The 55,849-nt window shown below is 62.7% G+C and carries 56 protein-coding genes (1 of these 56 cut by a window edge); 24 read left to right on the top strand and 32 right to left on the bottom strand.

What is annotated here, in order from left to right:
- Positions 1–1,117 carry the 5' end (the start) of a DEAD/DEAH box helicase family protein gene (locus tag FJW06_RS23610; RefSeq protein ID WP_140755012.1) on the bottom strand. Its footprint begins 2,180 nt before the window's first position, so 1,117 of the gene's 3,297 nt are visible here — the first part of the coding sequence; its start codon is at positions 1,115–1,117; its stop codon lies beyond the left edge, outside the window.
- Between the two features lie 532 nt (positions 1,118–1,649).
- Here FJW06_RS23610 and FJW06_RS23605 point away from each other — a divergent pair.
- Genes FJW06_RS23605 through FJW06_RS23595 form a run of 3 tightly spaced genes read left to right on the top strand, consistent with a single transcriptional unit; the run spans position 1,650 to position 5,790 of the window.
- A complete protein-coding gene (locus FJW06_RS23605) occupies positions 1,650–3,374 on the top strand; it encodes a hypothetical protein (RefSeq protein ID WP_140755010.1) in 1,725 nt (574 codons plus the stop codon).
- Positions 3,374–4,660, top strand: a complete 1,287-nt coding sequence (locus FJW06_RS23600) for a hypothetical protein (protein WP_140755008.1) — start codon at positions 3,374–3,376, stop codon at positions 4,658–4,660. Before FJW06_RS23605 ends, FJW06_RS23600 begins: the two co-directional genes overlap by 1 nt.
- Positions 4,657–5,790: a DUF2235 domain-containing protein gene (locus FJW06_RS23595; protein WP_140755007.1), complete on the top strand. Its 1,134-nt coding sequence runs from the start codon at positions 4,657–4,659 to the stop codon at positions 5,788–5,790. The genes FJW06_RS23600 and FJW06_RS23595 overlap by 4 nt, the downstream gene beginning before the upstream one ends.
- A 197-nt stretch (positions 5,791–5,987) precedes the next feature.
- On the opposite strand, the gene FJW06_RS23590 is transcribed toward FJW06_RS23595, so the two are convergent.
- Genes FJW06_RS23590 through FJW06_RS23580 form a run of 3 tightly spaced genes read right to left on the bottom strand, consistent with a single transcriptional unit; the run spans position 5,988 to position 9,465 of the window.
- Positions 5,988–7,850 (bottom strand): AAA family ATPase, encoded by a 1,863-nt coding sequence (locus FJW06_RS23590; protein WP_140755005.1) that lies wholly within the window; start codon positions 7,848–7,850, stop codon positions 5,988–5,990.
- Positions 7,847–8,350, bottom strand: a complete 504-nt coding sequence (locus FJW06_RS23585; RefSeq protein ID WP_140755003.1) for an ABC-three component system middle component 2 — start codon at positions 8,348–8,350, stop codon at positions 7,847–7,849. The genes FJW06_RS23590 and FJW06_RS23585 overlap by 4 nt, the downstream gene beginning before the upstream one ends.
- A complete protein-coding gene (locus FJW06_RS23580; protein WP_246674805.1) occupies positions 8,338–9,465 on the bottom strand; it encodes an ABC-three component system protein in 1,128 nt (375 codons plus the stop codon). The genes FJW06_RS23585 and FJW06_RS23580 overlap by 13 nt, the downstream gene beginning before the upstream one ends.
- 761 nt (positions 9,466–10,226) lie before the next feature.
- Here FJW06_RS23580 and FJW06_RS23575 point away from each other — a divergent pair.
- Positions 10,227–10,790 (top strand): hypothetical protein, encoded by a 564-nt coding sequence (locus FJW06_RS23575; RefSeq protein ID WP_140755001.1) that lies wholly within the window; start codon positions 10,227–10,229, stop codon positions 10,788–10,790.
- On the opposite strand, the gene FJW06_RS23570 is transcribed toward FJW06_RS23575, so the two are convergent.
- Positions 10,781–11,017: a helix-turn-helix domain-containing protein gene (locus tag FJW06_RS23570; RefSeq protein WP_140754999.1), complete on the bottom strand. Its 237-nt coding sequence runs from the start codon at positions 11,015–11,017 to the stop codon at positions 10,781–10,783. The genes FJW06_RS23575 and FJW06_RS23570 overlap by 10 nt on opposite strands.
- A gap of 169 nt (positions 11,018–11,186) precedes the next feature.
- Between FJW06_RS23570 and FJW06_RS23565 the strand changes: the two genes are divergently transcribed.
- Positions 11,187–11,696 carry a helix-turn-helix transcriptional regulator gene (locus FJW06_RS23565; RefSeq protein ID WP_181178524.1) on the top strand — a complete coding sequence of 170 codons (510 nt, stop codon included), beginning with the start codon at positions 11,187–11,189 and terminating at the stop codon, positions 11,694–11,696.
- 15 nt (positions 11,697–11,711) lie between these two features.
- Here the strand turns inward: FJW06_RS23565 and FJW06_RS23560 are convergent, their stop codons facing one another.
- The 5 genes from FJW06_RS23560 to FJW06_RS23540 all read right to left on the bottom strand — a co-directional run bounded on the left by FJW06_RS23560 (position 11,712) and on the right by FJW06_RS23540 (position 15,974).
- Positions 11,712–12,965, bottom strand: coding sequence for a CapA family protein (locus tag FJW06_RS23560; protein ID WP_140754995.1), 1,254 nt, complete (start codon positions 12,963–12,965; stop codon positions 11,712–11,714).
- 75 nt (positions 12,966–13,040) lie between these two features.
- Entirely contained in the window at positions 13,041–13,889 is an 849-nt protein-coding gene (locus tag FJW06_RS23555) for a transporter substrate-binding domain-containing protein (protein ID WP_140754993.1), read from the bottom strand.
- Between the two features lie 54 nt (positions 13,890–13,943).
- Complete coding sequence (locus FJW06_RS23550; protein WP_140754991.1) at positions 13,944–14,693, bottom strand: ABC transporter permease subunit; 750 nt, start codon at positions 14,691–14,693, stop codon at positions 13,944–13,946.
- Positions 14,694–14,706: 13 nt separating this feature from the next.
- The gene (locus FJW06_RS23545; protein ID WP_140754989.1) at positions 14,707–15,366 is read right to left on the bottom strand and encodes an ABC transporter permease subunit; all 660 of its coding nucleotides are present in this window, start codon (positions 15,364–15,366) and stop codon (positions 14,707–14,709) included.
- A gap of 386 nt (positions 15,367–15,752) precedes the next feature.
- Positions 15,753–15,974 (bottom strand): helix-turn-helix transcriptional regulator, encoded by a 222-nt coding sequence (locus FJW06_RS23540; RefSeq protein ID WP_140754987.1) that lies wholly within the window; start codon positions 15,972–15,974, stop codon positions 15,753–15,755.
- 173 nt (positions 15,975–16,147) lie between these two features.
- Between FJW06_RS23540 and FJW06_RS23535 the strand changes: the two genes are divergently transcribed.
- The 4 genes from FJW06_RS23535 (at position 16,148) to FJW06_RS23515 (ending at position 18,027) form a co-directional block, all read left to right on the top strand.
- On the top strand, positions 16,148–17,059 hold the full coding sequence (locus FJW06_RS23535; RefSeq protein WP_140754985.1) for a LysR family transcriptional regulator: 912 nt from the start codon (positions 16,148–16,150) through the stop codon (positions 17,057–17,059).
- Between the two features lie 17 nt (positions 17,060–17,076).
- Positions 17,077–17,283, top strand: coding sequence for a hypothetical protein (locus FJW06_RS23530; protein WP_140754983.1), 207 nt, complete (start codon positions 17,077–17,079; stop codon positions 17,281–17,283).
- Positions 17,280–17,573, top strand: a complete 294-nt coding sequence (locus tag FJW06_RS23525; RefSeq protein WP_140754981.1) for a hypothetical protein — start codon at positions 17,280–17,282, stop codon at positions 17,571–17,573. Before FJW06_RS23530 ends, FJW06_RS23525 begins: the two co-directional genes overlap by 4 nt.
- Before the next feature lie 361 nt (positions 17,574–17,934).
- A complete protein-coding gene (locus FJW06_RS23515; RefSeq protein ID WP_140754977.1) occupies positions 17,935–18,027 on the top strand; it encodes a putative RiPP precursor in 93 nt (30 codons plus the stop codon).
- Between the two features lie 54 nt (positions 18,028–18,081).
- On the opposite strand, the gene FJW06_RS23510 is transcribed toward FJW06_RS23515, so the two are convergent.
- The 3 genes from FJW06_RS23510 to FJW06_RS30400 all read right to left on the bottom strand — a co-directional run bounded on the left by FJW06_RS23510 (position 18,082) and on the right by FJW06_RS30400 (position 19,409).
- Positions 18,082–18,273: a hypothetical protein gene (locus FJW06_RS23510; RefSeq protein ID WP_140754975.1), complete on the bottom strand. Its 192-nt coding sequence runs from the start codon at positions 18,271–18,273 to the stop codon at positions 18,082–18,084.
- A 461-nt stretch (positions 18,274–18,734) separates the two neighbouring features.
- Entirely contained in the window at positions 18,735–18,926 is a 192-nt protein-coding gene (locus FJW06_RS23505) for a hypothetical protein (RefSeq protein WP_140754973.1), read from the bottom strand.
- Positions 18,927–19,031: 105 nt separating this feature from the next.
- Positions 19,032–19,409, bottom strand: a complete 378-nt coding sequence (locus FJW06_RS30400) for a hypothetical protein (protein ID WP_210238994.1) — start codon at positions 19,407–19,409, stop codon at positions 19,032–19,034.
- On the opposite strand from FJW06_RS30400, the gene FJW06_RS23495 reads away from it, so the two are divergent.
- The 7 genes from FJW06_RS23495 (at position 19,306) to FJW06_RS23465 (ending at position 25,539) form a co-directional block, all read left to right on the top strand.
- Positions 19,306–19,533 carry a KTSC domain-containing protein gene (locus FJW06_RS23495; protein WP_348644070.1) on the top strand — a complete coding sequence of 76 codons (228 nt, stop codon included), beginning with the start codon at positions 19,306–19,308 and terminating at the stop codon, positions 19,531–19,533. The two genes, FJW06_RS30400 and FJW06_RS23495, sit on opposite strands and share 104 nt — an antisense overlap.
- A gap of 280 nt (positions 19,534–19,813) precedes the next feature.
- Entirely contained in the window at positions 19,814–20,836 is a 1,023-nt protein-coding gene (locus tag FJW06_RS23490; RefSeq protein ID WP_140754969.1) for a LacI family DNA-binding transcriptional regulator, read from the top strand.
- A gap of 40 nt (positions 20,837–20,876) precedes the next feature.
- On the top strand, positions 20,877–21,836 hold the full coding sequence (locus FJW06_RS23485; protein WP_140754967.1) for a substrate-binding domain-containing protein: 960 nt from the start codon (positions 20,877–20,879) through the stop codon (positions 21,834–21,836).
- A 17-nt stretch (positions 21,837–21,853) separates the two neighbouring features.
- The gene (locus FJW06_RS23480) at positions 21,854–22,645 is read left to right on the top strand and encodes an ATP-binding cassette domain-containing protein (RefSeq protein WP_140754965.1); all 792 of its coding nucleotides are present in this window, start codon (positions 21,854–21,856) and stop codon (positions 22,643–22,645) included.
- Complete coding sequence (locus FJW06_RS23475) at positions 22,642–23,655, top strand: ABC transporter permease (RefSeq protein ID WP_140754963.1); 1,014 nt, start codon at positions 22,642–22,644, stop codon at positions 23,653–23,655. The genes FJW06_RS23480 and FJW06_RS23475 overlap by 4 nt, the downstream gene beginning before the upstream one ends.
- Positions 23,652–24,722, top strand: a complete 1,071-nt coding sequence (locus FJW06_RS23470) for a phosphotriesterase (protein ID WP_140754961.1) — start codon at positions 23,652–23,654, stop codon at positions 24,720–24,722. The genes FJW06_RS23475 and FJW06_RS23470 overlap by 4 nt, the downstream gene beginning before the upstream one ends.
- A 43-nt stretch (positions 24,723–24,765) precedes the next feature.
- The gene (locus FJW06_RS23465; RefSeq protein ID WP_140754959.1) at positions 24,766–25,539 is read left to right on the top strand and encodes a glutamine amidotransferase; all 774 of its coding nucleotides are present in this window, start codon (positions 24,766–24,768) and stop codon (positions 25,537–25,539) included.
- A 2-nt stretch (positions 25,540–25,541) separates the two neighbouring features.
- Here FJW06_RS23465 and FJW06_RS23460 read toward each other — a convergent pair whose 3' ends face one another.
- Positions 25,542–26,441, bottom strand: a complete 900-nt coding sequence (locus tag FJW06_RS23460; RefSeq protein ID WP_140754957.1) for a ribokinase — start codon at positions 26,439–26,441, stop codon at positions 25,542–25,544.
- A gap of 25 nt (positions 26,442–26,466) precedes the next feature.
- Between FJW06_RS23460 and FJW06_RS23455 the strand changes: the two genes are divergently transcribed.
- A complete protein-coding gene (locus FJW06_RS23455) occupies positions 26,467–27,309 on the top strand; it encodes a BtpA/SgcQ family protein (RefSeq protein WP_140755047.1) in 843 nt (280 codons plus the stop codon).
- Positions 27,310–27,313: 4 nt separating this feature from the next.
- On the top strand, positions 27,314–27,967 hold the full coding sequence (locus FJW06_RS23450; RefSeq protein WP_140754955.1) for a TenA family protein: 654 nt from the start codon (positions 27,314–27,316) through the stop codon (positions 27,965–27,967).
- Positions 27,968–28,096: 129 nt separating this feature from the next.
- On the opposite strand, the gene FJW06_RS30255 is transcribed toward FJW06_RS23450, so the two are convergent.
- The 3 genes from FJW06_RS30255 to FJW06_RS23435 all read right to left on the bottom strand — a co-directional run bounded on the left by FJW06_RS30255 (position 28,097) and on the right by FJW06_RS23435 (position 30,326).
- The gene (locus FJW06_RS30255; RefSeq protein WP_181178522.1) at positions 28,097–28,453 is read right to left on the bottom strand and encodes a hypothetical protein; all 357 of its coding nucleotides are present in this window, start codon (positions 28,451–28,453) and stop codon (positions 28,097–28,099) included.
- 226 nt (positions 28,454–28,679) lie between these two features.
- Positions 28,680–29,765 (bottom strand): DNA polymerase IV, encoded by a 1,086-nt coding sequence (dinB, locus tag FJW06_RS23440; RefSeq protein WP_140754953.1) that lies wholly within the window; start codon positions 29,763–29,765, stop codon positions 28,680–28,682.
- 54 nt (positions 29,766–29,819) lie between these two features.
- Positions 29,820–30,326, bottom strand: a complete 507-nt coding sequence (locus FJW06_RS23435) for an SOS response-associated peptidase (protein ID WP_140754951.1) — start codon at positions 30,324–30,326, stop codon at positions 29,820–29,822.
- A gap of 59 nt (positions 30,327–30,385) precedes the next feature.
- On the opposite strand from FJW06_RS23435, the gene FJW06_RS23430 reads away from it, so the two are divergent.
- Positions 30,386–30,976 (top strand): SOS response-associated peptidase, encoded by a 591-nt coding sequence (locus FJW06_RS23430; protein ID WP_140754949.1) that lies wholly within the window; start codon positions 30,386–30,388, stop codon positions 30,974–30,976.
- A gap of 149 nt (positions 30,977–31,125) precedes the next feature.
- Here the strand turns inward: FJW06_RS23430 and xth are convergent, their stop codons facing one another.
- The 15 genes from xth to FJW06_RS23355 all read right to left on the bottom strand — a co-directional run bounded on the left by xth (position 31,126) and on the right by FJW06_RS23355 (position 49,950).
- Positions 31,126–31,929, bottom strand: a complete 804-nt coding sequence (xth, locus tag FJW06_RS23425; protein ID WP_140754947.1) for an exodeoxyribonuclease III — start codon at positions 31,927–31,929, stop codon at positions 31,126–31,128.
- Positions 31,926–33,836 (bottom strand): DNA ligase D, encoded by a 1,911-nt coding sequence (gene ligD, locus FJW06_RS23420; RefSeq protein ID WP_281404897.1) that lies wholly within the window; start codon positions 33,834–33,836, stop codon positions 31,926–31,928. Before ligD ends, xth begins: the two co-directional genes overlap by 4 nt.
- Positions 33,837–33,891: 55 nt before the next feature.
- Positions 33,892–34,077 (bottom strand): DUF3606 domain-containing protein, encoded by a 186-nt coding sequence (locus tag FJW06_RS23415; RefSeq protein WP_140754943.1) that lies wholly within the window; start codon positions 34,075–34,077, stop codon positions 33,892–33,894.
- Positions 34,078–34,173: 96 nt separating this feature from the next.
- Complete coding sequence (locus FJW06_RS23410; protein WP_140754941.1) at positions 34,174–37,446, bottom strand: error-prone DNA polymerase; 3,273 nt, start codon at positions 37,444–37,446, stop codon at positions 34,174–34,176.
- The gene (locus FJW06_RS23405; RefSeq protein ID WP_140754939.1) at positions 37,443–38,963 is read right to left on the bottom strand and encodes a DUF6504 family protein; all 1,521 of its coding nucleotides are present in this window, start codon (positions 38,961–38,963) and stop codon (positions 37,443–37,445) included. Before FJW06_RS23405 ends, FJW06_RS23410 begins: the two co-directional genes overlap by 4 nt.
- Complete coding sequence (locus tag FJW06_RS23400) at positions 38,878–39,630, bottom strand: ImuA family protein (RefSeq protein ID WP_140754937.1); 753 nt, start codon at positions 39,628–39,630, stop codon at positions 38,878–38,880. The genes FJW06_RS23405 and FJW06_RS23400 overlap by 86 nt, the downstream gene beginning before the upstream one ends.
- A 355-nt stretch (positions 39,631–39,985) precedes the next feature.
- Positions 39,986–41,647 (bottom strand): glycerol-3-phosphate dehydrogenase/oxidase, encoded by a 1,662-nt coding sequence (locus tag FJW06_RS23395; RefSeq protein WP_140754935.1) that lies wholly within the window; start codon positions 41,645–41,647, stop codon positions 39,986–39,988.
- On the bottom strand, positions 41,644–42,411 hold the full coding sequence (locus FJW06_RS23390) for a DeoR/GlpR family DNA-binding transcription regulator (protein WP_140754933.1): 768 nt from the start codon (positions 42,409–42,411) through the stop codon (positions 41,644–41,646). The genes FJW06_RS23395 and FJW06_RS23390 overlap by 4 nt, the downstream gene beginning before the upstream one ends.
- The gene (locus FJW06_RS23385) at positions 42,408–43,934 is read right to left on the bottom strand and encodes an FGGY-family carbohydrate kinase (protein ID WP_140754931.1); all 1,527 of its coding nucleotides are present in this window, start codon (positions 43,932–43,934) and stop codon (positions 42,408–42,410) included. Before FJW06_RS23385 ends, FJW06_RS23390 begins: the two co-directional genes overlap by 4 nt.
- A gap of 83 nt (positions 43,935–44,017) precedes the next feature.
- Complete coding sequence (locus FJW06_RS23380; protein ID WP_140754929.1) at positions 44,018–44,884, bottom strand: DeoR/GlpR family DNA-binding transcription regulator; 867 nt, start codon at positions 44,882–44,884, stop codon at positions 44,018–44,020.
- Between the two features lie 143 nt (positions 44,885–45,027).
- Positions 45,028–45,975 (bottom strand): D-ribose ABC transporter substrate-binding protein, encoded by a 948-nt coding sequence (locus tag FJW06_RS23375; protein WP_140754927.1) that lies wholly within the window; start codon positions 45,973–45,975, stop codon positions 45,028–45,030.
- A gap of 116 nt (positions 45,976–46,091) precedes the next feature.
- Entirely contained in the window at positions 46,092–47,147 is a 1,056-nt protein-coding gene (locus FJW06_RS23370) for an ABC transporter permease (RefSeq protein WP_140754925.1), read from the bottom strand.
- A 21-nt stretch (positions 47,148–47,168) separates the two neighbouring features.
- Positions 47,169–48,707, bottom strand: a complete 1,539-nt coding sequence (locus tag FJW06_RS23365) for a sugar ABC transporter ATP-binding protein (RefSeq protein ID WP_140754923.1) — start codon at positions 48,705–48,707, stop codon at positions 47,169–47,171.
- Positions 48,704–49,345 carry a DUF2291 domain-containing protein gene (locus FJW06_RS23360; RefSeq protein WP_224716782.1) on the bottom strand — a complete coding sequence of 214 codons (642 nt, stop codon included), beginning with the start codon at positions 49,343–49,345 and terminating at the stop codon, positions 48,704–48,706. The genes FJW06_RS23365 and FJW06_RS23360 overlap by 4 nt, the downstream gene beginning before the upstream one ends.
- Before the next feature lie 332 nt (positions 49,346–49,677).
- Complete coding sequence (locus FJW06_RS23355; protein ID WP_140754921.1) at positions 49,678–49,950, bottom strand: hypothetical protein; 273 nt, start codon at positions 49,948–49,950, stop codon at positions 49,678–49,680.
- A gap of 183 nt (positions 49,951–50,133) precedes the next feature.
- Between FJW06_RS23355 and FJW06_RS23350 the strand changes: the two genes are divergently transcribed.
- The 5 genes from FJW06_RS23350 to FJW06_RS23330 all read left to right on the top strand — a co-directional run.
- Positions 50,134–51,720: an FGGY-family carbohydrate kinase gene (locus FJW06_RS23350; RefSeq protein WP_246674800.1), complete on the top strand. Its 1,587-nt coding sequence runs from the start codon at positions 50,134–50,136 to the stop codon at positions 51,718–51,720.
- A 1-nt stretch (position 51,721) separates the two neighbouring features.
- Positions 51,722–53,239 (top strand): glycerol-3-phosphate dehydrogenase, encoded by a 1,518-nt coding sequence (locus FJW06_RS23345; RefSeq protein ID WP_140754917.1) that lies wholly within the window; start codon positions 51,722–51,724, stop codon positions 53,237–53,239.
- Positions 53,240–53,286: 47 nt separating this feature from the next.
- The gene (locus FJW06_RS23340; RefSeq protein ID WP_140755043.1) at positions 53,287–54,219 is read left to right on the top strand and encodes a TIM barrel protein; all 933 of its coding nucleotides are present in this window, start codon (positions 53,287–53,289) and stop codon (positions 54,217–54,219) included.
- A gap of 64 nt (positions 54,220–54,283) precedes the next feature.
- Positions 54,284–55,225 carry a sugar-binding transcriptional regulator gene (locus tag FJW06_RS23335; RefSeq protein ID WP_140755041.1) on the top strand — a complete coding sequence of 314 codons (942 nt, stop codon included), beginning with the start codon at positions 54,284–54,286 and terminating at the stop codon, positions 55,223–55,225.
- Between the two features lie 8 nt (positions 55,226–55,233).
- On the top strand, positions 55,234–55,849 hold a 616-nt coding region (locus FJW06_RS23330; protein WP_140754915.1), incomplete at its 3' end, for a triose-phosphate isomerase.

Below are 55,849 nucleotides of genomic sequence, written 5' to 3'. Positions count from 1 at the left end.
GATCGAGCTTCAGGTCGTTCCGGTCATGGCGGAGCGTCGCAATGGCTTCATTGGCAATTGCGACATCGCGGGCTTGCTCGTCCCCGTATTCTTCGATCGTTTTGAGGTTTATAGGGCGGTAATAGCCGGCGGCCTGGGCATCACCGAGCTTGTAGTTGAAGATGATTTTGCCATCGATGCGCTTGCCATCACGCCGGAACGGCGTTGCGGTGAATTGGAGAATACGCTTTGCAGCGAAGTGCTCCCGAACACTCTGCCATGTGCTGGCAGTGATGTGGTGGGCCTCATCGACGATAAGATCCGAGCATGCGTCTGCAAGACGGCGGACTACCGCGGCGTCCGAAGCGTCGAGGACGTTCGGAAGGGCAACGATCACGTTTGCGTTCTGGATGATCGATTTCAGTTCATCCGCCGACCTTATGCCAGTGGTGATAATTGCGACACGAGGCTTGGCGAGGTCGTGCGTGATGACCTGGGCCATGGGCAGAATGCCAAGGCTAATGAACTTGCCAGCGATTTGGCTTCGCAGTGTATCACTGGGAACGAGGACGAGTGTGCGTCCAAGCCGTCGGTAGACGAGCGTTGCTAGCATGGTTTCTGTTTTGCCGGTGCCCGTCGGAAGGACGACGGTGGCTGGTTCAAAACTGGAGCCGACTGCAAAGTGGGCGGAGATAGCGTGCAGTGCGCCGATCTGCGGGGTGCGCAAGCCCGGGAGGTCGTGCTCCTCGTCCTCGATCCGAAAATCGAATCTGTTGATCCATGACTGCAGGACCCTTTCCGGCGTGTCGGCGTATGTCGCCAATTCGCCTTGGGAATCCCATTGGATCTCAAAGGTCTCAGGAAGGTTGTCGGGCTCGTCGACGCTCGGTGCCGCGACCACGGGCAGCGGGGTGGATACCCGGCGCGCACCCTTTCGGCGAAAGAGAATCTCGCGATACGGAGGACTGAGCTCCGTAGTGATGAGATCGTGCCCCTTGATCTGTGACGGTGAGATTTGTGCCTTCGTGGAAGCGCCGCCAAAGACGCGCTGAACGATGCGATTGCCGCCGACCTTCAGGCCGCGATCTGGCAGTGCTGGAAATTTAAGCGTGCCACGCCAAGCAGGAAATAGGCTCATATCCCAGTGTCGTAGAGAGTTGAGAGGTACTTTCCATGTGCGGTCTGCATCTAATAATGGCGAGTCTGAAAAGGCGAATCAGAAAGGATGAATTTGGTCGATTTTGATGGTTATGAACAGAAATATGTGTTTTCGCATTCGGATATGCAGTCGGCCTTAGACTGCGGCAGTAAATGATGGAGTTCGCAAATGCTAGACAACTCTATCGGCACTAGGGCCACGCTTTTGCTGGGCTGTCTTGCTGTTGCAGAAATTGGGCGCTGACTGGCACCAAAACCGCAGTCAGCTCCGACGCCTCGGGAGAAGATTATGCTGTGTCGTCGGAACCATCCGGCTGGGTCGACGGCGGCAAAAAAGGTAATCGCGGTCGATTGCGAAGGTCCCGGCTGGATTCCCGACAGTGGCTGCAAAGAGCGTCTTGGTGTCCCTCCAGGACTTTCCGCGTGGAGGAGTTTGTCGCGATCGGCGCGTAGTTTGATAGTTGCTTTTCTTGGAAGTTTATCGCCATCTTGTCTTGCGGAAGGGGGTACGCATGCGCAATGTGAAGGGGACGCGACATAGCCTTCGTAGTAGCCGGCAGTTGTCAATCATTGCCCAAGATCCATCCGTCAAAGTAGATAATCGAATTGTCAGAGCATCGATTGATGTTCCCGCCGAAGAACTGTTGCCGGGTCCACGCGGCTATAGGGTCGTGGTTGTAGACTATGATGTGACCGCTAATGCCCTGTATCGGCCAGCGAGCCTGCCGTCCGGGCTCGAAGGCGAATATACCGACCCGTATGAGAACGCGCCGGACGAAACGCTACTCTCCGATCCGCGTTTTCATGCACAGAATGTCTATGCTATTGCCATGCGCATTCTGGCGCGCTTCGAGTTCGCTCTTGGCCGCCGAGTGCAATGGGGGTGCGAGGGCCATCAACTCAACATCTTGCCTCACGCATTCGCTGAGCCAAACGCTTTTTACTCACGCGACGATCGGTCGTTGTTCTTCGGGTATTTTGAAAGCTTTCCCGACAAACAGGGCAAAACGCATACAGTTTTTTCCTGTTTGTCGCATGATGTCATTGCTCACGAGACTACTCACGCAATCCTTGATGGACTGCGCTCGCGGTATCTAGAGCCGTCTGCGCCCGATCAGGGCGCATTTCATGAGGGTCTAGCAGACGTTGTCGCGCTCCTTTCCATCTTTGCGATTCCTGATGTCGTCGGTGCGGCACTCGATGGAGCAGCTGCGGGGGCATTGATCGACCAAGCGCTGCTCGAAAGGGACACGCTCGCCAACTCGGTCCTCTTCCGCCTAGCAGACGAAATGGGGCAAGAACTAAGTGGCGTCCGAGGTTCCGCACTTCGCCATTCGATCACGTTGCCGCCCGGCAGGAATTACATCGACGATCCAGCATACCAGGAGGTCCACAAACGCGGCGAACTGCTCGTTGCCGCCATGTTGCGGTCATTTCTCGACATATGGATCAGTCGCCTGAGCCGCATCGGTACGATCGTCAACGGGCAGAAGGACAGGTCACTGGTGATAGAGGAGGGTGCGCGTGCGGCAGACCATCTTCTGACCATGGCCATTCGTGCCGTCGACTATTGCCCACCCACCGATCTTTCATTTTCTGACTATCTCTCTGCCCTTTTGACCGTTGACCGCGAGGTCGTTCCTGACGATCGCTACGGCTATCGAGACGCGTTGCTGGCGAACTTCGAGGCCTTCGGCATCCTCCCAAGTGGACGGGCTTCCACAGACGGCACTTGGCTGCGCTGCGACGACGAGATGGTTTACAGCCGGACACATTTCGATTCGATGCTACGGGACAACGAGGAGGTCTTCCGCTTCATCTGGGAAAACCGAAGAACGCTAAAGATTGGCGACATCGGTTATATCGAGGTGCAATCGGTACGCCCGAGCGTGCGCATCGCGCCCGACGGTTTCGTTTTGCGCGAGACGATCGCTGAGTATGTGCAGGTCCTGACGGTCACGGCCGGCGAGCTTCGTTCGGACTTTAAAGTCGAAGTACCAAATGGCATAGAATCGTGGCGTTCTCTGCGGCTGCTTGGCGGCGGAACGCTGGTCTTCGACGAATATGGCCAGCTAAAGTATCAGATTGCCAATCATCTTTTGAAGGATCGGGGTGACAGGAAGCGACAAGAGGATCGGCTCGCTTATCTCTGGAAGCAAGGCCTTTTGGACACGAAAAAAGCAGGGAATTTCTCCGCTCTGCACCTTGCCCGTAGCGGTGTACAAGAGAGGGTCTGATGAAGCCCAGCCGTGTAGTCATCACCTCCTATCAAGTGGGTTTCGGCGACTGCTTCCTGCTCTCGTTCGAATATCCGAACGAGAAGCGGCATGTGCTCGTCGATTTCGGTTCGACCGGATTGCCTGACGGGGTCCCGAAAAACCAACTCGAACTGATCGCCAACAACATCGCCGTACGGACAAACGACGAGAGACTAGCGGTCGTCGCCACCCACCGCCACAAGGACCACATTTCCGGCTTTGGGACGAAGAAGCACAGACCATCATCGGGAAAGACGATCGCGGACCTGAGACCAGAACTTGTTTTACAGCCGTGGACAGAGGATCCGGAACTAGCCGTGGACGCCAAGGGTCCGTTGCCGCGAGGAGTATCGCTCTCGGCTCACCACGTTTCGTCACTGGCCGCCATGCAACAGGTGGCTGGCGCGATCCTCAGTGAGGTTAAGCGCGTCCGCTATCTGTCGCCTGCGCTTCGCCAGGAACTTTCCTTCATGGGCGAGAACAATCTCGCAAATCTAGAAGCCGTCGAAAACCTAATGACGATGTCGGCTACCCGCGAATATGCGAAAGCTGGCGACAAGACCGCGCTTGAAGGCCTGCTTCCCGGGGTCAAGATCGACATTTTGGGGCCACCCTCAATCGAGCAGTCGGACAGTATCACCAAGCAGCGCAGCCGCGACCAGGACGAATTCTGGCATCTCATGGCGCATGCCGCTTCGTCCCTCGGTCCAACGAAAGCGCAACGGGTCGCTCCACTGTTCCCCGATTTTACGGCTGAAAAGACCGCTGGCCATTTCCCGATCGATGCGCGCTGGATCATTCGTCAAGCGAAGCGCTTGCGCGCCGACCAGATGTTGAGACTGGTGCGCATCCTAGACAGTGTGCTGAACAACACGAGCCTGATTCTGCTGTTTCGCTGCGGGTCGAAGAGCCTTCTCTTCCCAGGCGATGCTCAGATAGAGAACTGGTCCTTTGCGCTAAGTCAGGCTGCCGTGCGAGAGAAGCTCAAGAAGGTCGATCTCTACAAGGTTGGCCATCACGGAAGCCTAAACGCGACACCGAAATCGCTCTGGGAGCTCTTCGAGCAAAGGTCTGTTGAGGGCAACCCGGGGCGGCTCCAAACTCTGATGTCCACCATGGCTCACAAGCATGGGGACGAAGAACGGCGCACTGAGGTTCCCCGCCAAACATTGGTGCAGGCGCTTGAACACCAAAGTGCGCTCTTCACAACGCAAAGTCTGAAGGGCAACGAACTCTTCCACGAAACTTCCCTGGATTTGTCATGAACAGTGAGCCAGCCCGTCCTCTGGCAGATCCGCTGGCCGGCAGTCGAAATCTTGTCATCTGCTGCGACGGGACCTCCAATCAGTTCAGCGAGGACCGCACCAACGTTGCTAAGCTGTGTCGCATTCTCCGTAAGGATCGTGATCGTCAGCTTGTCTATTATCATCCAGGCATCGGTACCAAGGCTCCGCCCGGATTTGTAACAGGTCTTGGTGCCAAGGTTGCCAAGCTTGCCGGGCTTGCCATCGGCTACGGGCTGAAGCGTGACATCGTCGATGCCTATATCTTTGTCATGACGTATTTCCGCCCGGGTGATCAGCTGTTCGTTTTCGGCTTCAGCCGCGGCGCGTACACTGCACGTGTGCTGGTCGCCCTGATCAAGATGTACGGCCTTTTGATGCCGGGCAATGATGCGATGGTTCCCTATTTGGTGGACATGTTCTGGGCAATCGACAAAGCGCGCGACAACACTGACCGTCGAGACGCTTACTTCAAGCTTGCAGCGGACTTCAGACAGGAGCTAGCGACCCAAAACTGCCGGCCGCATTTTGTCGGTGTCTGGGACACGGTCAGTTCAGTTGGGTGGATCGGTTCACCCACGGCTCTGCCATATACGTACGACAATCCTGATATCGCGGTCCTCCGTCATGCCGTCGCTTTGGATGAGAAGCGAGCATTCTTTCGCACCAACCTTGCCGCAACGCCTGAGGGGCAGGACATTCGGCAGATCTGGTTCGCCGGCGCCCATGCTGACGTCGGTGGTGGCTATAAGGAAGCCCAAAGCGGACTGTCGCGCATCGCATTGGGCTGGATGATTGAGGAGGCGGAGAAGCATGGGCTTCTCGTGGAGGACGCGGCTAAAGGCGCCTTACTTCATCAAATCGCCCTCGACGCTGAAAACCGTGATCTCCCGATTCACAATTCCATGACCTGGAAATGGTGGGCTGCGGAGTTCGTGCCGAAGCGGCGTTACGACGCCTCGACAGGCCGCAAGGGCTGGCGCATCAATCTCTTCGGCCGGAGAGAGCCTGGAGTTGATCCAATCCTCCACGACAGTGTCTGGACACTACCTGGCTATGAGATCCCGTGGGGATCGAGAAAGGCATCCGAAGTTTGGCCGCCGGCTGGCTGACATTGCTGACATGTCGATGGCAGCTTTCGGCATTACAACAATTGGCGGTTGATCCTACGTTCAAAATTCCAGCACTGCGCTAAAAGCCACCACCGAAATACGGTCCGATCTTGCCAAGCTTGTGATCTACAAGATCGCCCGTTGGCAGCTACTGCATTGTTGTGCCGGTGCCTGGCGACCAGGGTTGGCTATGAGGCCTACCGCGCGGGAACGATCGGAAAGAACCCGTAGCGACCAAGGCCTTCTTTCTTCGTGAATTCGACCGCTTGCTCCGATGCCCGAATATCGGCAGGAGGATCGGTGTTTTCGATGACTAGGACCTGCCTGTCTTCCGGCAAGCCTGCAAGAAACTTGAAAAAATGCGAGTTCAGATCAGTACCGCTAAGATCGTCGCCGTCTCCTTCCGGCTCACGGTAGGAAAGCAGCGGGGAGTCAAGGACGACGAAACCTGGATGCGGAGTTTCAAATTGCCGGCAATATTGGAGAAGGCTGACCGTGAAAGCCGCCTGCGTGATGGCACGAAGGCCCTTTCCGAAAGAGGTCCGGTTCTTGCCGTTGATAACAAGGTCCCGCGTCTTCGCTTCGAAGTGAACGCGGTCGATCTCGGGGAAATGCCAAGCCACTAGGGTGGAGAGCACTACACCGGCAAATTTGTCCGCCGTCGTGCTCGGCAAGTCGACGTCAGCGAGGCTGTTTCCACTATCGACGGATGCTTCGCCCTCCCGTTCTAGGGCGGCCTTGCGCTGTTCAAGATCCGATAGGCCGCGATAAATCGCGAGCGCCTCGCGGACCTCGCCATCCTTGTCCGCCAATTGTCTATAGGCGGTTCTAAGCTGACGCAAATTGGGCGCGACTACCCGGTCGATCTCGCCGGATACGGTTGCAAGCTGCTCTTCGAGCACCGGAAGCCGGCGCTCGAAGCTCACGGCTTCCTTGCGCAATGTTGCGATCGTCTGCGTCAATTCGCGTTGACGCACTTCGATCTTGCGTATCTCGGACTGTGCGGCGACAACTGCCTTGTCCACATCAAAATCGCATTCGGCCTTGCGATGATGTTCGGGCGCCGAGCCGCAGAACGGACAGATGCCGGCACCGAGAGCACCGAAAAGGCTGCCTGCTTCTTCGATGCCGCGAAGCCTTTCCGTATCGGAACGGTAGTGCGCGTCGAGCAATGTGAAGCGCTCCAGCAGCGCGGTGATCTCTGTCAGCCGGTCTCTTCCGTCTTCGACGCGACGCGCGATGTCCCTGCGGCGCGCGGCGGCGTCCTTGAATTCTGTTTCGGAGACGGCAAGAAGCTCGCCCTGAGATCGCATGGACTCGCCAAGCCGCTCGCGCTGGCCTTCCAGCTCGTCCGGCGGTCCGGCCAGTTCTTTGACCTGGCGGCGGTGACTTTCTATCAATTGATCAAGCAGGTCGAGCTGGGCGCTGCGACTTTGTTCTTCGGGGGTGCGCGGCTGCGCGGTCGCGAGTGCAGAATCGTCGACGCCCGTTAGCAGCAGCTTGAAGACGGAGGTGTTCGTCGTGTCTGCCGTGTAGTTGCCATCGGACAGCGGCGAGCGCTGCTGGATGATCTCTTCCTCGTTGATGATCACCAGGCGCGCAAGATTACGGAAGCTGAGGCTGTTGGTGTCGCCGCGCTTGTTCCGTCTCACTCGCTTATGGGCGAGGTCGAGCTTTGCCAGCAGGTAGGCCGAAAGGTTTTCCTCGTTCCGGTCGCTATGGACATCGGCAAGCGGCGTGCCTTCACCCACGGGGAGCTTCTCGGAATAGAGGCCTTCGAAGAGACGAAACGCGCCGCCTTCGGTACTTCGAACCAGCGTGAACTGATCCCCTTCCAGCGTGTCCATCGCGAGCAGTATCAGGTCGTAACCCACCCGCTCCGGAATATCGCGAAGCGGCCCTTTGCCGCCGAGCATGAAATCGATGGCATCGACGATGAAGGACTTTCCGGTGTTCGAAGCGCCATGGATGACGTTGAGTCCCGGACGGAACGGAATAGTAGCCAGTTCTCGCGTCGGTCCGTGAAAACTGAGATGCCGCAGGCGCAGACCTTTTTTCATGCGCTTGCACCGAGGCTGCGTTCGACGTTCTGGAACTCTACAACCCAAGTGTCGAAGAATTTGCGCATCAACGCATCGAGCGCAAAGTCTGTGTAATCCGCAAGATGGTAGACGAGCCAGTCAGCCCGGTCCTTCAACGCTGCGATATAGGGCGTACGCAATGAATCGAGAAACATCGCGGCACCCTCACCTGCCCGATAAGAGATCCCCTTTTCGTTGACGACCCGCGTGACCAGATCGCGCGTCATCATCAGATGCAGGGCGTCCTGAACCACCCGGCGTCGGACTTCAGTTGCCGGCGTCTGGATCGGCGTCCCTGGATGCAGGTCGTCGGGTCCGCCTAATTGATGCGTTCGCACCAGCAGATAGTCGAACGCCGTGAGCCGCTGAATGTCATAGGCGCGCGGAAAGGCTGCGCCCAACACAGCGACCGCGCGAACGCCAGCCTCGAGCGGGCCGTTGAACGTCAACGAAAACTGGTCGCGGGCTATTTCGTCCATTTGAGTCGGTCTTCATTAGCGAGCTGATGGCAAATGCCTCGCTTGTCTTTCACAAGTGCGCTCGCACCCAGTGGGTGGGCGTCGAGCGGAACGTCCTGCGCCGCCTGTGTTACAGCCTTAACTCGCTCAAACCCGTCAGCATGGTCACTATCGGCGGTGTCCGCTACACCATGGTAGATTTCTTCCTGCAACCCCTCGAAGGTGCCGGGTTCCACCTTGTCCCGAACAAAAACGCGCAAAGCTTCGGCATGGTAGAAGCACTCGCGCTGCCGCTTGAAATGATCTTCGAGCGGTTTCCACGCCTTCAGCGCGGCAAGATCGGGAACATTCGTTTTGGTATGATCGGCGTAGGCGGCGAGAAGACGGGCGACATAGACGCTCTCATGTTCCCCCAGGTCTGTTGGAGGTGCACCTACGACGGGGCGGGGCGGCAAGCCGCCGCCGAAGCGAGCGATGAAATAGGGCGTGGCGCGATGTTGCTCGATCACTTCGCGGGGTGACATCGGCTGAAATATCGAGAAGTCGAAAGCGCCGACATATTCCGCGAACTTGCCTTCGAGCTTTACAGACTGCGTGGCGGTGATTTTGTCGGCGACGGCCTTGGGCCAAGCCTCGGTTAGTGCCGCCTTCAACGCCGGCGCATTAGTGAGGAACTGCGTGAGCGTAGTCCCGGTCCCGCGCGGGGCGACGAAGTAGTAGGCGCGGGGCGGAACAAATTCACCGTTAAACGAGTGCCAGAGCATCTTGCCGATTTCTGGCCATGCGGTACCTGGCGTGATGGCGTCGCGGTAGTGCTTGCACTGGTAATTGTCCCAAACCCCTTGCAAATAGTTCTTGTCAGCGAAGCCTGCGACATCGATACCGCGATCGTTCGCGCCGGTGTAACGCAGTACCTTGTGATACTTCGTCTTGAGAGACGAGACCCACTCTTCGATGAAGGTCTCCCACTGCGCCGGATCGTAGGTGACGATGCGGACCAAAGGTTCGATAGGTGGCCCGCTCTGCACCTGCGTTGGTGAGAGCATCGTAAGGCTAGGCGGGGCTGGCTCTGTCTCGACAAAATCCGCTGCCGCGCCGTCCTCCGACGGCGCGGCAGCGTCGTGATCCGCAGTCAAGGTTTCTGAGTCGCCCACCACGTTTATATAAGGAATCTACGCCAAGTCATTGTCAACAAGCATTTGTCTCAGTCAACTAGGTAGTACCGAAGCAAAGGCGGCAGAGATTTGTATGGCTATCCCTTGCACGGTCGTTGTCTCGGGGGGCTTGTTAACCGGCCATTTGGACCGTTCTTGGCGTTCGAGACACCAATTACGGGCGGGGGTGAGCCTAATGTCAAGCACGATGTGAACTCGTCGATCAGGAGGAGTTCTAGCCGCTTAACCCGATTGCAGCCTTTGTTCATGATTTGTGCGCCTAAAGTCGCATAAAGGGCAGTCTGGAACTGGCCGGGCTAACAGTAGCATCCGCCAGTTTAGGCGACCAGCGGGCGTTAACTTTGCCTGCCTGCATCGCCGCTCGGGAAATTGATTCCTCAGAGTGGATCGCGATCGTCCGGAGACGCCTTCATCCAGCATCGGTGTGTGGCCAGGCTATTTTGCAGCTAGACCAGCCTCCACAAGTCGCCGGAACGCTTCAGATCTGCTGGGGAGATCTGGTTGAGCGCGACGCCATTCGTCAATGCGACTGAGCAAGTCGGTCGAGAGCCGCAACTCGAAGCGTTCGGTTTTAGTCTCGACCGGTTCCGGAGTATTTGACAAGGGCGATGTCCGTAATGTACGGTATGTACGTAATCCGTGGTTGCCTCTGCGCAGCCGAACGATGTGCTCCAACACATCGTTCGGCCTAACCACAACCCAAGCTGTCTGGAGCTCGGATCATGGCTGATTCCGACAATACCACGACTTTGCCTCTCGTCACCCACAGGAGAGCTGTTGTCGGCATGGCAAGTGCAATTGCGAGATCAATCCGAAATTCCTTTGCCGGCAGAGATCCGAATAGACGCCAGCAGACCGGGCCTGCGGAAGCCCTATGGTGGAAATGGCAGGATGCTTATGAGGAGGCTCAGAGACTTTGCCGTCAGCAGCAGTGCCTGGAGCGCAAACTGATCGAAACGGTTGGACTTCCTTGCGCGAGCGTTCAGTCGTCTGATGGCGAGAAGGCGGCTTGTCAGGCTCGCTGGGATACTGCCGATTGCGAAATTGGATACTCGGCGACGTTGCAGGCTGAGCGCGAGGCGGCGGGCCGTGCTGCGGATTTGCTCGAGATGCTCTCCAGGACCCCGGCCAAGTCCCTTCCCGAAGTGGCGGCCAAGCTCGATGCGATCCTGAGGGAAGGGCAGCCTTCACAGGACGATCCCGAGTTTCCATGGCCGCAGATCCGCTCGGTATTGGAGGATATCGTCAGGATCGACCAGCAGATGGGGCTGGGCACTCAAGCCTGAGGATCGAGGAGGCGAACACCCTCGCCCTTTTGTCCAACGGGCAAGAACTCGACGCCGGCCCTGGTCAGGGCTGCTTCGATGGCCTGCATCGTGCTGACCCGGGAATCGACCTTGCCGTTCTCCAGACGAGCCAGCGCGTTGAGCGAGACGATCGCCTTGTCGGCAAGCTCCTGCTGCGACCAACCGAGCAAAGCCCGCGCGGCTCGAATCTGTCGTGGACTGACCATGCGTCCACAAACGGCAGGGGCAGGGTCTTTGCCACCTATAGGGTTATTTTAGGCCTCATAAGGTGTATTATGTGGCTGTCTGATTTGCTGATTGCCGAGAGCGAGACTTCTGCGCGAATCGCGGCAGACGTCTTCTCGGCGGAACAGTTTGGAGCGTCGCAAGGCATTGTTGAAACCGCAACGTCCCGTCCTGCTTCGGACAACGCGAAGGTCCGCAGCCGAGAACGACCCTCATCCCGCCGATCGGCATGTCGGCAGGCAGATTGCGACGGTCCGCGTCCAGTCCGACGTCTCGCAGGGCCAGCTCGCACGGGCGATCGGCATCAGTTTCCAGCAGCTCCAGAAATACGAGAATGCGCGCAATCGCGTCAGTGCCTCGATGCTCTACGAGATCGCCATCTCGCTCGGCGTTCCCGTCAGCCGCTTCTTCGAAGGCCTGGCCGGAAATGACGAGAGCCGCGATCGGGCGCGGCCCTTGCCTGTCGATGAGCGCCTGGAGTTCATCGCCAGTGCCGAGGGGAGACACCTGATCGAGGGGCTGATGAACCTTCCACCGCGCGTTCGCGGCCGCGTCGCTTCGCTGATCGCGGCGCTGGGGGAGGAGTTGGCGTTGCCCGATAAGGAGGGCGATGACGAGGCGGCGGGCAAGACTTCGTCAGCCGATCGCCGGATGTCGTGACGCCGGCTGGCGCTGTCAGGCGAATTTTCTGGCGGCAGGGATTTCGATGCGGCCGCGGGCCGAGTGTATGTCGATCTCGACGCCGAATGCACGCGAGCGCCTGGCGAATCCCTCGAGGATTTCCCGAGCTGTGCCACCCATGGCAGCGACTGGCACCAGGCTGCCTATCGCCGATCCGGGAGACTGAGGCTCTGCGCCGATCGTGACGGGCAGAAGATCTATCTCCGTGAGGCTGTTGCCCGCATCATAGCGGCAGGCGGCGACGATGCTTTGCCAGACTTCCGGCGGATCCCACTCGGTTTCGTCGGCGTGGACGTGGAAGAGGAAGTTGCCCAACCCGTAGAAGATCGCCGAGCCGTTGTAGATTTCCATCGCCTGGAGAACCGGAGCGCCGTGGCTGACGAAGAGGCTGGCGCCGGCATCGATGCAGGTCCGGGCGAAGTTTCGCACCCAGCGCGGCACGTCCTGCCAGCTTGGCTCCCAATGATGGTGATGCAGGTAGGCGATCACGAAATCGCCCTGCGCTGCCGCTCGCCGGATCGCTGACAAATGGGCGTCCGCACTCTCCGGATCGATCTCGATCAGCCGGCCGAAGTCGGCGGCTTGCGTGAACACGGTGCCGTAAAAATTGATCTCCTTGCCAGCCGTCACCTCCAGCGGATCCTCCGGCTGCGCGTAGTTGGTGAGCTCGAAGGCCGAGCACTGCAGATGTTCGCCGAGCCTTGCCAGCCTGCGCAGATGCCCGTCCGGCACCCCGATCTTGCGCACGGTTTTGAGTCGGTTCACGCCTGGGCGGGCAGGGCGGAACGCGGTGCGGTCTTCGGCATACATGCTTGCGGGGCCGGGCCCCGCATCGAGCGCAAGAAGCGCGACCTCTCGCCCGCCGAGATGCTGGCGGCCTGGCTTGCGGGCGCTGGTCCCGTCGGTGCCGATGCCGGCATGAAGGAAGCCGCGGCGGTCCACTTCTTCAAGCGTCGAGAGAATCCCGCCGGCGCCGAGATCGAAGGCGTGGTTGTTGGCAAGCGCGAGCGCGTTGAAGCCTAACGCCTGCAATGTATCGAGCACCTCGGCCCTGGAATAGCCGAAATACCTGCCCTTGGTCGCCCAGCCGCCATGATTGCCGAGGATGGTCGACTCGAAATTGGTGAACACGACATCGCCCTGGCGCAGGAAGTCGATGACGGCTGCGAAGCACTCGTCTTTGACATCGCGGACGTCACGCGTGATCAGGGATTGGCCGGTCAAGACGGCGCAGAACTGGTCTTTCATGAATTTACCTTCAAGGAGGGGAGGGCGGGCCGGGTTAGAAGCCGGCGCCGCGTCGGGTGTGGGTTCGGCGCAGGCTCAGTTCGAGGCCGCCGGCGAGATGTCGGTCTTGAACCATTTCAGGCTGAGCGCCTTGATCGTCCCGTCCTTCGTCGCGGCCTCTATCGCCTCGTTGAACTTGGTGAGCAGCTCGGTGTCGTCCTTGCGCATGCCGGCGCCGACGCCAGGTCCCCACAGGCCGCCCTTCAGTTCGGGGCCGAAGAACGCTGCCCCCGAACCTGACGGCGTCTCCAGGAAATCCCGCCACGTGAAATAGTCGGCAAGGCCGCCGTCGACCCGGCCGGCTGCAAGGTCGAGCTTCATATTGTCCAGGCTGTCATAGCTGCGGATCGTCACGACATCGCCCATGAGCTGCTTCACCACCGCTTCCGAATTCGACGAGCGCAGCACCGCGATCGCCTTTCCCCCGAGCGTCGAGCGCAGGCGTTCGATCGCAGCCTTCTCCTTGTCCCCGATGATCGACAGATTGATCTTCTGACCGGTGTCGCCGGGATCGAGACCGAGCTCCTTGCGCACCACGAACTGGTTGAAGCCGCTGGCGTAGGGGACGGAGAAGGCGATCGACTGCTTGCGCTTCTCGGTGATCGCCATGCCCGACATGATGACGTCGAACTTGCCCACCAGCAGCGCCGGGATGATCCCGTCCCAGTCCTGCGGCACGAACGTGCATTTGATCGCGATGCGGCGGCAAAGCTCTCGGCCGACATCGATGTCGTAGCCATAGAGCTCGCCCTTGTCGTCTGTTCCGTCCCAGGGCGGCGAGGCGCCTTCGGAGGCGATGGTTACGACGCGTTCGCTCTCTGCGCTGGCCGGGAAGGCCGGCGTCAGCGCTGCGATAGCGGCAGCAATAGCCAGGGGTATGCGCATGATGCACCTCTTCTATGATTTGGACTTGGGTGGAGCTTCTGGAGCGGCGCGCCGTCAGGGTAGCGGCGTTGTGAGGCCTTGGCCGGGCAGGGGCGGGCGCCATCGTGATCTCGACCGCTGTGCTGGCGGCCGCTCTGTCGAAAGCCTGCGTTCCAGGAATTGCGTTGCTTTCACGGCAATCGACGTCAACAGCAGGTAGATCGCTCCGGCGACGATGAAGATCTCGTAGGGCGCGAAGGTCGTCGAAACCATCTGCCTGGCCATGCCTGTGATCTCGAGCAGCGTCACGGTGCTCGCCAGCGACGAGCCCTTGATCATGCCCACCACCTCGTTACCATATGCCGGGAGCGAGATCCGGAAGGCGATCGGGAAGGTGACCAGACGGGCAGTCTGGAGACGCTTCAGCCCGAGCGATGAGGCCGCTTCGATGACGCCCCTCGGCACCGACTGGAGACCGCGCGCCAGGATCTCCGTCGTGTGGGCGGCGCTGTTCAGCGAAAAAGCAAGCAGCGCGCACCAGAAGGGGTCGCGCAGCACCACCCAGAAGACGCTTGCCCGCACCGCCTCGATCTGGCCGAGGCCGTAATAGATCAGGAAGAGCTGCACCAGCATCGGCGTGCCGCGAACGACATAGGTGTAGGCCAGCGCCGCGCCCGAGAAGCCCGGACGCCCGAAGGCGCGCACGAAGGCCAGCGGCACCGACAGAAGAAATCCGGCGGTCAACGAAAGCACAGTCAGGGTCAGCGTCAGCGCGATGCCCGAAGGCAGGACAGCGACCGCCTCGAGCATCAGACCGAAATTCATGGCGCGCGCCCTCCTAATGGCCAAGAGCGGGATAGCGCCGCTCCGCGACGCGGATCGACAAAAGGGTGAGGGTGGTCAGCGACAGGTAGAGGGCTGATGCCGCCAGATAGAAGGTCAACGGCGCGCGCAGCGACCCGGCCCCGACATAGGCGACGCGCATGATGTCGGTCAGGCCGACGATCGAGACGAGTGCGGTGTCCTTGAACAGCGAGATCCAGAGGTTGCCATAGGCCGGCAGCGCCAGCCGCAGCATCTGCGGGCCGATGACGAGAAGCCAGCGCTGCCAGGCGCCCAGGCCAAGCGCCTTGGCAGCTTCGGTCTGGCCGGCGGGCACCGCGGCAATCGCGCCTCGGAACACTTCGGTCGCATAGCCGCTGAAAACCACCGAAAGCGCGATGACACCGGCACTGAACGCGTTCACCTCGACATAGCGCCCGGCCAGCCTGCTCGCGAGCGTGGTCCCGCCGAAATAGATGAGCAGGATGATGAGAAGCTCAGGCACGCCCCGCACAATCGTGGTGTAGGCCGTCACGATGCGGGCGAGCGGCGGGTGCGTCATGCCTCTCGAGATCGCCAGAAGCAATCCGGCGGCCGTGCCCAGGCAGCCGCTGATCAGCCCAAGGCTGATGGTGACGGTGAGGGCGACAGCAAATTGAGCAGTAAAACCACCCATCGGGCGTTTTCCTTGAAGTGCAATACGCTAAAGCATGCCGCCGTCGTGAATGTCAAAACTGGCAGGCATACCTGTGATTGTGGTTTTTATCCCAAATAATTCTGGGTTAATCGGCGGATTAGTATTATGCTATGACCCGCCTCATAGGCGTTCAATCTATAAATTTTATAATTTTTGCTATAAGCGATCATTATAGCCTGAGGTTTAAACTGGGAGAGATTTTCGCTGTGCGACGGTCGCTCGACCGGCGTTGCGCCGCAAAGAAAGGCAGCCGGCGCTTTGCAAGCCTGACGAGCAAAGCCTATGCGCGGGCCCGGCCCGCGCGCTGGTCTCCGCTATTTGGGGATGGAGGCGATCGAGGGGCGGGCTCCTGATCTTGGAGCCGGCTATTTGTCTGCTGAGGTCATGCGGAGGAGATTGACGGGATCGCACTCCAGCGCCTTGGCGATCCTCTCGGCCACGTCCAGGCTAGGGTTTTTCTGCCCGCGTTCGATGCCGCCCATATAGCTGTAGGCGAGGCCCGCTTCGGTCGCCAGCGACTCCAGGGTCATTCCGCGCTTCAGGCGGACCCTGCGAACGTTTGCTCCAAAAATCTCCGCCAGGCGCATGCGCGCATAGCGATAAGCAAATCTTCAGCTTTACCAGTCACTATAGTGACTATATTATACAGCGTTCCGGGATCGCGCATGATCTCAGGCGCGGCGTCCGCAGGTCTTGGCCCAGCGTCTGCCAGGCAGCGACCGCAAAGGGCTCGGCCCACCCGTTGGAAGGAGCGCAGGCAATGGAATTGCTGCCAGGCGGCTTCAAGTTCCGTCAGTTGCAAGTCTTTCGCGCCGTTCTTCGAACCGGCTCGACACGACGGGCCGCTGCCGAGCTCGGCATCAGCCAGCCCGCCGTTAGCCAGCATGTCAAGCAGCTCGAGGCGACCATCGGCCTCACCCTTTTCAAACGGTCCGCCAACCGCATCGTGCCGCTGCTCGAGGCCTGGGAGTTGCTGCGCAACGTCGAAATGGCGCTGACGTCGCTCGGGCGGCTGGAAGCATCCATCTTCGCGATGAAGAATGAAGAAAAGCAGCGGATCGCGATCGCCGCCCCATCGGTCTTCGGTTTCGTCACCCTGCCGAAGGTGGTTGCCATCATCCATGCCAGGACCGCCTCGAATGTGCGTTCCATCTCGGGCAGCTACGACCAGATCGGCGAGCACATCCTGGCCGGCCGCGCCGATCTCGGCATCTCGAGATTGCCGCTCGACCCGCGCCTGTTCGAATGGGCCCCGCTCGGATCGGCGCGCAACGTCTGCATCTTTCCTCCCGGCCACCGGTTTTCGAGCCAGGCCCACGTCGATGCCGAGGATCTCGCCGGCGAGACCATCGTCGATATCGATCCACAATTCGCTGCCCACCAGATGAATTTCAATGCCCTGCGCTTCGCCGGCGCGGAGCCCGACATACTGGTCGAGTTCGATTGCAACGGTCACGAGGCCGGATATGTCTCGGCGGGCCTCGGCATTGCGATAACCAATGAGATCATCGCGCGCGAGTACGCTGCCTTTCACCTCGAAGCGAGGCCCGTGGAACCGTCGGGGCTTTATCACTATGTCGCGGTCTGGCAGAAGGGCCGCACGTTCTCCGGCGCGTTGAACGTGTCGCTCGAGGCGATCATCGCCGCATTTTCAAGACCCGACAGCGACTAAAGGGACCGGCGCTGCAGATGGCCCCTTTTGTCTTGAGCCCATCGTCGCGCGTGCAACTCGGCGGCGTACGGTTCAACAGCCTGAACTTCGCACGCTCGCCGAGCGCATCGAGCCACTGGGAGCCGCTTGGTTTGGCGCTGATCTTCGCCGCGATGCTTGGCGGCCTCGCCTATCTGCCGATCCGCGATGCGACGACCGACCTAATGGCTCGATCATCGAGATGAACAAGCAGACATCGCAGAACTTCAAGGATCTCGCCACTACCGTGTCGTGTCAGGAATTGGACTGGCGCGCCCAGCGCGGAGTCGAGGGCCATCGTGACCTGCGAGCTGGTAGCGCGACGCGAAACGAATGGGTGGAGCGGAATCGGGCGACCCACCGGCCAGCCGCCGACTTCAACCGCCAGCTGAGCGAACTCCGTCAGTACTTCGGCGCCGTGTGTGGAGCCCGCGACGTCATCCAAGACATGAAGCGCGGGGTCGACGAACTGAGGCGTAAGCAAGGCGTGCCCTGACGGAACCTTTTGGCGCTTGCCGACTTGAGAATTGCCAGGTTGGCTCCTGGTCATTCCAACCCTTTACCTCACCCGCTGGCTCCGGCCGGCGGGTTTTCTTTGTGTCGACGAACAGCGGCGGAAATAAACCCTGGCTTGACCCCGCCGCCGGACAAGTTCAACTTAGCCGCGCAACCAATAAGGGGGTTTGAATGCGAATCTTTATGTTCATCGCGCTGTTAGTCAGCGCGCTGGGTGCCTCGACGGCATCGTTTGCTGGAAACTGCCAACATGACTATGACACGGCCTCCGACGGATCGCGCTGCGGTGATCGTTCCGCGGATAGCCGGCCCGGCGGCAATTAAAGCTCTGGAGAGATTTGATGAAAAAGACCTATGAAAAGCCCGTTCTTGTTCGCAAGGCCAAGCTTTCTGCCATCGTTGCTGGACCGTCGGTACCGCCTGCCATCGGATGATGGCTAAGGACTGAAAATTTGAGGCCCGTCGGCTCACCGCCCGGCGGGCTTTTTTCATGCGTTGGACAGCGCTGCCTTTAACTCGTCCACCGTTTCAATCCCGTTCTCAAACAGCGTCATGATTTCCGCTGCCAGCGTCTCGCGCTCGGGGCTGTCCAGCGGGAGTTCGGCTCCAAGTTCCTTAAGGGCTTCGGTAAGTATCGCCAGCTGTTCCGGCGTGGCAAAACCGTTGTGCCGCATCTTCATCGCCCCTGAGCCCCTCGTTAACCGTGCGCCATATCGGTTCTTCTACTCAGGAACAATCGGCATTAACATTTGTTGTATGCCGCATGAACCATGCGGATTCATCTATTCCTGTGACAATTTTGCTCGCCGCAATAAGATTACAGGTGGCCCTCAACCTGCGGCATGCAAACGCCGTGGACATCTTGAGGCGAGCGGCGCAGGGTCTAGCGCGCCGCGCAGTTGTCGCCGTATCGAGCCCAAAACAGCCTGAAGCGACCGATCGCTTCATTCGGCGCCTTTATTCGTCGAAAAAGACCGGCGGCCGACGCATACTTGGGATTTGGGGTCCGTAACATGAAAGCGTCGGCCGCCAGCTTTGGGCGGGGGCGCGTCTCAATTGAGGCAAGACCAGACTAGGCACGCCGTTGGTGCCTTCAATGACCATGCGGTGACGTGGTGAACGGGCGGTAACTATCCACAGATCATTTGAAAGCGAACCAAAACACGGCTGCGTCGGCCTCTTCGGTCACTCGCACCCACTCCATCTCGTCGCGTCTCTCATGGACCTCGCGGCCGGTTCCGATTCTGGCGGCGTCCAGCGGCGTTTCGGCTGTCACTATTCGATGGGCTGTCACGACTTCACCGGCCATTGTCTCCACCACATAGCTTTTCATGCACTGCGCTCCGATCGGTCACCGACCAACGATGATCGCGAGGCCTTGTTCCGGACTCTCAGTCAGTATGGGCTCCGTGCGCCGGGGTAGGTGAATAGGCGGTTACTATCCACAGGCTGACCGACTGCGGAGTTCGGCCGCCAATGCTTCGAGCGCTTCCACATCATGCGCGTAGTTGCCTGCATGCGCTGGATACCGCTCCATCTGCTGGCGATAGAAGTTCAGCCACTTCGGCAAGTCCGCGACCGGGAATGTTCCTCGCCAGACGCCCTTCTCCAGCGTGAAGGTCCCGGCAGCCGAATCGTACGTCGCTATCGTCTTCATGCCGGCGTTATAGGTTCGTGTTTCTGAAACAAAAGCGGCATTCCGACCGTTTGCGATGAGCAAACCAGCGTGGTGCGCCATGCCGTCCACCTCGATCGAGAAAACCGAATACGATGCGGCAAGTAGAGTCTTGTCCGTCTGGTTCGTTGCCAGCGGCAAGCGCTACGACTTCGAGGAGGTTCCGCCAGAGACTTACGCCGCGTTCCGGTCGGCCTTTGTCAAAGGCCGGTTTTTCAACAACCATATTCGCAGTCATTTCCGCTATCGACGCATTCCGGACTAGGCGTCCGTCTCAAGCGGCTCATGATCCCCCTGGTGCCACATAACCTGGCGAATGTCTTTGAGATCGACGATTTGGTCGCAGGTTTGGCAACGATGAAATCTGAATCCTCCTTGGCCTCCGGCGGGGGTCAATTGGCCCCATGACCGTTATGCCGCGCTAGCCAAAAGCCGCAAACGCTCTCACCAACTTTGGCGACAGAGGCTTGACAAACCGCCGCTCTTCCCGGATGGTATAGCGCTTTACTAAAGCGCTTTACAAGACGCTCTAGCAGGGGAACGGCATGAGCGACAAAACCGCCAGCCTGAAGGACGTCGCCGGGGCAGCCGGCGTTTCCGTCGCGACCGTCTCGCGCCTGCTCAATGGCTCGCTCTCTCTTCCCGAAACGACCCGCAAGCGCATCGAGGATGCAATCCGCGACCTGAACTACAGGCCCAACCCGCATGCGCGTCGCCTCAGCCGCGGCCGCTCGGACACGATCGGCCTGGTCGTGCCCGATATCGCCAATCCGTTCTTCGCCACCTTCGTGGCTGCGGTCGAGGCGGAAGCCGACAGCCGCGATCTTGCAGTCTCCCTCTTTGCCACGCTCAACCGAACCGGCCGCGAGGTAGCTTATCTGGAGTTGATCGAGCGCAAGCATGTGGACGGGCTGATCTTCGTCACAAACCATGCCGATGAAGGCCAACTCGCGACGCACATCAATCAGGTCGGCAAGGTCGTCATCGCCGACGAGGATGTGCCGGGTGCGGATGTGCCGAAGCTGTTCTGCGACAACGAACAGGGCGGCTACCTCGCTGGTCGCCACCTCGCCGCGCATGGACATCGCGACGTGCTGTTTGCCGGCAGCCAGGAGGAGATGATCAGCGGCCGCCGACGCTTCGACGGCTTGCGCCGCGCGCTGCACGAGCATTGGGGCGAGGACATCGTGCCGGCGACCTATCGCGGAAACTACACCGTCGAGTTCGGCCGCGAAGCCGCCCGCCGCTTCATCGCCGATGGCATGCCGGGCACCGCGATCTTCGCCACATCGGACGAGATCACCATCGGGATGATCGAGGTGTTCCGCGCGCAAGGCATCTCGGTTCCAGGCGACGTCTCCATTGTTGGGTTCGACGACGTCGCGCCCTTTCATCTCTTCGCGCCGTCGGTGACGGCCATACGCCAGCCCGTGCGGGACATCGGCAGACGGTCGCTGGCGCTGCTTCTCGAAACGAATTGGCAAGATCTCGCGTCGCCGGCGCCGCAGGAACTGATGCCAGTCGAGATCGTGGTGCGGGAATCCGTTGCCCCGCCCGCGAAACGTTAAGTCGGCAATGGAAGAAAAACTTCACGGAGGAGAATCGAATATGACCTTGACCACTACCCGCAGAACCTTCGCCGCAGCCATCGGCTTTACCGCACTAGGCCTCTTCGCCGGGGCGGTTTCGCCTGCCGTGGCGCAAGACCAAAAGACCTACGCCCTGGTGCAGATCAACCAGCAGGCCCTGTTCTTCAACCAGATCAACCAAGGCGCACAGAAGGCGGCCGACGCCCTCGGCGCCAAGCTGGTCATCTTCAACGCCAACAACGACGCCGCGGCCCAAAACAGCGCCATCGAGACCTACATCCAGCAGAAGGTGAACGGCCTTATTGTCGTGGCGATCGACGTCAACGGCATCATGGCGGCTGTCAACCAGGCGGCGGACGCCAAAATTCCGGTGGTGGCGATCGACGCCATCCTGCCCAAGGGTCCGCAAAAAGCGCAGATCGGCGTCGATAACGCCAAGGCCGGTGCCGACATGGGTGCGCATTTCCTCGACTATGTTAAGGCCAACATGGGTGGCAAGGCCAAGATCGGGATCGTCGGCGCCCTCAACTCCTATATCCAGAACGTGCGGCAGAAGGGCTTCGAGGACGCCATCAAGGGCAAGGACGGAATCGAAACGGTCGCGGTGGTCGATGGCCAGAACGTGCAGGACACGGCCCTTGCCGCTGCTGAAAATCTGATCACCGGCAATCCCGACATGAACGCCATCTACGCCACTGGCGAACCGGCGCTGCTCGGTGCTATCGCGGCCGTGGAGAGCCAGGGCAAGCAGGACCAGATCAAGATCTTCGGCTGGGACCTGACCGCGCAAGCAATCGCGGGCATCGACAAGGGCTACGTGGCGGCGGTCGTGCAGCAGGACCCTGCCGGCATGGGCGAGGCCGCGGTAAAAGCGCTCGACACCATCACCAAGGGCGGCAGCGTGGATAAGAACGTCGCGGTGCCCGTGACGATCGTCACCAAGGACAATGTCGAGCCATACCGGGCCGTCTTCAAATGAGCCAGCAGCGGGCCACAATGTCTGCCGCCGCCGGGGGGACTTCCCCCCGGCCTGCCGGCGGGCTCCCCGACGGTGCCGCGCCGCGGGTCTCGTTGCGCGGCATCGTCAAGACCTTCGGCTCGCACCAGGCGCTTCGGGGTGTCGATCTCGACATCTATCCGGGTGAGTGTCTCGGTCTGGTCGGCGACAACGCGGCCGGCAAGTCGACGCTGACCAAGATCATATCGGGCACCTACATTCCCGATGGCGGCACCATCACCATAGAAGGCCAGCCGGTGGTGCTCTCGGGGCCGGCGGACGCGCGTGCGCGCAACATTGAGATGGTCTTTCAGGACCTTTCCCTGTGCGATCATATCGACGTGGTAGGCAATCTCTTTCTTGGGCGAGAGCGCACGAAGGGGCCCTTCCTCGATCACAACGCCATGCTCGAAGGCGCACGCGGCATGCTGGAGGCGCTTGAGATCCGCATTCCTCGCCTTACTGCCAAGGTGGAGAAGCTATCCGGCGGTCAGCGGCAGGCAATCGCCATAGCCCGCGCGGCTGCCTTCAACCCGAAGGTGCTGATCATGGACGAGCCCACCTCGGCGCTCGCCGTAGCGGAAGTCGAAGCAGTGCTGGCGCTGATCAACCGCGTCAAGGCGCGCGGCGTTTCGGTCATCCTCATCACCCATCGCCTTCAGGACCTGTTTCGCGTCTGCGACCGCATCGCCGTCATGTATGAAGGCGCCAAGGTTGCCGAGCGCCGCATCGGTGAAACGGACCTCGAAGACATCGTCAAGCTCATCGTCGGAGAAGGCGCACATCAATGACCGTCTACACCGAAAGAGCGAAAGGCTCGCCATGGGCCGACTTCCTCACTGAAAACGCCCAGATCCTCTCCATCGCGATCTTCTTCTTCGCTTGCATCGTCTTCTTTGCCGTCGGCACGAGCACCTTTCTCACCGTTGGCAACATTCTCAACATTCTGCGACAGGCCGCGCCCATCTTGATCGTCGCGGTGGCGATGACCTTCGTCATCATCACGGCTGGCATCGACCTGTCGGTCGGCTCCCAGGTGGCATTGGTCAATGCCCTTGCTGCCATCCTGGTGGCTGCAGGCCTGCCATGGCCCGCCACGGTGCTGGCCATGCTGGTGCTCGGCGCATTTATGGGTCTCGGGCAAGGGTGGTTCGTCGCCTATCAGGACGTGCCAGCCTTCATCGTCACGCTCGCCGGCCTTTCCATCCTGCGCGGGCTGGCTCTGTATCTGACCCAGGGCTATTCGATCCCGATCGAGAACGCTCCAGGCTTCCTCATGTTGGGCCGCGGCGAAATCCTCGGCATCCCCGTTCCCGCACTCATTGCTGTGGTCGTCGCCATCGTCGGCTATGTCACGATCCGCTCGACCCGCTACGGACGGCAGGTGGTGGCCGTCGGCTCCAACATGGAAGCGGCGCGTCGCGTCGGCATGCCGGCGCGCTGGGTCATCGCTTCGGTCTACATGATCTCGGGTATTTCCTGCGCCGTCGCTGGCCTGCTTATTGCCGCTCGTCTTGGCTCGGGTTCGTCCAACGCGGCCGTCGGCTTCGAACTGCAAGTGATCGCAGCCGTTGTCCTTGGCGGCACCTCGCTGATGGGTGGGCGCGGCACCATCCTTGGCACCCTGCTCGGTACGCTCACCATCGCCGTGATCGGCAATGGCCTTATCCTGATGCACATTTCACCCTTCTTCACCCAGATCGTCACTGGCGCGATCATCCTGATCGCCATCTGGCTGAACACCCGCATCTTCAACGCCAAGTTCCGGCTGCCGGGCAAAGCGGGAGGCAAAGCAAAATGACGACCGCACCGCTCTCCGAGGCGCATGTGCGCTCGGGCAAGGTGATGACGGTGGCCGGCCCGGTCGCCGCCGCCGACCTTGGCATGACGCTCATGCACGAGCATGTGCTCAACGATTGCCTTTGCTGGTGGAACAGGCCCAAGGAGCCGGAGCGGCAATATCTGGCCGGCGGGTTCGTGTGCATGGAGATACTGTCGGAGCTGCGCCAGGATCCTTTCGTCAACCGCCACAACATCACGCTGGACGACGAGCCCCTGGCAGTAGAGGAACTGAAGCAGTTCGCCGCCGTCGGCGGGCGCACGGTGGTCGAGCCCACCTGCCAGGGCATCGGTCGCGACCCTCTGGCCATGCGCCGGATCTCGGCGGCGAGCGGGCTCAACATCGTCATGGGCGCCGGCTACTACCTCGCATCCTCCCAACCGGCCAAGGTGGCGTCGATGTCAGCCGACGATATCGCCGCCGAGATCGTGCGCGAGGCGGTAGACGGCGTTGACGGCAGCGGAGTGAGGATCGGGTTGATCGGCGAGATTGGCGTTTCTGCCGATTTTACAAGAAGCGAAGAGAAGTCGCTGCGCGGAGCCGCACGCGCCCAGCAGCTGACAGGGCTGCCGCTGATGGTGCATCTGCCCGGCTGGTTCCGTTTCGGCCATAAGGTGCTCGACATCGTCGAGGAGGAGGGGGCGGAGCTGCGCCACACGGTGCTGTGCCACATGAACCCCTCGCATGCCGATTTCGCCTACCAATCGTCATTGGCCGCTCGCGGCGCCTTCATCGCATACGACATGATCGGCATGGATTTCTTTTATGCCGACCAGCAGGTGCAGTGTCCGAGCGACGACGAGGCGGCGTGCGGCATCGTGCGCTTGATCGACGCCGGTTATTTGGATCGCATCCTGATCTCTCACGACGTGTTCCTGAAGATGATGCTCACCCATTATGGCGGCAACGGCTATGCCTACGTGCCGAAGCACTTCCTTCCGCGCCTGCGGCGACATGGCGTGGCGGAGGCCGCGCTGAAGCGGCTCGTGCATGACAATCCGCGCTCGGTCTTCGACGCGTCGGCGTGACCATGAAGGCGCCAATTTCCCACTGAAGAAAGCGAAAGACGACATGGCAAAGAAGGTTCTCCTGGTCGGCGAAAGCTGGGTAAGTTCAGCCACTCACTACAAGGGCTTCGACCAATTCGGCTCGGTCACCTTCCATCTTGGCGCCGAGCCGCTGGTAAAGGCGCTTCAAGGCTCAGACTATGAGCTGACTTACATGCCGGCGCACGAAGCGGTGGAGAAGTTGCCCTTCGAGATGGCGGGGCTGGACATTTATGACGGCATCATCCTATCCGATATCGGAGCAAATTCGCTGCTTCTGCCGCCCGAGGTGTGGCTGCATTCGCGCACCGTGCCGAACCGGCTGAAACTGCTCAAGGCCTGGGTTGAGAAGGGCGGCGGTCTGCTCATGGTCGGCGGCTACTTCTCTTTCCAGGGCATCGACGGCAAGGCCCGCTGGCGCCGCACGCCGGTGGAAGACACACTGCCTGTCACCTGCTTGCCCTATGACGATCGCGTCGAGATACCCGAGGGCACGGTAGCCGAGATCATCGGCAGGGATCATCCGGTCATGGCGGGGCTGACCGGCCAAGCCTGGCCGCCGCTGCTTGGCGTCAACGAGGTTGAACTTCGCTCGGATTCGCACGTCGAGTTGCTTGCCCGGCTGCCGCAGGACCAGGGTGGCTTCCCCCTGCTTGTGGTCGGCAGCTACGGCAAGGGTCGCACGGCGGCCTGGACCTCTGACATCGGCCCGCACTGGCTGTCGCCGGCCTTCTGTGCCTGGGAAGGCTATGGCAGGCTGTGGAAGAACATTCTCGGCTGGCTGACCGCCGAGCGCTGACCTCAAAGTTGCGCCAGGATCGCTCTCATTTCCTCCACGCTTGGAAAGGCGCCCAGCGTGCCTTTCCGCGACACGGTAAGTGCGCTCGCTCGCGCCGCGTGGGTCAGCGCCAGTTCGTCAAGGCGGGCGCCACGCAGGAACGCGGAGGCCAGGGTTACGCCCATAAACGTATCCCCCGCGCCGGTGGTGTCGACGACGTTTGCGGGCACCGCGGGCACCCGCAGCGGGGCACTGCCGCCGCTGAGCAGGGCGCCATCTGCGCCGAGCGTCAGCACCACATCGCGGACCCCGCGCGCATGCAGCACGGCGGCGGCCGCCTCGCTCGACGCGCCGGTCAGCGCCATCGCCTCCCCGGCATTGAGGAAGGCGATGTCCACCAGCGGCCACAGATCCTGGAAGGAGGGTCTGAGCGGCGAGGGGTTGAAGGCTGTGACGATGCTGCGCCGGCGCGCTTCGCGCAACAGCGCCTCTGTCGTCGCCTCGCTCAGATTGCCCTGCAAGACCGCCAGGTCGCCCGGCTGTGCTTCGCGGATGGCAAGCAGCGCGTCCTCGAGCCGAAGGTTCTCGGCCGCGTCCGTCGTGGTCACGATGGCGTTCTCTCCGTCGGGAGTTGTGAATATGATGGAGAAGTCGCTGCTCCGGCCGTCCTGTCGCAGGAGCCGGCATTCGACTGGCTCGGCGGCAAGCCGCTCGGCAATGCTCTGGGCGCGGAAATCCACACCCACCGGCGTCACGAGGGTGGTGCCGAGGCCGCAGCGTGCCATGACCACCGCTTGGTTTGCGCCCTTTCCGCCGAGATCGCTGGAGCCATGGTTGCCGAAGATCGAGGCACCGGCCGATGGCCACTGTTCGACCCGGATGGTCTCGTCGACCGCCACATTGCCTATGACATACGCATGCATGAACACTCTTCCGAAGGACTTTGAAATGCAGCAAATCTCGGACAATTCCGCCAGCGCCATAAGGGAAATATTCGGGCGCGACAAGGCGCTGATCGGCATGATTCATTGCCCGGCTTTCCCCGGTGCCCCCCGTTATCGCGGCGCGGATATGGAAACAATCTACGATACCTGCATGCGAGATGCCGAAGCCCTTATCGACGGCGGAATGCATGGTCTGATGATCGAAAACCATGGCGACGTGCCATTCTCCAAGCCTGAGGACATCGGCTATGAGACGGCTGCTTTCATGTCGATCGTCACCGATCGCATCGCGCGTGCCGTCGGCGTGCCGCTTGGCATCAATGTGCTTGCCAACGCACCAATACCGGCCTTTGCCATCGCGCTGGCGGGAGGCGCGAAGTTCATCCGTGTGAACCAATGGGCAAACGCCTATGTCGCCAATGAGGGCTTCATGGAAGGCCGCGCGGCGGAGGCCATGCGTTATCGTTCCCTTCTTAGGGCCGAGCACATCAAGGTCTTCGCCGACAGCCACGTCAAGCACGGCAGCCACGCCATCGTCGCCGATCGCACCATTGCCGAGTTGACGCGCGACCTCGCCTTTTTTGATGCCGACGGCGTAATCGCCACCGGCCAGCGGACCGGCAATGCGGCGACCATCGAGGAAATCGAGGAGATCGCCGCCGCCACGCAACTGCCGCTGCTGGTCGGCTCGGGCGTGGACAAGACTAATGTCGTAGAGATCCTCAAGCGCACAAGTGGCGTCATCGTCGCCTCGTCGCTGAAGTCAGGCGGCGTGTGGTGGAATCCGGTCGACATCGAGCGCGTACGTGCCTTCCGCGCCGCGGCCGAGCCGGCTCTGGGAGCCTGAGGGGATGGGCGAAACGCTATCGGAGCGCATTTTGCGCGAAAACGAGGCCGTCTTCGACGCCATGGTTCGCCACCGCTTCACCACGGAAATCGAAGGCGGTCTTCTGCCGTGCGAGGTGTTCGACCGCTATCTGGTCTACGAGGGCGCCTTCGTGGATACGGCCATCTCCATCTTCGCACTTGCCACCGCCAAGGCCAGCCGCATCGAACAGAAGCGCTGGCTGATCGCCGTGCTGGACGATCTTGCCAACCAGCAGATCGCCTATTTCGAAAGGACACTGGCGGCCCGTGCCATCGGTCCCAGCACCTTCGATCTAAGCGATCCGCGCGTGAAGGCGTTCTGCTCCGGGATGCTGGACATAGCCGAGAAGGGAGCGTTCCTCGACATCATCGTTGCGATGTTTGCGGCGGAATGGATGTACTGGACCTGGTCGAAGCGTGTCGCCGCCGCGACAATCGCCGATCCCCTGCTCAAGGAGTGGATCGCCATGCACGCCGGCGATACCTTCGCCAAGCAGGCTGGATGGCTGAGGCAGCAGGTCGATCAGGGGGGTGCCAGCCTCGATGATGCAGGGCAGGCTCGGCTCAGCGCCGTCTTCGGCCGCGTCCAGGCGCTGGAGATTGCCTTCCATGATGCCGCCTATGGAGACATTGCATGAGCGGACCTTGCGCACGCGCCAAGCGTTTCGTTACGGCTCGGATGCTTTCGAGAGGAGGGACGCAGGCGCTTTCGACGGAGACCTCCGCCGGCTGGCTTACGCGTCCGAACTCTACGCAATCATTCGAATTCAATTAATATCACGAGGTGATTGCTGCTCCATTAGCGGAAGCTGATTGACATGGAACAATTTCCCGGCAGTCGGTATTGTTTTATCAAATTCAACAGAGGGCAAAACCATGTCCATCCTTGACAGCATTACCGGCATTTTCTCTTCCAAGGAGGAGCCGAAAAAGAGGCCTGCAAAAAAGGGGGCGCCGGAGCAGGCGGCTCCGAAGAAGGCCGCTGCCACGTCGACATCTGCCAAAAAGACCGGCGCCGCTCCGGCGATGTCGGCCCACTCGAAAGACGCTGCCGCAAAGGGCAAATCAGGGCAGCCCAAGGCTACTGACAAAAAGAAGGCAGTCCACTGACCGAAAAGAAACACGCTTCTGCGCCGCGGGCAGCAGGGGGCATTTATGTGGCGCCACCTCTTTGTGTTGCGCCATGGCACTACACGTGAATTGCAGGTTCTGGGCGTCTCGGTCGCCACATCTGAGGCGCGTCTTGGCGACAAGCTCGCTCGAACAGCTCCGTTTCCGGAAATGGACATCGGCGACAACACGCGGGCTGATCCGCAGAGCTGGGCTGCCGCGTTTCTTTTCGCGGCCGTCCTAAAGTTCGAACCGAAGTTGCCGTTGTTCCGGCGGGAACACATCGCCTAGCGACGAAAGCGTGACGCCCAGCAGCCGGATCCCCTTCTGTACTGGAAATACCGACCTCAGGAGATCGGCTGCAAGACGGTCGAGCTCAGAGAGCTCGATTGGCACCGACACGGTGCGACTGCGCGTGATCTGCTGGAAATCGGCAAATTTGACCTTCAGCGTGATCGTCCGGCCGCGGATGCCCTTGCCTTCGCAGTGTGCCCAGACCTTGGCTGTCAGCGGCCTAAGTTCGGCGCTTGCTGCAGCGAACTCGAAGATATCGGCTGCGAACGTATCCTCGGCGCCGATCGATTTGCGCGGCCGATCCGGCTCGACCGCTCGCTCGTCGATGGCGCGCGCGATCTGATAATACCAGAGCCCCGACTTGCCGAAATGCTGCTGCAGGAAGGCAAGCGAGCGGTCCTTGAGATCGGCGCCGGTCTCAATGCCCAGCGCCTCCATCTTGGCGGCGGTCGCGGGACCGACACCATGAAATTTCTTGACCGGCAACGTCTCCACGTAGGCCGGCCCATGGCGGGGCGTGATCACGAACTGGCCGTTTGGCTTGTTCTGGTCGGACGCCATCTTGGCGAGGAACTTGTTGTAAGAGATGCCGGCGGAAGCGGTGAGACCGGTCACCAGCAGGATCTTCGCCCTGATCATCTCGGCGATCGTCGCGGCGGACGAAATGTTGAGCCTGTTCTGCGTCACGTCGAGATAGGCCTCGTCGAGCGAGAGCGGTTCGATGAGATCGGTGTGTTCGGCAAACACCTCGCGGATCTGGGCCGAGACCGACCGGTAAATGTCGAAGCGGGGCGGCACGAAGACCAGCTCGGGGCATTTGCGCTTTGCCGTGACGGACGGCATCGCGGAGCGAACGCCGAAAGCGCGAGCCTCGTAGCTTGCGGCAACCACCACGCCACGCGCGGCGGCCCCGCCAACGGCAAGCGGCCTGCCGCGCAGGTCCGGATTGTCGCGCTGTTCGACCGACGCGTAGAACGCATCCATGTCGACATGGATGATCTTACGCTGGTCGGCGCTGCGGTCAGGGGCCATATGCCTGCAGTGCGTTTCGTCAGGACATGTGCTTCGTGCTACCGGATCTACAACTCAGATTGCAAACTCAGCCTGCGCGCGGCCTTGATGAAGACGGGAAATCCGAAAACTGTCCTTGGGAAGGGGACGAAGCACTTCGTGTTCTGGGCGCGTCATGTCCAGCCACGCCGAGCGCTGGTCTCGGCGCAGCACCGCCATCTGGCGATCATGATAAGGCGCGATGTCGTCATTGGCCCGGATCGTCAGGATTGCGTAGGCTTCCGGCCAATCGCGGCCCGCCGGCCGCCAGATGCCGGCGAAATAGAACCAGTCACCGCTGGCGAGGCGAAAGCTGTAGTTCTTCCCCTGGCTTCGGTGCCGGAATTCGGACGCCGGCACGAGGCAGCGATGGCTCGGGAATGACCGGTCCTCTGCGCGCACCACCGTGAAAGGGCGCCCGCCTGGTTCCTTCGGTTGAAGTCCCCACGGCAGCTTGAGCATCTCAACATCGCCGCCGTAGCGCCTTATGATGAGGCGGGGTTCATCGCGCGGGCTGTCGGAATCGAAAACTGTTGCGCTCATGGTCAAAAGAACATAACAGGAACGAATCCGCCGCGCAATGCCGCAGTGACAGGTGAGACATGTGCAATGATTATCGACTGATGGTGGATGTCGCCTCGATCGTGGAGGATTTCGCCGATCTCAAGATCAAGATCCGCTTCAGTGAAGGAACGCCGAACATCCAGGCGCGCGAGGACATCAAGATAACGGATGTCGGGCCGATGATCCGCCCGGTCGATGGCGCGAGCGGCGAGGGTGACCTTGTTCAGCGCCGGTGGAGCTGGCCTGGACCGAACAAGAGGCCGGTCTACAATTTCCGCTCGGACGGTCGCGAGTTCGCCTCGAACCGCTGCCTGATACCAGCCGATGGATTTTACGAATTCACCGAACCGGCAGAGAAGGGCAAGAAGCGCAAGGACAAGTGGCTCTTCACCAAGCGCGACGAGCCGATCTTCTGCATCGCCGGGATCTGGCGCGAGACCAGTGATGTCGGGCAGGCGTTCACCATGCTCACGATGGAACCCGGTCCCGATATCGCGCCATATCACGATCGGCAGATCGTGATCCTGGAGCGCAAGGATTGGGCGAGCTGGCTTGATCCGTCGGTATCCGCCAAATCGCTGATCAAGCCGCTTCAGGCTGGGACGCTGATCGTGGAGCAGGTCGGGTGACGTGGGGCGGCGCGCTGCTGAATGCGGCCGCGACGTGGGCGTAGGCATTTAGGGCGCACCAAGCCTGTCAGTGCCGCAGCTATACATCGCGAAGGTTTCATCATTGGAGAGCAACCAACCCGTAGCCGCGACCGGGGCTCATTCGTTCGTCAGGCCTTCGAGCGGCCGCGAGGCGGTGCCTTTCCCGAGAGCTCGATCCAGACCGGCGCGTGATCGCTGCTCTTTTCCCAGCCGCGTACCTCGACGTCGACCTGGGCGTCGATCAGCCGCTTCCTGAGCGACGGGCTCACGAGAAGGTGGTCGATGCGCAGGCCTGCGTTGCGGCCGAAGGCGTTGCGGAAATAATCCCAGAACGTGTAGATCTTCTCACCGGGATGACGCACGCGCAGTGCGTCGATCCAGCCTTGTTCGAGCAGCGTCGCGTAGGCGGCGCGCGCCTCGGGCGCGAACAGCGCATCATCCAGCCAACGCTCGGGCTTATAGACATCGAGTTCGGTCGGCATGACGTTGAAATCGCCCGCCAGCACCACCGGCTGTTTGGACGCGACGAGTTCGGCTGCGTGGTCGATGAGGCGGTCGAACCAACGCAGCTTATAGTCGAATTTCGGGCCGGGCCTTGGATTGCCATTCGGAAGATAAAGGCATCCGATCAGGATGCCGTTGACTGCTGCTTCGATGTAGCGGCTATGGCTGTCGTCGGGGTCGCCGGGGAGGCCGCGCCGCGTTTCGTGGATGTTGCCGACCCGGCTCAGGATCGCGACGCCGTTCCAGCTTTTCTGGCCGTGCCAGATCACGTCATAGCCGAGGTCGCGGATTGGCACTTCCGGGAACTTCTCCTGCGGCGCCTTGAGTTCCTGCAGACAGGCAATGTCCGGCGCTGCCTCTTTAAGCCAGCGCAGCAGCACCGGCAGGCGGCCGTTGACGCCGTTGACGTTGTAGGTGGCGATCCTCATGGCTTCATGAGGTCCGGCAGGAACTGATCGGCCCTGCCCCAGTCCGCGAGGGCCCTCGATGCGGCGCGCTTCTTCAATTCGGGCGCGTCGCCGACATGGAAATGCGAGGGCGCATCGATCGTCTTCATCTCCGCCCAGGTGACAGGTGCTGCGACCGGGGCACCCGGCCGCGACCTGGCGCTATAAGGCATGATTGCCGTGGCGCCGCGCTGGTTGCGCAGATAGTCGACGAAGATCCGCCCCTTGCGTTTGGCCTTCGACATCACCGCCGTGAAGTGGCTGGGGTCGGTCTGCGCGACCGCCTGAGCAAGCCCGGAGGCGAAGGCCTTTACCTCGGGCCATTCGGCTTGCGGCGCGAGCGGGGCGATCACATGTACGCCCTTGCCGCCCGTCAGCATCGGGAAGGAGGTCAACCCAATGGATTTCAGAATATCCCGGAACTGGAATGCGGCAGCGCGGACCGCCTCGAAATCCAGTGCCTCGTCGGGGTCGAGGTCGAACACAAGGCGGTCGGCCTTCTCGACGTCTTCGATGCGCGCTCCCCATCCATGGAATTCGACCGTTCCCATCTGGACACAGGTTAAAAGCCCCTCGGCATCGTCGATGCAAAGGTAGGGCTCCTCATGGCCATCCTTTTCCGTGATCCCGACGTGATGGACCTTGTCGCCGAAGCTGCCGGCGTCATGCTTCTGGAAAAAGCATTTCTTGGCGCGCCCCTGCGGGCAGCGGACCAGGCTGATCGGCCTGCTGCCGGCCCAGGGAAGCATGATCGCGGCAACGTCGGAATAATAATCGGCAAGCTGTCCCTTGGTGATGTTGGATTCGGGGTAGATGACGCGGGCGCGATTGCTGATCGCGACCGCGTTTGTCGCCGGCGGCGGCAGGGTCGCTGTGCGGTGTTCCGTCTCGAGCACAACCGCTTCCGGCTTCTTGTCTTCGCGCAGGCCGAGATAGCTTGGATGGCGCAGTGTTCCTTCATTGGTCATCTCGGTGAAGGCGATCTCGGCGACAAGCCTGGGACGCAGCCAGTGCGCGCCGCGGACCTCGGCGCGCGGTGCTTCGACCGTGGCGGCCTTCTGCTCGAGCGGCGCCATGGTCTTCATCAGCCGGGCCATCCCGGCGGCATCGAAACCGGTCCCGACCTTGCCGGCATAGCGCAGCTTTCCGCCGTCATGGATGCCGAGGATCAGCGATCGAAACGCGCGATCCTTGTCTGACGGCGTCCAGCCGACAAGCACGAATTCCTGACGCTTGACGCACTTGATCTTCAGCCAGCTTCCATCGCGGGCGCCGACATAGTCCGAATCCGCCAGCTTCGAGATCACCCCCTCGAGGCCGGCGTCGCAGAAGCGGTTCAGCAACTCTTCCCCGCGGCCCTGGATGTGATCGGAGTAGCGAAGTATGGGGCTCTTTGCCGGCAGGATCGTCTCCAGTTTCTCCTTTCGCTCCAGGAGCGGCAGCCTGGTCAGGTCTTCCCCGTCGAGCTGGAGCAGGTCGAAGGCATAAAAATCGATGCTCGCGGGGGCGCCCTTCAATGCGTTCTGCAGCGCCTGGAAGCTGGATCGACCCTCCGTGTCCATGACAACCGCCTCTCCGTCGATCAGGGCGGAGCGAACCTTGAGCTTGCGGGCCTCCGCCAAAATGGACGGAAAACGGCCGGACCAGTCCAGGCCAGAGCGCGTGTAGGCGCGCGCCTCGCCACCGCCCACGGCGACGAGAATGCGGTAGCCATCGTATTTCATCTCGTGGATCCAGCGGTCGCCAGGGGGAACCGTGTCCACCAGTTTTGCAAGCTGGACCGGCCGGAACGTGGGCGGCGCGAGTTCGGCTGCGCCGCGCGAGACTGGCTTGGCAAGGGGAGTTGCAGATCCTTTGGTTGTGGGCCGACGCAAAGCTGACTTGCTCACCTGACCTCACTCAAACACAACCCAACCGCCCGATGCGCCATTCGCAATCCGCAGCCTATTTCTTCAGTTTCTCCGCGGCGGCATTGAGCTTGTCGCGGTCGTTGCCGACCTGCTTGATCAGGGCTTCGGCCTGCTCTCTGCTGATACCGTGCTTGCGGGCGAAATAGTTGATCTCATAGCCTTCGCCTCCAGAGATCTGTCGACGGTCTGCGGCGCCTCGCTTCGATTTATTGTCCGCCATTATCGTCTCCCCTGTTCCATAGCTGCGCTGTCAAGACGTGGACCTGTAACGCTCTGGTGCGATTTGCGATCCTGAGCCGGCGAGAAATTCGGCGTTTCACCTGAAATCCCGCGTCTTGACCTTGATGTTGTCGATGTGGAGGTCGGGTATGTAGATGTCGCGGCTGCGCAGCCCCTTAGGCGGCAGCTCGCGCGGATCGGGGCCCGAGCCGCCATTGCGCACCTGGTCGCCGCGGGCGTGCGGCACGGGAAAGCTGCCCTCGCGTTCGCCGACGCTGGCGAGCTCGGCTGATAGATCGCTGATCTTGCGAACCACGAGGTGGACCACTTCGCCCTCACGCCGGATGCGGCCCCTTGCCGCGACCATGCCTGCCGACAGAACGGTGCGCCGGTGCTGCTCGAACACTTTGGCCCAAACGACCAGATTCGCGATGCCGGTCTCGTCCTCAAGGGTGATGAACATCACGCCCTTGGCCGAGCCCGGGCGCTGGCGGACGAGCACTATGCCTGCCGCTTCCAGCCATTGGCCGTCGCGAGCCTCCATCGCCTCGGCGCAAGAAACGATGCGGCGACGGCGAAGATCTTCGCGCAGGAAAGAGATCGGATGGCTGCGCAGCGTCAGGCCGATATGGCGGTAGTCCTCCACGACCTCGCCGCCGGCCGTCATCGGCCGAAGCGTCACCGCCGGTTCGTTGATCTCGGGCACCAACTCGGGCTCACGGGCCGATGCGGCCGCGAACAGGGGCAGGGGCTCGTCGCGCAGCGCCTTGATCGCCCACAGCGCCTCGCGCCGCGCCAGACCAAGTGCTGGCCGGAACGCGTCCGCCTCGGCGAGCTGGACGAGTGCTGCCTGCGGCACGCCAGCGCGGCGCCACAGATCGTCGACGCTGGCGAACGGCTGGTCGGCGCGCTTAGCGACGATCATGCTTGCATGGGCATTTGCCAGACCGCGCACCATGCGCAACCCCAGCCGTACAGCGAAGTGTCCGTCACCGGAAACAGGCTCGAGCGTGCAGTCCCAGCGCGAGGCGTTGACGCAGGCCGGCCGGATCTCGATCCCGTGCGCGGCGGCGTCGCGTACGATCTGCGCCGGCGCGTAGAAGCCCATCGGCTGGCTGTTCAACAGCGCCGCACAAAAGACGTCGGGGTGCCAGCATTTGAGCCAGGCCGAGGCATAGGCGATCAGCGCGAAGGAGGCGGCGTGGCTCTCGGGAAAACCGTAGGAGCCGAAGCCTTCGAGTTGCTTGAAGGTCTGCTCGGCGAAGGCGCGCTCGTAGCCGTTGTCGACCATCCCGTCGATCAGTTTCGCCTTGAAGGACGAGACGCCGCCGCTGAACTTGAAGGTGGCCATCGACTTGCGAAGCATGTCCGCTTCGCCCGGTGTGAAGCCGGCGCATTCGATGGCAACCCGCATCGCCTGCTCCTGGAACAGCGGCACGCCGAGCGTCTTGCCGAGCACTTTCTCGAGCTCGGGCCTTGGGTAATGCACCGGCTCGATGCCTTCCCGGCGGCGCAGATAGGGATGGACCATGTCGCCCTGGATCGGCCCTGGGCGCACGATCGCGACCTGCACCACGAGATCGTAAAAAGTCCTTGGCTTCAGCCGCGGCAGCATCGACATCTGTGCCCGGCTCTCGATCTGGAAAGTGCCGAGCGTATCGGCTTTCCTGATCATGGCGTAGGTGCGCGGATCCTCCGCCGGGATGGTGGCAATGTCGAGGCGTATGTCCTTGCAGTCGGCGAGGAGATCGAGGCCCTTCTTCATGCAGGTCAGCATGCCGAGCGCCAGCACGTCGACCTTCATGAATCTGAGCGCGTCGATATCGTCCTTGTCCCATTCGATCACCTGCCGGTCCTTCATGCTCGCCGGTTCGATGGGCACCAGATCGTCGAGACGGTCACGGGTGAGCACGAAGCCGCCCGGGTGCTGGCTGAGGTGACGCGGCGCGCCCATCAACTGACGCGCGAGGTCCAGCGTCAGTCGCAGGCGGCGATCGGCGAGGTTGAGATTGAGTTCCTCGACATGCCGCTGTTCGACGCCCTCCTCGGACCAGCCCCAGACCTGGCCGGAGAGCGTGCGGATGAGATCCTCCGGCAGGCCGAGCGCCTTGCCGACATCGCGCAGCGCGCCCTTGGTGCGGTAGCGCACCACCGTCGAGCACAATGCTGCGTGGTCGCGTCCATAGGTGTCGAACACCCACTGCATGACGATCTCGCGCCGCTCATGCTCGAAATCGACGTCGATGTCGGGCGGCTCTCGGCGCTCCTCGGAGACGAAACGCTCGAACAACAGATCGTTGCGCCCGGGATCGATCGAGGTGATGCCCAGCACGTAGCAGACTGCCGAATTGGCGGCGGAGCCGCGGCCCTGGCAAAGGATGTCCTTCGAGCGCGCGAAACGCACGATCGAATTCACGGTCAGGAAATAGGGTGCGTAGCCAAGCTTCTCGATCAGCCGCAATTCGTGGCGCAGCGAGCGGGCGACGCTGTCCGGCACGCCTTCCGGGTAGCGCGTCGCGGCGCCCTGCCATGTCAGCTTTTCGAGCGCCTGATGCGGTGTCAGCGAAGGATCGTCGCGCTCCTCCGGATATTGGTAGGCAAGCTCGTCGAGAGAGAACCGGCAGCGGTCGGCAATCTCGGTCGTGCGCGCCAGCGCTTCCGGGTAGCGTGCAAAAAGCCGGTGCATTTCCCGCGGCGGCTTTAGGTGACGGTCGGCATGCCGCTCGCGGCGCTCGCCAAGCGCGTCGATGGTGACGTTGTGCCTGATTGCGGTGACGACGTCCTGCAGGATCCGGCGGCCCGGCTCATGGAAGAGCACGTCGTTGGTGACGACGCTCGGCACTTTCATCCTGAGGGCAAGCGCGGCCAGGTCGTGGATGCGAAGCTGGTCGTTGGGCCGGCGCCTGAGCGTCAGCGCCATATAGGCGCGATCGTCGAATGCCTTTCGCAGATGCCTGAGGCGCAGCGCCAGCGTCTCATCGGCCAGATCGGGCAGGAGCACCGCGATCAGACCTTCGCCATAGGCGACGACATCGCTCCAATCGAGATGGCATTTTCCCTTGCCGGCGCGTCCCTTGCCGAGCGAGAGCAGCCGGCACAGCCGGGAATAGGCGTCGCGGTCGGTCGGGTAGGCGAGCAGCCACATGCCGTCGGTGAGGTCGAGGCGGCAACCCACGATGAGACGCACCCCGGTTGTCCTGGCAGCCTCGTGGGCGCGCACAATGCCGGCGAGGCTGTTGCGGTCGACAACGGCGAGCGCCTCGATACCGAGAAGTGCCGCCTGCGAAAACAGCTCCTCGGCCGAGGAGGCGCCGCGCAGGAAGCTGAAATGCGAGGTGACCTGCAGCTCGGCATAACGGACGCCGTTCATCCGAACACCCCATGCAGGAACCACCGGTGCGAGCCCGTCGCCGCATCCTCGCCGTCGCCAGCGCGATAGAGCCAATAGCGTTCGCCGGCGTCGTCCTCGACCCGGAAATAATCGCGCACCGCCACGAGCTCGGCGTCGCGTTTCCACCATTCGCCGAAGACCCGCTCCGGGCCGTCCGCGCGCTTCACGCGCCGGCCCACCCCGCGCCAGGTGAAGGACACCGGTGGATGGTCGGGCAACAGCGCCACCGTCTCGATCGGGTCCGGCTGCGGAAGCAGGCGCGCCGGCCGTGGCCAGTGGCCGGGCCAGCCCGCGCCGGTATCGGCCGCCATCGCCGGGATCTTGCTTACCGAACGCTCCGGCACGTCGCTGGCGACAGGCGCAAGCCGGTAGACGGCGCGCTTGCCGACCCGGTTTACCAGCGTATCGATGAGATCGGACACGTCGGGCACGGTCTCCTCGGCGAGGGAACTCACGGCCTGGCTGCGCTCCAGGGGTTCGGCCGATGTCGCGGCCAGGATCATCATCTCGATGCCGAAGCCGGGCGCGATGGTCTCGACCTTGTCGCAAAGCAGCCGGGTCAGCCGCTTGGCGTCCCGGACGGGCATCGCCATGCCGACACGGACCGCCTCGGCCTGGCTGTCGACGCGATGGCAGATGAGATCGAGCCGGCGCGCGCCGAGGCCGCGCTGCTCCATTATCTTGCAGAGCTGGGCGACGAGCTTGCCGATGTAGCGCGCTATTGTCTCGGCCGCGCCGATCGGCTCGGCGAAGGCTCGGCGGATTTCGACGATATCAGGCGGGCGCACCGGATCGATAGGCTCGGCAGTGTTGCCAAGAGCCTGATCGATGCGGCGGCCGATCTCCGGGCCGAAGCGCAGGGCAAGCGGCGCGCGCGGCTGTCTCAGGAGATCGCCGATCCGTTGGAAGCCGAGCCTGCGCAGTTCGGCCGCCGTCGAAGGCGCGATCCGCAGCGCCTCGAGCGCCAGCGGTTCCACAATGGATGGGCCGTGGCCAGCCGGCGCGATGCGGATAAGTTGGCCGCCATACCGGGCAAGAGCATGCGCCGCGCCCCAGCTGTCCGCGATTGCCGCGCGGGCGATGATGCCGGACATCGCCAGACGCCCGACCATGCCCTCCAGCATGGCGGCCTCGCCGCCATGGAGATGGTCGGCGCCTGTCGTGTCGATGACGATCCCGTCGGGCGGATCGGGCGCGACGATCGGTGCAAATCGAAGCATCCAGACGGCGAGCCGCTCGAGCGCCTCGGCGTCCGCTTCTGGATCAGCGTCCTGGATCGCAAGGCTCGGCACCAGCACCTGCGCCTTCGTCACGGGCATGCCGGGCCGCAAGCCTGCGGCGAGTGCTGCGGCATCGGCCGCGAGCACCACGCGCCTATTCTTGTCGCGGCCGATCAGGACGAGCGGGACCTCAGCCGGTGGCGCTGCGTTGCCGGCCTTGCGCCGCGCCTTGTCGGTCGGCCAGGTCGGCAGGAACAGCGAGACGACCCGTGCCATCGCACGCCTCCAATTCGAAATCGGCACTTTCACCCGCGCGGGCGCGGATCAATTCGACGAGCCATCGGTGCCGGCCGACGCCGGGCACGGGCAGCGGCGCCGAGGGCAGGACCGAGATGCGCCAGCGGGTCATGGCTGCCGTCGGCTGGCCGAAATCGGCCGCCTCCGATTGCCGCCGCCATCTTCGCAGCGCGATCCCGATCGTGTGGGCTTCTTCGGCGGCAAGCTGCAGCCGCCGCGAGGCCGTCATGGTCAGTCGCGCGACTTCACCGACGACCGCGCCCAAACCGCCATGCCGGATGCCTTCTTCCATGCAGGCGAGGATCGTCTTGTCGTCGCCGGCCTCGACATAGATGACGCGGTCCGGCTTCAGGCCTGCCTGCGCCAGCGCCGGCGCGAACAGGTCAGGCCGGGTAATGCACCACAAGACCTTGCCGCGCGTGCGTGCGGCCACACCGCCCGCGAACAGCGCCGCGGCCGCGCCATCGATCGCGCCGTTTCCGCCGCCCGCGATTTCATGCAGCGCGCCGAGCGCCAGTCCGCCACCCGGGAGTCGCGCATCCAGCTCGGCGACCCCGAAAGGAAGCACCGATCTGGCGCGCCGGCTCCGGCCCTCGATCTTTTCGATTCGTGCGCGCAAGTCGTCTATGGCGGGCTCCGGCCGCAAGATGGTCGTTGACCTCCATGAAAGCGTATATAAGCATGTTCTCTATTTGTTCAGGATCAAGCGGTGAGAGTCAAGTGCGCCTGGTCGTGCTCAGTTCCCTTCAGAATGTGAAGCGAAGCCGGCTTTGGGCCGACATCAGCCATGGAGTCAGGGATCAGCCGATAGCTGAAAGCGGACCTCGCGGTGACGAACGGCAAACGGCGGTTGCACAGGTGCTGGTTGAGATCGGCCCCTCCGAGTACGCCGCCGAGCGGCAGACCTCCGTCACGCCCTCACCGCGCTAGTTGGACATTAAGCGTGGTCTGTCAAAGCCGGCTCAATCGTCGAAATCAAATGTCAATGGGAGCTCGGCTATTCAAAGGCAAAATCGGTGCCGCTCCGTGAGTTCCTTTGAAGTCGCTTCCAGCTCCCTCTCAAGCCGTTCGGCGTTCCACTTCAGCGCGGCCGCTGCCGTGTCGGCAATTTGTGCAAGGCTGCTGCGATTGAGCCGGCCCGTGATCGCCAGCGCCGTTCGTCGCATGACGATGTCTGCTAGGTGGATGACACGTTCGTTGCGCGCCAGCCAATCAATTTCCGCCTGCGTGTATTCGAATGAGTCGGCGAGCGGTTGCGCCTGCCGTTGAGCTTCGTGCGCTAGAATGACACGGGCCGTCGTTCCGTAGCGGTCGAGCATTGCTTCCGCGCGGGCCGGCGACGCGCCTGTCTCAGCTGTGACCACGGAGATCCAGCGGGCATGCGCGGCTGCATCGGCCGGAAAGTCGCGGCCACCGCCGATGGCGAGGCTTTGCGTGCTCACCCGCCTGGGCTGGCCAAGCCTGGACAAGAGCATGTCCGCCACCTCCTCGGCGAAACCGCGGAAGGTCGTCCACTTGCCACCTACCAATGAGATGATCGGCCAGGTCCGGTCGCCCTCGCTTTCCATGACGGGCGCCGAGTGGTCACGGCTGATCAGGCCCGGCGCAGTGCCGTCCGATGCCGGCAGCGGGCGGATGCCGGAATAGGCATAGACGATCTGCTCGCGCTCAAAGGCAAGGCCGGGCAGGAGCTCGCGCAAGCTTGCCAGGAAATAGTCGATTTCATCATCCTCGCAGCGTACCGCGTCGGGATCGGCGGCGCGGGTGTCGGTCGAGCCGACCAGTGCCCGGCCGAGATAGTCGAACACCAGGCATATGCGGCCGTCATTGGCCTCGAAATAGATCATGCGGCCGTTCAGCGCCTGCAGCAGCTCGGGATGGTCGAGCACGATGTGCGAGCCCTTGGTGCCGCCGATCAGCCGAGACGGCGCGCCGAGCGCCGCGTTGACATGGTCGATCCATGGCCCAGCCGCATTGACGACGATGCGTGGCCGGAAGCCCAACTCGCCGCCGTCGGGCAGTGCGAAGCGCACAACGCTGCCGTCGCTGCCCAGCAGCTGCGCGTAGTTGAGAGCCATAGATTGAGGGCTGGCCCTGACGCCATCCTGGAGAAGTTCAAGCACCAGCCGCTCGGGATGACGGACGGTGGCGTCATAATAGGTGCCGGCGGCGACGATGCCCGGTGTCAAAGGCGGGATCTCGCTCAGCGCCCGCGCCTTCGACCACATGCTGTGCCGGGGCATGACGCGGCGCCGGGCGCCGTAGAAGTCATACATGGCAAGGCCGATCTTGATCAGCAGTGCGCCACGGCTGCGCGGCGCGGTCGTGCTGCCGAAAAGGGTGCGCAGCGCGGCTCCGATGCCGGTCAACCAGGAAAAGATCGGGATGACGGTCGGCAGCGGGCGCACGGCGTGCGGGGCATTGCGCAGCAAAAGGTTGCGCTCCAGCGTCGATTGCGCGACGAGGCCCAGCTCACCCGTTTCGAGATATTTGATGCCGCCATGGATCAGCCGCGACGGCGCAGCGCTGGTGCCGGAACCGAAATCAGCCTTGTCGACGATCGCGACCTTGAGACCCTGTTCGCACAGATCGCGAAACAGGCCGGCGCCGTTGATGCCGGCGCCGATGATGAGGACATCGACATCGCGTGTCGTCCCGGTCATTGCACCGGCACGATCTTGAGATTGACCCCGGCCGCCTTCAGGTTGCCGGCGACCTCTTCGGGAAGGCCGTCGTCGCTGAGCACCAGGTCGAAGTCCGTGAGGTCCGCAAACAGGTGCAGCGCTAACTTGCCGAACTTGGAGGAATCGATGAGCAGCACGCTGCGCGCGGCCGCCGCGGCCATCGCCTGCTTCACGCGCACCACCTGCGGGTCCTGGATCAGCGTCGCCGTCTTGTCGATCGCCGAAGCGGAACAGAGGAGCAGATTGACCCTGATCTTCTGCAGCGCGTTCTCGCAAATATGGCCAATGAAGGCATTGTAGGTCGGATGGTATTCGCCGCCGAGCAGGATCAGCTTCAGCTCGTCCTTGTCCGCCAGTTGCTCCGCCAGCGACAGGCTGTTGGTGACGACAGTCAGCGGCGCGATCCGCGGCAGGAGCGGGCCGAGCGCGTTGGCGGTGGTCGAATCGTCGAGCAACACGACTTGACCCGGCTCGATCTCGGCCAGGGCCGCGCGGGCAAGCGCCCGCTTGGCCGCCGCCGCATGCGTCTCGCGGAAACGGAAGAGGCTTTCATAGACGCCGGACGGCTGCGCGCTCACCGCGCCGTGCAGCTTGCGCAGCACACCCTGGCGCGCCAGCTCGTCGACGTGGCGATGGATGGTCATGCGCGAGACGCCGAATGCCGTCACGAGCTCGTCGATGCGCGCCTCGCCATGCTGGATGACATAGTCGGCAATGTCCTGCCGGCGATTGTCCGCGTTCATCGCTCCCCCCCTTCCGCCAGCGCTTCGATCGACGGCCAGGCTTGCGCCAGGCGGTCAGCGATGTCGCAGTGCAGCCGGTAGCGCTTGTCCATGGCGGCGCTGCGCTCGGGGGAGGGCCGGTAGGTGCGGCCAAGCGCTGCGACGTCGCGCGGATCGTGCCGCGGCGAGGCGAACAGGCCGACGCCGGCGCCGGCACAGAGCGCAGCACCCCATGCGGCGGCTTCTTCGGTCTCGGTCACCGTGATCGGCATGCCGAGCACATCGGCAAAGATCTGCGCGAAGACAGGGTTGCGGGAAATCCCGCCGGTCAGCCGCGCCTCGCGCGGGGCAAAACCTTCGCGCAGCGCATCGACGTGGACGCGATGGTTGAAGGCTATGCCCTCGATCACCGCAAGCAGCATGTCGCCGCGGTCATGCCAGCCGCGCAGCCCGAGGAAGCCGGCGCTGGCGGCCGGGCCATGCGGCGAGCCGAACAGATAAGGATGGAAGAGCAGCGTCGAGGGCCGCGCCAACGCCGCCTCGATTTCCGGACCGACGATGGCATGGATCGAGCGTCCTTCGGTTTCGGCCGTCGCCCGCTCGGAACCGCACAGCGTGTCGAGAAACCAGTCGTAATTCGCCGCCGATGCGGGCGAGATCGACATGTTGTTCCATTCGCCGAGCTTCAAGCCGTTGCGGCAGAACCAGCGGGCGTCGATGCGCGGCGCGGTGGAGACCATCTCGTTGATCGAATAGGTGCCGGCAACGATGGCGACTACACCTTCGGCATAGCCGCCGATGCCGAGCGCCGAAGCGGTCACATCGTGCAGGCCGGCCACGACCGGGGTGCCGGCAAGCAGGCCAGTGGATCGGGCCGCCTGCGCCGTGACGGCCCCGACGATTTCGTCCGGCCGCGCCGCCGGCGGCAGCGCATCGCCGAGCGCTTCGAGACCGAAGATCGGCAGGATGTCCGGCGCGTAGGCCTGGCTGTCGACGGCTGTGAACGAGGTGCTGGCCTCGGTGAGGTCGGTGCCCAGGCTTCCCGTGAGGCAGAAGCGCAGCCAGTCCTTGCAAGCAAGCACATGGCCGATGCGGGCAAAGCGCTGCGGCTCGCGCTCGCGCATCCAGGCCAGCAGCGAAGATGGCGCCGAGGCGTGCGGCGTCTGGCCGGTCCGCGACAACGCCTTGGCGGCCGTACCGTCGGTCTGCCAGCGGGCGGCGACGTCTCCGGCCCGGCTGTCCAGCGACAGGATGCCGTGTCCGAGCGGCCGGCGGTCGCGACCCAGCATATAGAGCCCGTCGCCATGCGCGGTGGCGGCGACGGCAGCAATGTCCGAGCTCGGCCTGCCGCAGCCGGAGAGCGCTTCCGCGATCGCCTCGGCGGCGGCGCGCCACAGCTCGTCCATGTCGCGCTCGACATGACGCGGCTCGGAGATGATCTGCGGCAAGCGACGGCGGGCCGCGGCCAGCGGCGCGCCGGCCTCGTCGAAAACGACCGCCTTGGTGACGGTCAGGCCGCTATCGATCCCCAGCAGACAGGCCATGCGTTCCTCGCCATGCACGTCGCGTGCATCTCCTGAGGTTCTCGCATAGCATCATGTGAAATTAACATCAACGGATGTTACAATCAGGCGACTGTAACATCTTCTTGTCGCGCGGCGGCGATGACGACCGTCATGCCGCCAGCCTTCATCTCCTCGATCTGCCGGGGTGGGGTTCCGTCGTCGACGATGATGACGTCGAACTCGTTCAGCGCGCACATGGCATGTAGCGCCCGGCGCTCGAATTTGGTGTGATCGGCCAGCAGGATACACATGGCGGCGCTGTCGAGCATGGCGCGCTTGGTCTCGACCATTTCTGGCGACTGGTGGAACACCATGCCATCGGTGATGGCCGACATTGACATGAAGACGCGATCGGCCCGCAGCCGCCGGATCTCCGTGACCGTCACCGGCCCCATGAAGGCATTGCACCAGTTGTAGAACTGGCCGCCGAGCCCGAGCAGCGTCAGGTCGCGCGTGTCCTTGAGCGCGTTCATCAGGGTGATGGAATTGGTGATCGCCGTCAGCGGCACGCGCGCGGCAAGGTGCGGGACGAGCTGCAGTACGGTGGTGGAATCGTCGAAAAAGACCGCCTGGCCAGGTTCCAGGAAGGCCGCGGCTGCCTGCGCGATCGCGCGCTTCTCCGCCGCCTGGCGCGACGAGCGGTAGGCATCGCTCGATTCGATGAGGCTGGTCGGGGCGGCTGAGACGATGCCGCGCGTCTTGCGCAGCAATCCCTTCTCGACCAGTTCATCCAAATCGCGATGCGCGGTCATCAGGCTGATGCCGAAGCGCTCGGTGAGATCCTCGATGCGCATCGTGCCCTCGGCCATGACGGCCTCGGCAATCATCCGGCGGCGCGCCAGCTGGCGCGCGTGGCGGCTGTCGGCGGGCACCTGTTCCCCGGCAAGGGCCTTCAAGGCCTGCTCGGGCCGAATCTCGCGATCTGTCATCCAAGCCTCTCCTGCCGATGCCATTCGCATATCTGGCGCCGATGGCAAGCGGGCACCTCTAGGGCGGGCAGGGTTTTGCGCATCGAATGCCTTTGCGCGGCATGAAAAAGGGCGCGCAACGCCGCGCGCCCCAGTCCGGAGGTTCACTGGGAGAGCGTGAACGGCCCGGTGTACTTGTCGACATTGTCCTTGGTGATCAGGGCGCAGTCGAAAAGCTGCTTCTCGGAGGCAGCACCTGTGGAGCCGGTCTTGATGAACTTGTCGGCCTGCTTCACGGCTTCGGCCGAGAAGACCGCCACCGGCTGCAGCACCGTGTACTGCATCTCGCCCGACTTGACGGCGGCGACCGCGTCCGGCGAGCCGTCGAAGCCGCCGACCTTCACCTGGGAGAGCTTGCCGGCTTCTTTCAGCGCCGCTATGGCGCCGAGGGCCATCTCGTCATTGCCGGAAATGACGCCGACGATGTCGGGATGGGCCTGCAGCAGCGACTGCATTTTCTGGTAGCCCTGGGTGCGGTCCCAGTTGGCCACTTCCTTGCCGACCTTCTTGAGATCCGGATACTGGGTGAGCACGGTTTCGTAGCCGTTCGAGCGCGTCGCCGCGTTGTTGTCGGCCGGATTGCCGAACAGCTCGACATAGTTGCCCTTGTCACCGATCGCCTCGACCCACTGCTGCGCGCCGATCGCGGCGCCCTGGGCGTTGTTGGAGACAAGCTGCGCCTTGGCGAGACCGTCCTGGTTGATCTCGGCGTTGACCAGGAAGACTGGGATGTTGGCGGCGATTGCCTTCTTGACCGCGCCGATCGAACCGTCGGCATTGGCTGGGTCGAGGATGATTGCCACCGACTTGTTGGTGATGGCGGTGTCGATCATCGTGCTTTCGGTATTGGTGTCGCCCTTGTGGGCGCTGACATTGGCGGTGTAGCCGAGGCTCTCGGCCGTGGCCTTGGCGACTTGGCCTTCGGTGAGCCAATAGGGATTGGCCGGATCGGTCACGATGATGCTGATCAAGCCGGCCGCCCAGGATTGGCTTGCCATCAACGGCAGCGCCGCGGCGGCGACCAACAGGATCCTTCTGGTCTTATCGATCATTTCTCTCACTCCCTCTACAGATTGCGGTTTCGGATTGCGGTTGCCGATTTGTCTCGGCCTTCTTTCCGGCACAGTCTCCTTGCGGTCCCGGAGAAGCTCTTGGGCGGGGCGCGGCGTCACTGTCGGATGCCGCGGGCCCCGTATTGGATGGTGTTCATGAGCACTGCGAGCACGATGACGGCGCCGGTGAAGACGGTCTGCCAATAGGAAGACACGCCGATGATGACGAGGCCGTCCGAAAGAAAGCCGATGACGAAGGCACCAAGCATGGTGCCGCGCACCGTGCCGCGGCCGCCGGTCAGCGCGGCGCCTCCGATGACGACCGCCGCGATCGCGGTCAGCTCGTAGGTGGTGCCGGCGGTCGGCCCGGCCGACGTCAACTGCGAAGAGAGCACCAGGCCGGCGATGGCCGACAGGATTCCGGAGAGTGTGTAAACCGTGATCTTGACCCGCTTGACAGGCACGCCCGACAGATCGGCTGCGTTCTCGTTGCCGCCCGCGGCATAGAGCCAGCGGCCGAAGGAGGAGCGGCTGAGCATCAGCCCGGTCAGCACGGCGAGGGCGGCCAGGACCAGCACACTGATCGGCACCCCGAATAGCCGGTTGAAGCCCAGCCAGTCGAAACCGGTGTTGCCGAGCTCCGGCCGGCCGGCGAGGTTGTTGTAAGTGAGGCCGTTGGTCTGCAGCAGCGCGATGCCGCGCGCCATGTACATGACGCCCAGCGTGGTGACGAAGGCGGGCACCCTGAACCAGGCGATGAGGATGCCGTTGAGCGCGCCGAGCAAGGCGCCGAGCGCGCAGGTCAGCACGACCACCGCCCATACAGGTGGAAACAGGATGACACCGAGCGGCGTCAGTTTGACACCCTGCATCAGCGCGCCGGCAACCACGCCGCACAGCGCCAGGATCGAGCCCACCGACAGGTCGATGCCGCCACTCAGGATCACCACCAGCATGCCGATCGCCAGGATCCCGTAGATGGCGACATGCGAAGACATGATCAGCAGGTTTGAGACGGTGAGGTAGTTCGGCGACAGAAACGAGAAGACGATGATGATGGCGATCAGCGCGAAGAAGGCGCGGCCCTTCAGCAAGAGCTTGATAGGGCTGATTGTCGTCCCCCTCACGGCCGCGGCCGGGGAAGAGATGCCATTGGCGCTCGGCTGCGTCATTATTCTTTCCCCGTGCTCCGCTCAGGCCGCCATGGCCTCGCCCGAGGCGGCCATGATCTTTTCCTTGGTGATGTCCGATGTGAACTCGGCCGAGATCCGCCCGCGCCGCATGATGATAATGCGGTGGGCTATCGACAGGCATTCGTTGACTTCCGATGTCGTGAACACGACGGCCTGCCCGGCCGCCGCGTGGTGAGCCAGAATCCGGAACACCTCGGCCTTGGCGCCGATATCGATGCCGCGGCTGGGTTCATCCAGCAGGATGACCTTAGGATCGGTGGCGAGCATCTTGCCGATGACCACCTTCTGCTGGTTACCGCCGGACAGCGACCCGATCGGCACGTCCGGTCCATCGGTCTTGACCGTCACGTCCCGGATCGATTTCTGGACCAGCGCCCGCTCGAGCTTGACTGAGGTGAAGATCCCGCGCGTGAATTCCATGATCGAGGCGAGCGAAAGATTCTGCCCGACCGACATCGTCTGGACGAGACCGTAGCGCTGGCGATCCTCGGGCACGAGCGCAAGGCCGCGGGAGATGCGCTCGCCGATGGGGAGGTGGGAAATCTCTTTGCCCTCGAGCACGATCTCGCCGGACGTCGCACTCAGCTTGCCGGCGACGGTCTCGAGCAGTTCCGTCCTGCCGGCCCCCATCAGGCCATAGATGCAGACGATCTCGCCGGCCCTGACGTCGAGCGACATGCGATCGACGACGTTGTAGCCGCCGCCGGCCGGATCCGGCACGGTCAGTTCGCGGATCGAGAGCATGACCGGACCGAAATCATGGCCGGTCGGCGGACTGCCCAGATCATAGTTCTCGCCGACCATGTTGCGCACGATCCATTCGAGGTCGATATCGGCGCGCGGCGCGTAGGCGGTCATGTTGCCGTCCCGCAGCACCACGGCATGATCTGTGATCTGCAGCGCCTCCTCCAGATGATGCGAGATGTAGACGATCGACACACCCTTGGCGGTCAGGTCGCGGATTACGCTGAAGAGCACCTCGACCTCGGTGGCGGAAAGCGCCGATGTCGGTTCGTCCATGATGAGGATACGGCTGTCGACCGAAAGCGCGCGGGCGATCTCGACGATCTGCTGCTGTCCGAGGCGCAGTTCCTCGACAGGGGTGAGTGGATCGATGTCCTCCTCGAGTTCCGCCAGCAGCCTGCGGACCTGGCGTTCCTCCTCGGCGTAGTTGACGCCGGTCGGGCCGGTGATCTCGCGCCCCATGAAGATGTTGTCGCGAACCGACAGATTGGGCGCGAGGCTAAGCTCCTGATGAATGATCGAGATGCCGTGGTTCCGCGCGTCGGTGGAGGAGGAGAACACGATGGGCTGGCCGTCGAGAACGATCTCGCCGGAGGTCGGCTGCACCACGCCGGAGAGGATCTTCATCAGCGTCGACTTGCCGGCGCCGTTCTCGCCGAACAGCGTCGTCACCTGACCGCGGTGGATGTCGAAATTGACGCCCTTCAGCGCCCTCACGCCGTTATAGGACTTGGCGATGTTGCGCGCCGCCAGAACCACTTCGCCGGCCGGCCGGGAGGTCGCGGCATCGCTCATTTGACGGTGACCTTCACCGGCGTGATCAGCCAGTTCTTAGGGTTGATGAGGCGGAAGACGCCGAAGATCTCCAGCGTCTTGCCGGAGAGGCCGGCGGTGTCGATAGCGTCGAGGGTCGCCTTCTTCATGGCGCGGTTGATGCCTGAGCCGGCGTCCTGGTATTCGATCTGGTTCTTGAACTTGCCGAAGACGATGTCACCCGTCGCATCGCGCAGATCGGTGCCGTTGATGGCCGGGCCGGCCTGCACCCGAATATGGATGTCGGCCGGTACGCCGTCGGCCTTGAGTTCGTAGACGCCGGATTTCGCTTCGCCCGCCACCGCCGTCAGCCTGATCGGGATGATCGCGCCCGTCGACGAGGCGGTTCCGTATTGCTTGGCGGCCGCGTTCTTGTCGGCCATCACCGCCGGTCCGAAGGTGGCGGCGTTGACGGCGTGCTCGACGACGAAGGCCTGGATGCGCGGGAACTCCTTTTCGCCGAACCGGTCGGGCGAAAACGCCTCCTGGCCGACGTCGGCAGACGATCCGATCCGGACCACCTTCGTGTCGAGCGCGATCGCGGCAAGGACCACGACGCCGAGACCGATCGCGATCGTGAGACTGCGGCGTGGCGCGGCCGGGGCCTTCGGGGTCGACATGGCATTCATCATTCAGAGCCTTGCCGGCAATCAAACGAGGCGGGCAGGGGCCGATGCAACGATGGGCGTGGATGCACGACGCAGGGCTGCCGCATGGTCGGGTCGCTTGCTTGCATCGATTTCCTCCACCCTTGACCGGCGATGCGGCGTCTTCCTCCCGCTGCATCGACGTCCATTCTAGGATCGTAATGTTATAATCGTGTTATCTTTTGCGTCAAGTATGGTAGATCCGAATTCCGCTTCGGTGCCGATGGTGAACCGTCGAAAGGGGGCTTTAGCCATACGATTTTCAAACCGGCATCTCTCGGAACAGCCTCGCGCATCGATTGATCCTATGGCCGATCATTGAGATGATCCATCTCGCAGGCACGGCAGAAACATGCTGCGGCGGCCAATTTATCGGAGATAAACAATTGATTTATATCGTTGTTGCGCACGCCGTACTGTGCTGCAGCGCAGGTTGAACACAAGCCTGAAGCATCCGGTCGCCCGTTTGTCCGCTTTCCCGTCCGCATGCCGGAGACGATGGAAGGCAGATCGTCGAGTTCCTCCTGACTGTTATAAGCGTAGCTGAAAAAATTTTCGTTGTCTGCAAAAAAAATCATGCATTGTGTTATTTCCGTGATAACTTAGAATGAACTGTGTAGGCGCCGTTACGGAGGAGTGCGCAACGGCCTATCTTTCGCCGCCACCCGTTCGCCGGTGGCTTCGGGCGGTAAAAATCAGGAGGAGACGGACATTGCCCTGTTGCCGATCCAGGCATGGTCGCATCGGAAGCGGAGAGATCCGTGGCCGGCGCTGACGTCATCATAGGTATCGATTCCGGCACGTCGGTGATCAAGGCGGTCGCCTTCGAGCTGAACGGCCGCCAGATCGCGTCCGCTTCGGTTCCGAACCGTTACGCGTCCGGCGCCGACGGTTCGGCCACGCAGTCGCTCTCCCAGACTTGGCGCGACTGCACCGCTGCGCTTCGAGGGCTCGGCGACAAGGTTGAAAACCTTGTGGCGCGCACCGCGGCGCTTGCGGTGACCGCGCAGGGCGACGGCACCTGGCTCGTCGGTCGGCAAGACACGCCGGTCGCCGACGCATGGCTGTGGCTCGATGCCCGCGCGGCGCCCACCGTCGAACGCTTGGCTGCCGGCCCGCTTAGCCGTGCCCGTTTCGAGGCGACGGGAACCGGGCTCAACACCTGCCAGCAAGGCAGTCAGATGGCCCATATGGACCGCCACGCGCCCGAGCTTCTCGACCGTGCCGAAGTGGCGCTGCACTGCAAGGACTGGCTCTATCTGAACCTGACCGGCGTGCGTGCCACCGATCCTTCGGAATCAAGTTTCACCTTCGGCAATTTCCGTACCCGCCGCTACGACGACGTCGTCATCGAGGCGCTAGGCCTTTCCGGCCGGCGCAAGCTGTTGCCCGAGATCATCGACGGCACCATGGTGACCCATCCGCTGACGGGAGCGGCAGCGGCCGAGACCGGACTGAAAGCCGGCACTCCCGTCAGCCTCGGTTATGTCGATATGGTCATGACCGCGCTCGGCGCCGGGGTCTGCGGCGGCGAGGGGGATGTCGCCTGCTCGATCGTGGGCTCGACCGGCGTCCACATGCGCGCCGTGCCGACGGGCGCCGTGCACCTCAACAAGGAGGGCTCTGGTTACGTCATCACCCTCCCGGTTCCGGATTTGGTGACGCAGGTCCAGACCAACATGGCGACCACGCTCAACATCGACTGGGTTCTCGGTCTTGCCGCGGATGTGCTGAAGGAATTCGGACAGGAGGCCGGTCATCGCGATCTGGTCGCCCGCATCGATCATTGGCTCGGCGACAGCCAGCCCGGCCAGATCGTCTATCACCCCTATATTTCGGAGGCGGGCGAGCGCGGGCCGTTCGTCAACGCCGACGCCCGCGCCGGCTTCGTTGGCCTGTCTGTCAACCATCGCTATCCGAGCTTGGTGCGTGCCGTCATTGAGGGACTGGGGCTTGCCATGCGCGACTGCTACGCTGCCATGGGCGACCTGCCATCGGAGCTGCGGCTGTCGGGCGGCGCGGCCCGCTCGCAAAGATTGCGCGGCATCCTGTCGGCGGCGGTTCACGCGCCGGTCCGCGTCTCATCGCGCGAGGAGGCGGGTGCCGCCGGCTGCGCGATGATGGCCGCGGTCGCCATCGGCGCCTATCCCGACATGGGCGCCTGCATCGCCGATTGGGTCACGCCGCTGCTCGGGCCCGCCGAGGCGCCCGATCCGGCGCTGATGAGCGCCTATGACGGGCTGTTTCCCGCATTCGGCGCGGCACGCCATGCCCTGGGGCCAGCCTGGGACATGCTCGCCGCCCAGCGCCGCAACACGGCTGCCGCCGAAACGCCGCAAGGAGCATAGGATGGGGCCTGAGCCGAAAACGGTCGACCTCTTCGTCATCGGCGGCGGCATCAACGGCGCCGGCATCGCGCGGGACGCAGCAGGCCGCGGCCTGTCGGTCGTGCTATGCGAAAAGGACGACCTTGCCGAGGGCACGTCCTCGCGCTCCGGCAAGCTCGTGCATGGCGGTCTGCGCTATCTCGAATATTACGAGTTCCGGCTGGTGCGCGAGGCGCTGATCGAGCGCGAGGTTCTACTCAAGGCCGCGCCCCATATCATCTGGCCGATGCGCTTCGTGCTGCCGCACAGCCCGCAGGATCGGCCGGCCTGGCTCGTGCGGCTCGGCCTGTTTCTTTACGACCACCTGGGCGGCCGAAAGCGGCTGCCCGGCACGCGCACGCTCGACCTCGAGCGCGATCCGGAAGGAACGCCGTTGCTCGACCAATATACGCGCGGCTTCGAGTATTCCGACTGCTGGGTGGACGATTCGCGGCTGGTGGTGCTCAACGCTGTCGGCGCCGCCGAACGCGGGGCCGAGGTGCTCACCCGCTCGCCTGCCGTCTCCGCCCGCTGTGAGAATGGCGCCTGGATGGTGACGACGAGAAACGCGATGACGGGGGAAACACGCGTCTTTCGCGCCCGCTGTCTCGTCAATGCCGCCGGTCCGTGGGTTTCGGATGTCATCGGCCGAGTCGCGGGATCGAACTCGTCGCGCAATGTGCGCCTGGTCAAAGGCAGCCACATCATCGTGCCAAAGTTCTGGCAGGGCGCCAATGCCTATCTGGTGCAGAACCATGACAAACGCGTCATCTTCATCAATCCCTACGAGGGGAACATGGCGCTGATCGGAACCACCGACATCGCCTATGACGGCCGCGCCGAGGACGTCAGGGCCGATGAGGCCGAAATCGACTATTTGCTGGCGGCGGTGAACCGCTATTTCAAGGAGAAGCTGCGGCGCCAGGACGTGCTCTACTCCTTCTCCGGCGTGCGGCCGCTGTTCGATGACGGCAAGGGCAATCCCTCCGCCGTGACGCGCGACTATGTCTTCGACCTCGACGAGAGCGGCGGCGCGCCGCTGCTCAACGTCTTCGGCGGCAAGATCACCACTTTCCGCGAATTGGCCGAGCGCGGTATGCACCGGCTGAAGCATATTTTCCCGAAGATGGGCGGGGACTGGACCGAGACCGCGCCGCTGCCCGGCGGCGAAATCCCTGACGCCGACTACGAGACCTTCGCCAACGGTCTGCGCGAGACCTATCCGTGGATGCCGCGCAATCTCGTCCATCACTATGGGCGGCTCTACGGTGCGCGCGCCAGGGACCTCGTCAAAGACGCGGCCGGCCTCGATGGCCTTGGACGTCATCACGGCGGCCTGCTCTACGAGGCGGAGGTGCGCTATCTCGTCGCCAGGGAATGGGCGCGCACGCCCGACGACATCCTGTTGCGGCGCACCAAGCACTACCTGCATCTCACCGAGGCCGAACGGGACGCCTTCGCCATGTGGTTTGACGCCGAGCACCTGGCCGAGGCCGCGTGAAATCCGATGCGACCTCGACCCGCAACCACGTTCCGGAGTCACGCGCCATGGCGCTGACACTTTCGCTGAACACTAACCCGTTGGTCAATCGCTTTGCCGAGCCGGACGACCTTATCGAGACGGTCGCCCGCGACCTCAGGCTGCGCGACCTGCAGCTGACCCACGAGTTCATCAATCCGAGCTGGCCAGCGCCCGTGATCCGGCGGCTGACCCGGCAGATGACGGCGGCCCTGCGGCGCACCGGCGTCCGCATCACCAGCGGCATGACCGGTCCGTACGGCCGGCTCAACCATTTCGGCCATCCCGACCGCGATGTTCGCCGATACTATGTCGACTGGTTCAAAACTTTCGCCGACATTACCGCCGACCTCGGCGGCGTTTGCATCGGCACCCAGTTCGCCATCTTCACCTTCAAGGATTATGACGATCCGGCCCGGCGCGAGGAACTGATCGGGATCGCCATCGACTGTTGGGCAGAGGTGGCGGAGCATGCCAAAGGTGCCGGGCTGCGATACGTCTTCTGGGAACCGATGAGCATCGGGCGCGAGTTCGGCCAGACGATCGCCGAATGCCTGAAGCTGCAGGACAGGCTGACCAAAGCCGAAATGGCGGTGCCGATGTGGATGATGGCGGACATCGACCACGGCGACGTGACCAGTGCCGATCCGGATGATTACGATCCCTATGCCTGGGCGCGCGCGGTGCCCAAAGTGTCGCCGATCATCCATATCAAACAAAGCCTTATGGACAAGGGTGGACACCGCCCCTTCACCGCCGCGTTCAACAGCAGGGGCCGCATCCAACCCAAGCCGCTGCTGCAGGCCTTGGCCGAAGGCGGCGCCGTCGAGAACGAGATCTGCCTGGAGCTGAGTTTCAAGGAGCGTGAGCCGGAGGATCGGCAGGTCATCGCTCAGATCGCCGAGAGCATAGCTTTCTGGGCGCCGCATATCGACACCGGCGTGCAAAGCCTGAATATCTGAGCTGGCTACCGATGACGCCCAAACGCGCGATAAAGGACTGCATGTTTTGACACGACCGGGTAAACTGGACGCGGAAGGGTCGCTCGCGATCCGCGCCGCCTGGCTGCACTATGCAGGCGGTCTCACTCAGGCCGAGGTGGCCAAGCGGCTCGGGTTGCCTTCGGTGAAGGCGCATCGTCTGATCGCCCGGGCGGTGGCCGACGGCGCGGTGAAAGTCTCGATCGACGGCGCTATCGTCGAATGCGTCCTGCTGGAGAACCAGCTCTGCGATCGGTTCGGACTGGATTTCTGCGAGGTTGCGCCGGATCTGGGCGAGGAAGGCTTGCCGCTGCGGGCGCTGGGGCTGGCGGGCGCCAGTTTCCTGCGTCGCGAGATGGAGCGCGGCGAAGACAGGGTCATCGGTATCGGGCATGGTCGCACGCTCGCCGCCGCGGTGCATCAGTTGCCGCGCTTCGACGCAGCCGGGGTCCGCTTCGTCTCGCTGCTCGGCGGCCTGACCCGCAACTATGCCGCCAATCCGCACGACGTCATGCACCGACTCGCCGAAAAGACCAGCGCACAGGCCTACGTCATGCCGGTCCCCTTTTTCGCCAATTCCGCAGACGACCGCGAAGTACTCCTGGCGCAGCGCGGCGTGCGGGAGATATTCGAAATGTCGAACCGGGCGGGACTGAAATTCGTCGGCATTGGCACGGCGGATGCCGGCGCCCAGCTTGTGGCGACCGGCATGATCGAGCCGCGTGAAATCTCCGAGATCACCGCTGTCGGTGGCGTCGGCGAAATGCTCGGACACTTTTTCGACAGGCGCGGCCGGGTGCTGGAGACAACCTTGACCGCCCGCACGCTCGCCGTCGAGCTGGACGGGCCAGCGGAAAGCCGCATCATCGCCATCGCCGGCGGCCCCGCAAAAATCGAGGCGGTCCGCGCGGTGCTGAAGAGCGCGCGGTTGAAGGGCCTTATCACCGACGAGCCGACGGCCCGGGCCCTGGTCGGCGCAACGGAGTAAACCATCATATGCCGCAGCCGAAGCAAGTCTGGATCGGGACCAGCTGGAAAATGAACAAGACGCTCGCGGAGGCGCGCGCCTTTGCCAGCGGGCTGCTTGGTGACCCGGAGGGTGACCCGCGTGTCCAGCGCTTCGTCATCCCGCCCTTCACGGCGGCGCGCGAGGTCAAGGCGATGCTGAAGGATACGTCGGTCAAGGTGGGGGCCCAGAACATGCACTGGGCTGACGAAGGCGCATGGACCGGCGAGATCTCGCCGGTGATGCTGAAGGACTGCAATCTGGATATCGTCGAGCTCGGCCATTCCGAGCGCCGCGAGCATTTCGGCGAGACCGACGAAACCGTTTGCCTCAAAACGGAAGCCGCGGTGCGCCACGACCTCATTCCGCTCATCTGCATTGGCGAGACATTGGCCGAGCGAGAGGCCGGTCTTGCCAGCGAGGTTCTCGCCAGGCAGGTGCGCGGCGCACTCTCCAAGCTCGGCGTCACGCAGAAGAGCGCGCCGATCCTTTTCGCCTACGAGCCGGTCTGGGCGATCGGTGCAAACGGCATTGCGGCCACTTCGGACTATGCCGACGCCCGCCAGGCGGAGATCGTCGCGGTAGCCGAGGACGTGCTCGGGCGAC

It is taken from the genome of Mesorhizobium sp. B4-1-3 (genome assembly GCF_006439355.1).
GTDB lineage: Bacteria > Pseudomonadota > Alphaproteobacteria > Rhizobiales > Rhizobiaceae > Mesorhizobium.
Note: the sequence above shows the minus strand (reverse complement) of the source record. Positions and strands in the feature narration are given on the sequence as shown.

Excerpts from the sequence above, each read along its gene's own strand:
- FJW06_RS23465 (WP_140754959.1), top strand. The coding sequence starts at position 24,766 with ATGGCAAAGAAGGTTCTCCTGGTCGGCGAAAGCTGGGTAAGTTCAGCC.
- FJW06_RS23505 (WP_140754973.1), bottom strand. The coding sequence starts at position 18,926 with ATGAAAAGCTATGTGGTGGAGACAATGGCCGGTGAAGTCGTGACAGCC.
- FJW06_RS23515 (WP_140754977.1), top strand. The coding sequence starts at position 17,935 with ATGAAAAAGACCTATGAAAAGCCCGTTCTTGTTCGCAAGGCCAAGCTT.
- FJW06_RS23530 (WP_140754983.1), top strand. The coding sequence starts at position 17,077 with ATGGCCCCTTTTGTCTTGAGCCCATCGTCGCGCGTGCAACTCGGCGGC.
- FJW06_RS23340 (WP_140755043.1), top strand. The coding sequence starts at position 53,287 with ATGGCGCTGACACTTTCGCTGAACACTAACCCGTTGGTCAATCGCTTT.
- FJW06_RS23600 (WP_140755008.1), top strand. The coding sequence starts at position 3,374 with ATGAAGCCCAGCCGTGTAGTCATCACCTCCTATCAAGTGGGTTTCGGC.
- FJW06_RS23375 (WP_140754927.1), bottom strand. The coding sequence starts at position 45,975 with ATGATCGATAAGACCAGAAGGATCCTGTTGGTCGCCGCCGCGGCGCTG.
- FJW06_RS23485 (WP_140754967.1), top strand. The coding sequence starts at position 20,877 with ATGACCTTGACCACTACCCGCAGAACCTTCGCCGCAGCCATCGGCTTT.
- FJW06_RS23560 (WP_140754995.1), bottom strand. The coding sequence starts at position 12,965 with ATGAAAGACCAGTTCTGCGCCGTCTTGACCGGCCAATCCCTGATCACG.
- FJW06_RS23575 (WP_140755001.1), top strand. The coding sequence starts at position 10,227 with ATGGCTGATTCCGACAATACCACGACTTTGCCTCTCGTCACCCACAGG.
- FJW06_RS23550 (WP_140754991.1), bottom strand. The coding sequence starts at position 14,693 with ATGAATTTCGGTCTGATGCTCGAGGCGGTCGCTGTCCTGCCTTCGGGC.
- xth (WP_140754947.1), bottom strand. The coding sequence starts at position 31,929 with ATGAGGATCGCCACCTACAACGTCAACGGCGTCAACGGCCGCCTGCCG.
- FJW06_RS23475 (WP_140754963.1), top strand. The coding sequence starts at position 22,642 with ATGACCGTCTACACCGAAAGAGCGAAAGGCTCGCCATGGGCCGACTTC.
- FJW06_RS23430 (WP_140754949.1), top strand. The coding sequence starts at position 30,386 with ATGTGCAATGATTATCGACTGATGGTGGATGTCGCCTCGATCGTGGAG.
- FJW06_RS23360 (WP_224716782.1), bottom strand. The coding sequence starts at position 49,345 with ATGTCGACCCCGAAGGCCCCGGCCGCGCCACGCCGCAGTCTCACGATC.
- FJW06_RS23415 (WP_140754943.1), bottom strand. The coding sequence starts at position 34,077 with ATGGCGGACAATAAATCGAAGCGAGGCGCCGCAGACCGTCGACAGATC.
- dinB (WP_140754953.1), bottom strand. The coding sequence starts at position 29,765 with ATGGCCCCTGACCGCAGCGCCGACCAGCGTAAGATCATCCATGTCGAC.
- FJW06_RS23490 (WP_140754969.1), top strand. The coding sequence starts at position 19,814 with ATGAGCGACAAAACCGCCAGCCTGAAGGACGTCGCCGGGGCAGCCGGC.
- FJW06_RS23395 (WP_140754935.1), bottom strand. The coding sequence starts at position 41,647 with ATGACCGGGACGACACGCGATGTCGATGTCCTCATCATCGGCGCCGGC.
- FJW06_RS23380 (WP_140754929.1), bottom strand. The coding sequence starts at position 44,884 with ATGACAGATCGCGAGATTCGGCCCGAGCAGGCCTTGAAGGCCCTTGCC.
- FJW06_RS23435 (WP_140754951.1), bottom strand. The coding sequence starts at position 30,326 with ATGAGCGCAACAGTTTTCGATTCCGACAGCCCGCGCGATGAACCCCGC.
- FJW06_RS23590 (WP_140755005.1), bottom strand. The coding sequence starts at position 7,850 with ATGAAAAAAGGTCTGCGCCTGCGGCATCTCAGTTTTCACGGACCGACG.
- FJW06_RS23545 (WP_140754989.1), bottom strand. The coding sequence starts at position 15,366 with ATGGGTGGTTTTACTGCTCAATTTGCTGTCGCCCTCACCGTCACCATC.
- FJW06_RS23510 (WP_140754975.1), bottom strand. The coding sequence starts at position 18,273 with ATGAAGATGCGGCACAACGGTTTTGCCACGCCGGAACAGCTGGCGATA.
- FJW06_RS23605 (WP_140755010.1), top strand. The coding sequence starts at position 1,650 with ATGCGCAATGTGAAGGGGACGCGACATAGCCTTCGTAGTAGCCGGCAG.
- FJW06_RS23455 (WP_140755047.1), top strand. The coding sequence starts at position 26,467 with ATGCAGCAAATCTCGGACAATTCCGCCAGCGCCATAAGGGAAATATTC.
- FJW06_RS23540 (WP_140754987.1), bottom strand. The coding sequence starts at position 15,974 with ATGCGCCTGGCGGAGATTTTTGGAGCAAACGTTCGCAGGGTCCGCCTG.
- FJW06_RS23345 (WP_140754917.1), top strand. The coding sequence starts at position 51,722 with ATGGGGCCTGAGCCGAAAACGGTCGACCTCTTCGTCATCGGCGGCGGC.
- FJW06_RS23410 (WP_140754941.1), bottom strand. The coding sequence starts at position 37,446 with ATGAACGGCGTCCGTTATGCCGAGCTGCAGGTCACCTCGCATTTCAGC.
- FJW06_RS23480 (WP_140754965.1), top strand. The coding sequence starts at position 21,854 with ATGTCTGCCGCCGCCGGGGGGACTTCCCCCCGGCCTGCCGGCGGGCTC.
- FJW06_RS23460 (WP_140754957.1), bottom strand. The coding sequence starts at position 26,441 with ATGCATGCGTATGTCATAGGCAATGTGGCGGTCGACGAGACCATCCGG.
- FJW06_RS23555 (WP_140754993.1), bottom strand. The coding sequence starts at position 13,889 with ATGCGCATACCCCTGGCTATTGCTGCCGCTATCGCAGCGCTGACGCCG.
- FJW06_RS23355 (WP_140754921.1), bottom strand. The coding sequence starts at position 49,950 with ATGATTTTTTTTGCAGACAACGAAAATTTTTTCAGCTACGCTTATAAC.
- FJW06_RS23570 (WP_140754999.1), bottom strand. The coding sequence starts at position 11,017 with ATGGTCAGTCCACGACAGATTCGAGCCGCGCGGGCTTTGCTCGGTTGG.
- FJW06_RS23370 (WP_140754925.1), bottom strand. The coding sequence starts at position 47,147 with ATGACGCAGCCGAGCGCCAATGGCATCTCTTCCCCGGCCGCGGCCGTG.
- FJW06_RS23450 (WP_140754955.1), top strand. The coding sequence starts at position 27,314 with ATGGGCGAAACGCTATCGGAGCGCATTTTGCGCGAAAACGAGGCCGTC.
- FJW06_RS23390 (WP_140754933.1), bottom strand. The coding sequence starts at position 42,411 with ATGAACGCGGACAATCGCCGGCAGGACATTGCCGACTATGTCATCCAG.
- FJW06_RS23585 (WP_140755003.1), bottom strand. The coding sequence starts at position 8,350 with ATGGACGAAATAGCCCGCGACCAGTTTTCGTTGACGTTCAACGGCCCG.
- FJW06_RS23535 (WP_140754985.1), top strand. The coding sequence starts at position 16,148 with ATGGAATTGCTGCCAGGCGGCTTCAAGTTCCGTCAGTTGCAAGTCTTT.
- FJW06_RS23385 (WP_140754931.1), bottom strand. The coding sequence starts at position 43,934 with ATGGCCTGTCTGCTGGGGATCGATAGCGGCCTGACCGTCACCAAGGCG.
- FJW06_RS23595 (WP_140755007.1), top strand. The coding sequence starts at position 4,657 with ATGAACAGTGAGCCAGCCCGTCCTCTGGCAGATCCGCTGGCCGGCAGT.
- FJW06_RS23525 (WP_140754981.1), top strand. The coding sequence starts at position 17,280 with ATGAACAAGCAGACATCGCAGAACTTCAAGGATCTCGCCACTACCGTG.
- FJW06_RS23405 (WP_140754939.1), bottom strand. The coding sequence starts at position 38,963 with ATGGCACGGGTCGTCTCGCTGTTCCTGCCGACCTGGCCGACCGACAAG.
- FJW06_RS23365 (WP_140754923.1), bottom strand. The coding sequence starts at position 48,707 with ATGAGCGATGCCGCGACCTCCCGGCCGGCCGGCGAAGTGGTTCTGGCG.
- FJW06_RS23495 (WP_348644070.1), top strand. The coding sequence starts at position 19,306 with ATGAGCAAACCAGCGTGGTGCGCCATGCCGTCCACCTCGATCGAGAAA.
- FJW06_RS23470 (WP_140754961.1), top strand. The coding sequence starts at position 23,652 with ATGACGACCGCACCGCTCTCCGAGGCGCATGTGCGCTCGGGCAAGGTG.